Origin of the sequence: Rhizobium sp. Root149 (assembly GCF_001427345.1) — a bacterium.
Lineage (GTDB): Bacteria > Pseudomonadota > Alphaproteobacteria > Rhizobiales > Rhizobiaceae > Neorhizobium > Neorhizobium rhizoryzae.
Genome location: NZ_LMGD01000023.1, coordinates 402,863 through 460,533 on the forward strand (window position 1 = coordinate 402,863; position 57,671 = coordinate 460,533).

Annotated in this window: 48 protein-coding genes and 3 pseudogenes (2 of these 51 running past the window's edge); 20 read left to right on the forward strand and 31 right to left on the reverse strand. The window is 57.8% G+C overall.

All coding sequences use genetic code 11. The features are described 5' to 3' along the window. A protein-coding gene (locus ASD54_RS21715; RefSeq protein ID WP_062556646.1) for a hybrid non-ribosomal peptide synthetase/type I polyketide synthase crosses the window boundary here: on the reverse strand, window positions 1-9,060 show its 5' portion. The gene continues 3,420 nt to the left of window position 1, outside the view; 9,060 of the gene's 12,480 nt are visible here — the first part of the coding sequence; its start codon is at window positions 9,058-9,060; its stop codon lies off the left edge, out of view. A 211-nt stretch (window positions 9,061-9,271) separates the two neighbouring features. Between ASD54_RS21715 and ASD54_RS21720 the strand changes: the two genes are divergently transcribed. Together ASD54_RS21720 and ASD54_RS26745 are read left to right on the forward strand one after the other, a co-directional pair. Then, a complete protein-coding gene (locus tag ASD54_RS21720) occupies window positions 9,272-10,267 on the forward strand; it encodes an AraC family transcriptional regulator (RefSeq protein WP_062556647.1) in 996 nt (331 codons plus the stop codon). Between the two features lie 160 nt (window positions 10,268-10,427). Further along, window positions 10,428-10,746: pseudogene (locus ASD54_RS26745) on the forward strand (IS6 family transposase); the annotation flags it as partial. Between the two features lie 29 nt (window positions 10,747-10,775). Here the strand turns inward: ASD54_RS26745 and ASD54_RS21725 are convergent. After that, window positions 10,776-11,006, reverse strand: a pseudogene (locus ASD54_RS21725) (type II toxin-antitoxin system Phd/YefM family antitoxin); the annotation flags it as partial. Between the two features lie 123 nt (window positions 11,007-11,129). Between ASD54_RS21725 and ASD54_RS27340 the strand changes: the two are divergent. Continuing rightward, a pseudogene (locus ASD54_RS27340) lies at window positions 11,130-11,495 on the forward strand (integrase); the annotation flags it as partial. Between the two features lie 27 nt (window positions 11,496-11,522). Here the strand turns inward: ASD54_RS27340 and ASD54_RS21730 are convergent. The 5 genes from ASD54_RS21730 to ASD54_RS21750 all read right to left on the reverse strand — a co-directional run bounded on the left by ASD54_RS21730 (window position 11,523) and on the right by ASD54_RS21750 (window position 17,694). Continuing rightward, on the reverse strand, window positions 11,523-13,382 hold the full coding sequence (locus ASD54_RS21730; protein ID WP_348272049.1) for a methyl-accepting chemotaxis protein: 1,860 nt from the start codon (window positions 13,380-13,382) through the stop codon (window positions 11,523-11,525). Continuing rightward, window positions 13,357-14,256, reverse strand: coding sequence for a cobalamin B12-binding domain-containing protein (locus ASD54_RS21735; RefSeq protein WP_062556649.1), 900 nt, complete (start codon window positions 14,254-14,256; stop codon window positions 13,357-13,359). The genes ASD54_RS21730 and ASD54_RS21735 overlap by 26 nt, the downstream gene beginning before the upstream one ends. An 81-nt stretch (window positions 14,257-14,337) precedes the next feature. Further along, a complete protein-coding gene (locus ASD54_RS21740; protein ID WP_062556650.1) occupies window positions 14,338-15,003 on the reverse strand; it encodes a GntR family transcriptional regulator in 666 nt (221 codons plus the stop codon). A 33-nt stretch (window positions 15,004-15,036) separates the two neighbouring features. After that, complete coding sequence (locus tag ASD54_RS21745; RefSeq protein WP_062556651.1) at window positions 15,037-15,708, reverse strand: GntR family transcriptional regulator; 672 nt, start codon at window positions 15,706-15,708, stop codon at window positions 15,037-15,039. Window positions 15,709-15,798: 90 nt separating this feature from the next. Continuing rightward, complete coding sequence (locus ASD54_RS21750) at window positions 15,799-17,694, reverse strand: sugar phosphate isomerase/epimerase and 4-hydroxyphenylpyruvate domain-containing protein (RefSeq protein ID WP_062556908.1); 1,896 nt, start codon at window positions 17,692-17,694, stop codon at window positions 15,799-15,801. A gap of 206 nt (window positions 17,695-17,900) precedes the next feature. Between ASD54_RS21750 and ASD54_RS21755 the strand changes: the two genes are divergently transcribed. The 12 genes from ASD54_RS21755 to ASD54_RS21810 all read left to right on the forward strand — a co-directional run bounded on the left by ASD54_RS21755 (window position 17,901) and on the right by ASD54_RS21810 (window position 27,263). Then, window positions 17,901-18,731 (forward strand): transporter substrate-binding domain-containing protein, encoded by an 831-nt coding sequence (locus ASD54_RS21755; protein ID WP_062556652.1) that lies wholly within the window; start codon window positions 17,901-17,903, stop codon window positions 18,729-18,731. 117 nt (window positions 18,732-18,848) lie between these two features. Next, complete coding sequence (aroQ, locus tag ASD54_RS21760; RefSeq protein ID WP_062556909.1) at window positions 18,849-19,313, forward strand: type II 3-dehydroquinate dehydratase; 465 nt, start codon at window positions 18,849-18,851, stop codon at window positions 19,311-19,313. An 8-nt stretch (window positions 19,314-19,321) separates the two neighbouring features. Beyond that, the gene (locus ASD54_RS21765; protein WP_062556653.1) at window positions 19,322-19,990 is read left to right on the forward strand and encodes an amino acid ABC transporter permease; all 669 of its coding nucleotides are present in this window, start codon (window positions 19,322-19,324) and stop codon (window positions 19,988-19,990) included. Between the two features lie 10 nt (window positions 19,991-20,000). Next, complete coding sequence (locus ASD54_RS21770; protein ID WP_062556654.1) at window positions 20,001-20,642, forward strand: amino acid ABC transporter permease; 642 nt, start codon at window positions 20,001-20,003, stop codon at window positions 20,640-20,642. A gap of 82 nt (window positions 20,643-20,724) precedes the next feature. After that, the gene (locus tag ASD54_RS21775) at window positions 20,725-21,453 is read left to right on the forward strand and encodes an amino acid ABC transporter ATP-binding protein (protein WP_062556910.1); all 729 of its coding nucleotides are present in this window, start codon (window positions 20,725-20,727) and stop codon (window positions 21,451-21,453) included. A gap of 127 nt (window positions 21,454-21,580) precedes the next feature. After that, window positions 21,581-22,408, forward strand: coding sequence for a shikimate dehydrogenase (locus ASD54_RS21780; RefSeq protein WP_062556655.1), 828 nt, complete (start codon window positions 21,581-21,583; stop codon window positions 22,406-22,408). A 98-nt stretch (window positions 22,409-22,506) separates the two neighbouring features. Then, entirely contained in the window at window positions 22,507-23,259 is a 753-nt protein-coding gene (locus ASD54_RS21785; RefSeq protein ID WP_062556656.1) for a FadR/GntR family transcriptional regulator, read from the forward strand. A 62-nt stretch (window positions 23,260-23,321) separates the two neighbouring features. Beyond that, window positions 23,322-23,642 (forward strand): cupin domain-containing protein, encoded by a 321-nt coding sequence (locus tag ASD54_RS21790; protein WP_062556657.1) that lies wholly within the window; start codon window positions 23,322-23,324, stop codon window positions 23,640-23,642. Between the two features lie 115 nt (window positions 23,643-23,757). After that, window positions 23,758-24,780, forward strand: coding sequence for an ABC transporter permease (locus tag ASD54_RS21795; RefSeq protein WP_062556658.1), 1,023 nt, complete (start codon window positions 23,758-23,760; stop codon window positions 24,778-24,780). Further along, entirely contained in the window at window positions 24,780-25,664 is an 885-nt protein-coding gene (locus tag ASD54_RS21800) for an ABC transporter permease (protein ID WP_156379324.1), read from the forward strand. Before ASD54_RS21795 ends, ASD54_RS21800 begins: the two co-directional genes overlap by 1 nt. A gap of 4 nt (window positions 25,665-25,668) precedes the next feature. Continuing rightward, window positions 25,669-26,502 (forward strand): ABC transporter ATP-binding protein, encoded by an 834-nt coding sequence (locus ASD54_RS21805; protein ID WP_062556660.1) that lies wholly within the window; start codon window positions 25,669-25,671, stop codon window positions 26,500-26,502. After that, a complete protein-coding gene (locus tag ASD54_RS21810; protein ID WP_062556661.1) occupies window positions 26,502-27,263 on the forward strand; it encodes an ABC transporter ATP-binding protein in 762 nt (253 codons plus the stop codon). Before ASD54_RS21805 ends, ASD54_RS21810 begins: the two co-directional genes overlap by 1 nt. 23 nt (window positions 27,264-27,286) lie before the next feature. Here ASD54_RS21810 and ASD54_RS21815 read toward each other — a convergent pair whose 3' ends face one another. The 4 genes from ASD54_RS21815 to ASD54_RS21830 form a co-directional block, all read right to left on the reverse strand. After that, window positions 27,287-27,814 carry a hypothetical protein gene (locus ASD54_RS21815; RefSeq protein WP_062556662.1) on the reverse strand — a complete coding sequence of 176 codons (528 nt, stop codon included), beginning with the start codon at window positions 27,812-27,814 and terminating at the stop codon, window positions 27,287-27,289. 124 nt (window positions 27,815-27,938) lie between these two features. Beyond that, complete coding sequence (locus ASD54_RS21820; RefSeq protein ID WP_062556663.1) at window positions 27,939-29,537, reverse strand: ABC transporter substrate-binding protein; 1,599 nt, start codon at window positions 29,535-29,537, stop codon at window positions 27,939-27,941. Between the two features lie 81 nt (window positions 29,538-29,618). After that, window positions 29,619-30,245, reverse strand: a complete 627-nt coding sequence (locus ASD54_RS21825; RefSeq protein ID WP_062556664.1) for an SGNH/GDSL hydrolase family protein — start codon at window positions 30,243-30,245, stop codon at window positions 29,619-29,621. 8 nt (window positions 30,246-30,253) lie between these two features. Further along, window positions 30,254-31,402 (reverse strand): mandelate racemase family protein, encoded by a 1,149-nt coding sequence (locus ASD54_RS21830; RefSeq protein ID WP_062556665.1) that lies wholly within the window; start codon window positions 31,400-31,402, stop codon window positions 30,254-30,256. Between the two features lie 363 nt (window positions 31,403-31,765). Here ASD54_RS21830 and ASD54_RS21835 point away from each other — a divergent pair, with 363 nt between their 5' ends. Next, the gene (locus ASD54_RS21835) at window positions 31,766-34,033 is read left to right on the forward strand and encodes a TonB-dependent hemoglobin/transferrin/lactoferrin family receptor (protein WP_062556666.1); all 2,268 of its coding nucleotides are present in this window, start codon (window positions 31,766-31,768) and stop codon (window positions 34,031-34,033) included. A gap of 88 nt (window positions 34,034-34,121) precedes the next feature. On the opposite strand, the gene ASD54_RS21840 is transcribed toward ASD54_RS21835, so the two are convergent. The 3 genes from ASD54_RS21840 to ASD54_RS21850 are packed head-to-tail and all read right to left on the reverse strand — an operon-like array spanning window position 34,122 to window position 36,839. Continuing rightward, window positions 34,122-34,904, reverse strand: coding sequence for a heme ABC transporter ATP-binding protein (locus tag ASD54_RS21840; RefSeq protein ID WP_062556667.1), 783 nt, complete (start codon window positions 34,902-34,904; stop codon window positions 34,122-34,124). Continuing rightward, window positions 34,901-36,001, reverse strand: coding sequence for an iron ABC transporter permease (locus tag ASD54_RS21845; protein ID WP_062556668.1), 1,101 nt, complete (start codon window positions 35,999-36,001; stop codon window positions 34,901-34,903). The genes ASD54_RS21840 and ASD54_RS21845 overlap by 4 nt, the downstream gene beginning before the upstream one ends. After that, a complete protein-coding gene (locus ASD54_RS21850) occupies window positions 35,985-36,839 on the reverse strand; it encodes an ABC transporter substrate-binding protein (protein WP_244484819.1) in 855 nt (284 codons plus the stop codon). The genes ASD54_RS21845 and ASD54_RS21850 overlap by 17 nt, the downstream gene beginning before the upstream one ends. Window positions 36,840-37,002: 163 nt before the next feature. Here ASD54_RS21850 and ASD54_RS21855 point away from each other — a divergent pair, with 163 nt between their 5' ends. Together ASD54_RS21855 and hutX are read left to right on the forward strand one after the other, a co-directional pair. After that, window positions 37,003-37,347 (forward strand): antibiotic biosynthesis monooxygenase, encoded by a 345-nt coding sequence (locus ASD54_RS21855; protein WP_062556670.1) that lies wholly within the window; start codon window positions 37,003-37,005, stop codon window positions 37,345-37,347. Further along, a complete protein-coding gene (gene hutX, locus ASD54_RS21860; RefSeq protein WP_062556671.1) occupies window positions 37,344-37,862 on the forward strand; it encodes a heme utilization cystosolic carrier protein HutX in 519 nt (172 codons plus the stop codon). Before ASD54_RS21855 ends, hutX begins: the two co-directional genes overlap by 4 nt. Window positions 37,863-37,950: 88 nt before the next feature. Here hutX and paoC read toward each other — a convergent pair whose 3' ends face one another. From paoC to paoA, 3 genes are read right to left on the reverse strand one after another with little or no spacing between them, the layout of a single operon-like run. Further along, window positions 37,951-40,155 carry an aldehyde oxidoreductase molybdenum-binding subunit PaoC gene (paoC, locus tag ASD54_RS21865; RefSeq protein ID WP_062556672.1) on the reverse strand — a complete coding sequence of 735 codons (2,205 nt, stop codon included), beginning with the start codon at window positions 40,153-40,155 and terminating at the stop codon, window positions 37,951-37,953. A gap of 4 nt (window positions 40,156-40,159) precedes the next feature. Then, window positions 40,160-41,110: a xanthine dehydrogenase family protein subunit M gene (locus ASD54_RS21870; RefSeq protein WP_062556673.1), complete on the reverse strand. Its 951-nt coding sequence runs from the start codon at window positions 41,108-41,110 to the stop codon at window positions 40,160-40,162. Next, complete coding sequence (gene paoA / locus ASD54_RS21875) at window positions 41,107-41,742, reverse strand: aldehyde dehydrogenase iron-sulfur subunit PaoA (RefSeq protein ID WP_062556674.1); 636 nt, start codon at window positions 41,740-41,742, stop codon at window positions 41,107-41,109. The genes ASD54_RS21870 and paoA overlap by 4 nt, the downstream gene beginning before the upstream one ends. A gap of 290 nt (window positions 41,743-42,032) precedes the next feature. Between paoA and ASD54_RS21880 the strand changes: the two genes are divergently transcribed. Then, window positions 42,033-42,947 (forward strand): 3-hydroxyacyl-CoA dehydrogenase NAD-binding domain-containing protein, encoded by a 915-nt coding sequence (locus ASD54_RS21880; RefSeq protein ID WP_244484820.1) that lies wholly within the window; start codon window positions 42,033-42,035, stop codon window positions 42,945-42,947. A gap of 71 nt (window positions 42,948-43,018) precedes the next feature. Next, entirely contained in the window at window positions 43,019-43,786 is a 768-nt protein-coding gene (locus tag ASD54_RS21885) for a GntR family transcriptional regulator (RefSeq protein ID WP_062556676.1), read from the forward strand. Here the strand turns inward: ASD54_RS21885 and ASD54_RS21890 are convergent. The 14 genes from ASD54_RS21890 to ASD54_RS21955 all read right to left on the reverse strand — a co-directional run. Next, complete coding sequence (locus ASD54_RS21890) at window positions 43,783-45,186, reverse strand: MmgE/PrpD family protein (protein ID WP_062556677.1); 1,404 nt, start codon at window positions 45,184-45,186, stop codon at window positions 43,783-43,785. The two genes, ASD54_RS21885 and ASD54_RS21890, sit on opposite strands and share 4 nt — an antisense overlap. Window positions 45,187-45,190: 4 nt before the next feature. Then, the gene (locus tag ASD54_RS21895; RefSeq protein WP_062556678.1) at window positions 45,191-45,967 is read right to left on the reverse strand and encodes an aspartate/glutamate racemase family protein; all 777 of its coding nucleotides are present in this window, start codon (window positions 45,965-45,967) and stop codon (window positions 45,191-45,193) included. After that, on the reverse strand, window positions 45,964-46,737 hold the full coding sequence (locus tag ASD54_RS21900) for an aspartate/glutamate racemase family protein (protein WP_062556679.1): 774 nt from the start codon (window positions 46,735-46,737) through the stop codon (window positions 45,964-45,966). Before ASD54_RS21900 ends, ASD54_RS21895 begins: the two co-directional genes overlap by 4 nt. Window positions 46,738-46,772: 35 nt before the next feature. After that, window positions 46,773-48,176 (reverse strand): FAD-dependent oxidoreductase, encoded by a 1,404-nt coding sequence (locus ASD54_RS21905; RefSeq protein WP_062556911.1) that lies wholly within the window; start codon window positions 48,174-48,176, stop codon window positions 46,773-46,775. Window positions 48,177-48,200: 24 nt separating this feature from the next. Next, window positions 48,201-49,094 carry an oxaloacetate decarboxylase gene (locus tag ASD54_RS21910; RefSeq protein WP_062556680.1) on the reverse strand — a complete coding sequence of 298 codons (894 nt, stop codon included), beginning with the start codon at window positions 49,092-49,094 and terminating at the stop codon, window positions 48,201-48,203. 65 nt (window positions 49,095-49,159) lie between these two features. Next, window positions 49,160-49,861 (reverse strand): ABC transporter ATP-binding protein, encoded by a 702-nt coding sequence (locus ASD54_RS21915; RefSeq protein WP_062556681.1) that lies wholly within the window; start codon window positions 49,859-49,861, stop codon window positions 49,160-49,162. Continuing rightward, complete coding sequence (locus tag ASD54_RS21920) at window positions 49,854-50,594, reverse strand: ABC transporter ATP-binding protein (RefSeq protein WP_062556682.1); 741 nt, start codon at window positions 50,592-50,594, stop codon at window positions 49,854-49,856. Before ASD54_RS21920 ends, ASD54_RS21915 begins: the two co-directional genes overlap by 8 nt. Then, window positions 50,587-51,567 (reverse strand): branched-chain amino acid ABC transporter permease, encoded by a 981-nt coding sequence (locus tag ASD54_RS21925; RefSeq protein WP_062556683.1) that lies wholly within the window; start codon window positions 51,565-51,567, stop codon window positions 50,587-50,589. The genes ASD54_RS21920 and ASD54_RS21925 overlap by 8 nt, the downstream gene beginning before the upstream one ends. Next, the gene (locus ASD54_RS21930) at window positions 51,567-52,433 is read right to left on the reverse strand and encodes a branched-chain amino acid ABC transporter permease (protein ID WP_062556684.1); all 867 of its coding nucleotides are present in this window, start codon (window positions 52,431-52,433) and stop codon (window positions 51,567-51,569) included. The genes ASD54_RS21925 and ASD54_RS21930 overlap by 1 nt, the downstream gene beginning before the upstream one ends. 68 nt (window positions 52,434-52,501) lie before the next feature. Beyond that, on the reverse strand, window positions 52,502-53,719 hold the full coding sequence (locus tag ASD54_RS21935) for an ABC transporter substrate-binding protein (RefSeq protein ID WP_062556685.1): 1,218 nt from the start codon (window positions 53,717-53,719) through the stop codon (window positions 52,502-52,504). Window positions 53,720-53,774: 55 nt separating this feature from the next. Continuing rightward, window positions 53,775-54,389: a 3-isopropylmalate dehydratase small subunit gene (gene leuD / locus ASD54_RS21940; protein WP_156379325.1), complete on the reverse strand. Its 615-nt coding sequence runs from the start codon at window positions 54,387-54,389 to the stop codon at window positions 53,775-53,777. A gap of 10 nt (window positions 54,390-54,399) precedes the next feature. Further along, entirely contained in the window at window positions 54,400-55,806 is a 1,407-nt protein-coding gene (leuC, locus tag ASD54_RS21945) for a 3-isopropylmalate dehydratase large subunit (protein ID WP_062556687.1), read from the reverse strand. 63 nt (window positions 55,807-55,869) lie between these two features. Beyond that, entirely contained in the window at window positions 55,870-56,802 is a 933-nt protein-coding gene (locus tag ASD54_RS21950) for a polysaccharide deacetylase family protein (RefSeq protein ID WP_082547328.1), read from the reverse strand. After that, window positions 56,802-57,671, reverse strand: the 3' portion of a protein-coding gene (locus ASD54_RS21955; protein ID WP_200958478.1) for a polysaccharide deacetylase family protein. 72 nt of this gene lie beyond the right edge of the window; the window shows 870 of its 942 coding nt (coding positions 73-942); its start codon lies off the right edge, out of view — the gene reads right to left on this strand; it ends in the stop codon at window positions 56,802-56,804. The genes ASD54_RS21950 and ASD54_RS21955 overlap by 1 nt, the downstream gene beginning before the upstream one ends.

The window sequence follows — 57,671 nt, forward strand, 5'->3', positions numbered from 1 at the left end:
AGCAGCCTCGATTTCGCCGAGTTCAATGCGATGGCCGGCAATCTTGACCTGCGTATCGCGTCTACCGAGAAATTCGATTGTGCCGTCAGGCCAATAGCGGGCCAAGTCGCCCGTCCGGTAAAGCCGCTCTCCGTCTGGATGGTGAATAAAGGCGGCATCCGTTCTTTCGGGATCGCTTTCATAGCCGATCGCAAGACCCATTCCCCCAATATAAAGATCACCGATCACCCAGTCCGGCCGATCCCGCAACCGGCCGTCCAGAACGCGATAGGACTGGTTCGAAAGCGGATAGCCGTAGGGAATGGAGCGCCAGGCAGGATCGACAGCCTTCACGTCGAACCAGTTTGACCAGATCGATGCCTCCGTTGCGCCTCCCATGGCAATCAGACGCGCCTGTGGCACAGCCTGGCGAAGATTTTCGGGAAGCTTGAGCGGTATCCAGTCGCCCGAAAGCAGCACCAGCCGCAGGCTCGAAAGCTTGCGCGACGCCTCACCCAGCAGCAGATCGCAGACCGCCGGTACCGAGTTCCAGACGGTGACCCCGTGCTCTGCCACGAGTTCAGCCCAATGCTGCGGATCGTGCGTACCCTCCGCATCCGGCAGCACGAGGGCGGCACCTGCGGCAAAGCTGCCGAAGAGATCGTAGACGGAGAGGTCGAAGCCAAGCGCGGAGAAGCCGAATATACGATCCTGCTGCGTCACCTCAAAGCGACGATTGATATCGAGCACCGTATTGCAAGCGCCGCGATGATCGATCAGCACGCCCTTTGGCTGGCCCGTGGAGCCCGACGTATAGATGACATAGGCATGATCGGTCGGCGAGCGGTCCGGCAGGGGCAATGCCGCCCCGCCACCCGCCTGCTCGCCCTCATCCGCGAACAGGATCTTGCCGGAGAATTCCGGCAGACGACCGGCAAGCCGCGCTTGCGTCAGCATGAGGCGGGCATTGCTTGCGGCCGCAATTCGTGCAAAGCGCGGCGAAGGCATGGCGGGATCAATCGGCACATAGACACCGCCCTGGGAGAGGATCGCAAGGCAGGCTGCCGCCTGCTCTGGCCCCTTTTCCATGGCAATGAATACGCGTTCGCCGCGCTCCAGTCCTGCTCCCTTCAGTCTGGACGCCAGACGCAGGGACCAATCCTTCAGCGCTGCATAGGTCCAACGGCCCTTGGCCGTGATCAGTGCGGTCGCATCTGGCAACCGTTCTGCCGTATCAAAGAAAAGCTGATCGAGCAGGCGGAGCGGCAAATCGCTATCGGTAGCATTCACCTGAAGTCGCACGGCCTTCTGTGCTGCGGGGCGCAGATCGCCAACCGGCTGTTCCCAGAGTGCCGTTTCATCGGCAAGTCGTTCAAGAAGCGTCTGGTAGGCCTGGAACATGTCCTCGATCATACCTGCGGGGAACAGGCCCTGGACCACATCCCAGTTGAACACCAGGGCGCCATCCTGTTCGGCGGCCTGATGATCGAGCCACACCTGTGGCGTCTGGGTGATTCCATAGACGTGGCGTCCGAAAACCTCGTTTTCGGAGGTTCCCTTGGTAGGGTCTTGCAGGCCGAGCTGGCTTGTAAACACCACCGGTGCCGTCAACTGGCCGCCATCGGTTCGCCCGCGATTGATGTCGCGGATCACATCCACAGCACTGTAGGAGCGATGTTCAAGCGATTCGAACATACGGCTCTGCACATCGCGCAAACGTTCCCGCAGCGGGTCGGCCCCCGCGCAATCAAGCGCAAGCAAGGTCAGGCAGGTAAAGTCGCCAACAAGGCGAGGAACATCGGCATGCGATGCCAGCCGGTCAAAGATCGTGAGATTGAGCGAGAAGCGCGCCTGGTCGCTCCAGGCGGAAAGCACTTCGCCAAACACACCGATCAGCAGGCCTGCCGGTGTTACTCCCACCGCTTGCGCACGCTCGCGCAATCTTTGCCACCGAGCCGCTTCCAGCCCCGCCTGATGCCGGACAAAGCGCGGATTCTTGATACGTTCCGGTGCCACCGCAAGAGGCAACTGCGGCGCTGGCGGAAGATCGGCCATGCGATCCATCCAGTAGGCGCGATCTCGCTCCCGTTGCGCGCGGGCGGCCTCGGATGGTGCAGCCTTCGACATGACGCAATCGCGGAAGCTGATTTCGAAAGGCTGCAGTCCCGCGGCTTGCGGACTTCCCGATGTGTAAAGCCTTTGCCATTCCTGCCAGATGATCTGGCTGCTCATGGCATCGTTGATCAGCATGTCTATTGAAATGTGCAGCCGGTCGCGCCCGCCGGGCAGACGGGAAATTCGGATGTCGAACATAGGCCATATGCCGGGGTCAAGTACCTGATGAGACAGTTCGTCCCGCGTCTCAAGCAGATGGTAAGCAATCGCGTCTTCATCGGCCCCGGTCAGGTCCTGGGTCGCAAAATGATAGGGCGGCACGTCAGGCAGAATGCGCTGATGACCGGTATCATCGACAATGAGCCTCAGCGCATCGTGACGCTTCACCAGAAGGTTCCAGGCAGTTTCAAGCCGCTCCAGATCCAGTGGGAATTCGGTTTCCGTTTCCAGATAGGCGTGGCATGCAATGTTTCCGAGCACATGTTCGGGATCGCGGCCAATCCAGTAGGCGTATTGCAGGTCTGTCAGCGGGAAAGGCAGATGCCGGTTTTGTACGTCTGCGATAAGTTGTACTTCCGGTTCCGAATTCAGCAATTCGGTCGTCTCACCCACCAGTCTGCACAAATAGGTCGAGAGCTTCCCCGGCGTGGCGTTTTCAAAAACGCCCCTGAGCGGGCAGGTAACACCAAGATCGCGTGATACGATGCGAGCGAAATCCATAACCAGAATGGAATCGAGTCCCAATCCGATCAAGTCGACCGCATCGGAAAGCGAGGATACATCCACTTTCAGCACATGTTGCAGCCGTTCGGTCACGAAGCGGTCGATGATCTCTGCGCGTTCCTGTGCAGAGAGCCGTTTCCAGTCAGGGCGAGCCCCTGTCTCCTGTGTCTGGACGCTGGGGGCGACATGCTCCAGCAGATTGCTGCGGCCAAACGCCCGGTAAAGCGGCGCGAATGCCGACCAGTCAACATCGACCGCCACCCAGTTTCCTGCGGACGTCTTGAGCAGCCGTTCCAGCGTTGCAACGCCGCGCGACGGCTCGAACTTGTTGATGCGCGCACGGCGCAGCAGATCGAGGAGATCGTCCTCCAGATCGGAAAGACCGCCCTTCCCGCCCCAAGGCCCCCAGGCGATGGCAAGACCGGGAAGCCCCTGAGCGCGGCGCATGCGCACCAGCGCATCCTGATAGGCATTGGCGGCACCATAATGGATCTGCAAGCGCGACCCCCAGATCCCTGAAATTGACGAGAACAGGGCAAACGTCGCGAGATCACGGCGCTCACGCGTCAGTTCGTGCAGAACCCATGCGCCATGGATCTTCGATTGTACGACGGCGCTGAACGCTTCGGCCGTGATGGTTTCCAGCGTATCGAACAAGCCAACGCCTGCGCAATGAAATACGCTGCGCAGCGGCAGGCCGCTCTGGTCTATCCTTTCGAAGACCGCCCCCATGGCGGCGATATCGGCAAGATCGACACGCTCGTAACGAAGATCGACACCGGCGAGGCGGTAGCGCTCGAATGTTGAGCGAGCCAATGCGCCAGGCTCTCCTCGACCGGTCACAACCAGATGGCGCACCCCGGAGGCAACGAGCCAGTCCATGAGATAGCCACCGATTGCGCCCGTTCCGCCGCAAACGAGATGAACCCCATCGCTGCTGAAGCCGTCCGGCATTTCCGTTGCGGCTTGTGCAACGGCGGGCTGGATTCGGGGTGATTGCCAGCCGGTCTTGTCCCTGCGTAACATATCCTGCGCTGCAAACAGCGTATCGAGGCAGGGCAGCAATTCGGCCAATGCTTCGGGTGGTTGCACGTCGGGAGCGATGTCGACAAGCAGCAGACTGATGTCCGGGCATTCTATAGCCAGCGATCGAACAACTCCCCAGAAGGCGGATTGCAGGGGATGCACAGTCGCTTCGTCCCCTTGCGCTCCCTGTGTCAGAATCAGCAGGCGCGAGCGACGCTGCGCCTGCTGGCAATCCTTGCAGTAGGAAACCAGAGACCAGAGGGCCGCGTCATCCGGAATACCGCCGCAGGCGAGCGCATCAAGCCAGACGCAAACAGCCTGCTGTTGATCCGCCGTCCCCCCCGGATTCAGATCAGGCGATATATGGGCAGTATCGAAACCGGCCTGTTGCGCCGTTTTCGAAAGCAGAGAAACCGTATCATCGGCGCCGCCAATGAAAATCAGCGGCGGGCGCTCCGCTCCTGCTTCTGGCAAGGTGACCGCATCCCATGAGACTCGGTAGAGCGGGAGCGGCTGGTCGCTATCGCGGTTCGGAGCCGGAAGGCTTCTGTTCACCGAATTTCCTGAAGCATAGTCGAGCCAGTAGGACTTATGAGCGAAAGGATAGAGCGGAAGATCTGCCGGAAGCGCTCGTTCGCCCCGGAAAACGGCCTCGGTATTAAAGGACATCCCCTGTCGGTAAAGCGCGGACAGGCTTCGGCGCACAGCCAGGCCAAGCCGGTCTTCCGGACCGGTACTTGCCAGGAAAAGACCCTCCGTCAGCCCGAGGTTTTGGGCCTCCCGTTGGGTCAGCATCGTCAGAACCGGACGTGGCCCGATTTCGATGAACGTATCGCACCCCCTCGCTATGGCCACCTGCAAGGCATCCGCGTAGCGAACCGGGCGTTCTGCATGTTGGCGCCAGTAAAGCGCGTCTGGCCCGCGATCGAGCACCTGCCCTTCAACGGTGGAAATAACGTCGATGCGCGACCTCTGCGCGTTTGCACTGCCTGCAAGCACCTCGAAAGCATCAAGCATCGGGGTCATCAGCTTGCTATGAAATGCGTGCGATACATGCAGCCGTCGCGCGCTGACGCCGCTGGAGTTGAAAGCCGCCTCTGCCCTTTCGATGGCATCAGCAGAACCGGCCAGCACCACATCTGTGGAACCGTTCACGGCAGCGAGCGAAATGCCGTGACTGTCTGCGTAACGCTGGGCCTCCTGTTCCGGGAGGCGCACAGCGAGCATGGCGCCGGGTTCCGACAGCCGCTGCATCAGCTTTCCCCGCAGAACCACGATCCGGGCGGCATCTTCCAGCGAAAGCGCGCCGCCGTGAACGAAGGCGGCAAACTCGCCTATCGAGTGGCCGATCATCGCGTCCGGTTCTATGCCGAAGCTGCGCCACAACCTGGCAAGGGCGTACTCGACCGCAAAGATAGCAGGCTGTGCAAATTCGGTATTCCGCAGCAGAGCATCGTCACCATGGAAGACGACTTGGGCAAGAGAGCGGCCAAGGTGGATGGATATCGCCTTGTCGGCGGCATCGAACGCCTCGCGGAATACAGGTTCGCATTCGTAAAGGCTGCGGCACATGCCAGGGAATTGTGAGCCCTGCCCTGTAAACAGAAACGCCACCCGCTTCGTTGAGGGCGTGCCGTTTGATGCCACGGCTCGTGTCAACTCTGCGCATAATGCGTTTGCATCTTCACCGACAACGGCAATCCGGTGCTCATGGAAATGTTCACGATGGAATGCCGCACCGTTCGCAAGGGCGTTGGCGTCGGCAGCGGGGACCGAAAGCCGTGCGATATAGTCATCTCGCAAGGTCTCGATCGCATCGCGGCTTCGCGCCGAGAAAGCAAGCAGAGGCGCGGGCATAAGAGATGAAGGCTGTGCCGCGGGCAAAAGATCCGGTGCCTGCTCCAGCAGAATATGGCCGATCGTTCCGGCAAAGCCGAAGGATGTCACACCGGCACGACGCCGCTCGCCTCGTTTGGGCCAGGCCGTGCCGGAGGTTGAGAGAACGGCGGGGATCTGACTGAGATCGATCTGCGGATTGACCTCTTTCAGATGCAGGTGTGGCGGCAGATAACTCACCTGAAGCGCCAGTACTGTCTTGATCAGACCGGCTATTCCGGCTCCTGCTTCCAGATGGCCGATATTGGTCTTGACCGATCCGAGATAGAGCGGATCGTTGTCAGCCCTGCCCGCAAAGACATCTCGCAGCGCCTGATACTCGATGGGATCACCCAGCCGTGTGCCCGTGCCGTGAAGTTCGATGTAATCGACATCCAGATTACTCCAGCCAGCGCGATCCAGCGCACGCTCCAGCATGCGCCGCTGCGCTTGCGCATTGGGAGCAGAAAGGCCCGCACTCGCTCCATCCTGTGCAAGAACACTTTCCCTGATGACCGCTCGGATGGGGTCTCCATCCCGCAGGGCATCGGACAGACGTTTGATCACCACAACGCCGATACCCTCTCCTCGCACATATCCATCGGCGGACGCATCGAAAGTTTTGCATTTGCCGTCCTGCGCCAACATGCTTGCGCGCGACAGAACCAGATCGATCTCCGGTAGCATCTGGAGCTTGACGCCACCGGCTATCGCCATGCCGCACTCGTTCAGTCGCAGGGACTGGCATGCATAATGAACCGCAGCATGCGATGCGGAGCAGGCAGTATCGACGGCCATGCTGGGGCCATGCCAGTCAAAGAAGAAGGAGAGCCTTCCGGCCGCGGCAGCAAACGCGGTGCCCGTTCCATAATAGGGATCGAGATGTGAACGATCACCCGTCGCAAAGGGTATGTGACCGTAATCTCCTGTCCCGATGCCAATGAAGACGCCGGTATCGGTGCCACGAATGTTCGAGGCAACAATGCCTGCATCCTCCAGCGCATGCCAGGTCGCTTCCATCAACAAGCGTTGTTGCGGATCAGTATTGATCGCCTCACGCGCGCCGATGCCGAAGAAGGCTGCATCGAAGCCATCCACGCGTTGCAGGCAAGCACCAAAGCCCGGAATTTCCTGCTCAGGCGCGAAGCGGTCTGCTTTCAGGGGCCGAACGGCGTCGCCCCCTTTCAGCAGCCATTTCCAGAAAAGTTGCGGATCGGCGAAATCTTCGTCGCCGCCGGGAAACAGGCAGGAAAGCCCAATGATCGCAAGCGGCTCCGCGGCAGGCGTTCTGGAAGGCGCATCGCGAATGTTCGGTGTTGGCGACGCATCGTCCCGGCGCATCAACCAATCGACCAGAGCGTCGACATTTGGGTGTTCGAACAGAAGACCTTCGGGCAGGCGCACGTCGAAGCGCCGCTCAAGCTCGGCAATCGCCTGCAGAGCTGCCAGTGAATCAAAGCCGAGTGAGAAAAGGCTCGCCTTCGAATCGATTGACTGCGCTGCTGCCGGTCCGAGAACCTTGCGTACAATCAGCAGAACTTCGGCCTGAAACAGAGCGCGGTGATCCAGGGCCGGTTTTGCCTCTGCTTCCGCCTTGCCCCCCTGCCCGATTGCTTCAGCCAGAACCAGCGAGCGCTCCTGATAGGCCCGGCGCATATCCGCACGGCGAACTTTCCCGCTGGTCGTGCGCTTCAAGGTGCCCTTGCGGATCAGCACCACGTCGTGCAAAGCAATGCCATGCTCGCGCGCGATGACATCCCGAATGACGGCGGTGATGTCAACCGCGTCGAATGTGTCGTTGCGTCGAACTTCCTGTACGATGACGACCTTTTCCGCGACGTCTTCGCCAGTGATGGAGAAGGCTGCGGCAGAGCCACCGACAATATTGGGATGCGCACCGGCAAGGCTTGCCTCAAGATCGTTCGGATAATGGCACTGCCCCCGGATGATCATCATGTCTTTCAGACGGCCGGTCACATAAAGATGACCGTCAAGGACGAAACCGAGATCGCCGGTTCTGAGGTATCCGCCGTCTGCCTGATCCGGTTGCGCTGGCCTTGCCTTGAAGGTTTCTGCCGTTGCTTGCGCCTTGTTCCAGTAGCCCCACGCAACATGATCCCCCGCCACCCAGATTTCGCCAACCTCTCCTTCATTGAGGGGCTCCAGACTCTGCGGATCTATGATTCTGACGTCCTGCCCGTCTCGCTCCGCTCCGTTGGACACATAGGTCCGGCTTGAAGCTGCATTCTCCAGCACCTCCACAGCTTTGCCGCCTTCCAGGGCATTGCAATCCACGGCCTGGAAACGAGGCCCGGACATATCGAAAGAGGTCGTAACCAGAAGCGTTGCTTCCGCCAGGCCATAGGCTGGTCGAATTGCCTCCCAGCGCAGCCCGTGAGGGGCAAATGTTTCATAGAAGGCCTTGATCTGCCGGGGCAGCACGGGTTCCGCCGCCGGAACGAAGCTTTCCAGCGCGCTGAGATCGAGATCGCGGCAACGCACGGCATCGTATTTTTCAACGCAGGCATCCATGGCAAAGGCAGGCCCAGGCAGCATGCCCGCTCTTTCCTGTGCGGCAACCTCCAGCCAGTTGAGCGGATCCACCACGAAGGAGCCAGGCGACATCATGATGGCCCGTCCGCCCGCAGCAAGCGGAGCCAGAACACCCATGATCAGGCCCATGTCATGAAAAAGCGGCAACCAACTCGCGACGACCGGGCGTTCTCTCGGCGCAAGCAGGCCTTTGATGAAATCGAGATTACGCATCAGCGGCGCGTGCCCGTTGACGACTCCCTTCGGATCACCAGTGGAGCCGGATGTGTATTGCAGGAAGGCGGTGTCATCCCCGTCCGGCATGTTTCCCCGCCAGTTGCATTCTGCCTGCGGCGGATCAAGGACAACCAGCTTGGCACCGATCTCCTCGCCAAACGTCAAAATGGCAGCTTCTGAATCGCGAAGGACTTCAGCCGACGTGATGATGACCGATGGGCGGCAATCGGCGGCAATCAGCCGGATTTTTTCTATGACGCGTGCCACACGGGCCGTTCCGGGCAGGTTTACAGGCACACCGACCATGCCAGCATACATGCCACCGAGAAGGGCAACCATGTAGTCCAGCCCCGACGGCAGCAATATCAGTGTGCGGTCACGCGGTGAGGCGATTTGCAGCAGACGGGCCGCAAGACCGCGAGCGGTCGCGGAAAGCTGTGTATAGCTCATGGTTTGCGGTGCGGCACCAGCAACAGCACGGTAATCGAGCGCAATATCCTGCCCGCGCAGCCGTGCCCAATACTCTATGCTGGAGACAATTGTCGGGATTTGAGAGCTATGAACAGATGACATGGGCGAACTCCAACGAACATGCAGTGCAAGCCCTGGCAGGGGCGCGGAACCACACTTTAAAACCTTGACATTTTCACTCAAGAAATACAGACCGGTGAGCGGAACGCCACCATGATCGGGGCGCTTGTTGTCCTGATCGGGTCAATTTTCTCGTGGGTGCCTCAACGGCCTCAAGACAGTTGTTATTTGAATTCTCGAAAGGAAATGGCAGATGACGCTAAACTTCGAGGAGCGCCTGCTAAAGCAAGCCCAGCTTGAAACCCTGCTGCCGGTACGGCGCGCAAGTCAGGCTGAACTGGCTGACGTGGAGATCGACGGTGATTTCCGTCGTCTGGGTATACGCGATGGTCTGGAAGTCTCGATTTACGATCTGGTTCTCAACGCGCCTTTTAGGCGCAAGGTCGTTTCCGATGCCGGCCTGACAATGGTTTTCCTCACGAACGCGGCTGGAGCAAGCCTGATCAGACCTTGCGCGGGCAACGCTGCCGAAATCCGGCTGGACTATGACGCGCGCACCGCGATCATGATCTACTCTGATCGGGACCTTGGGGGACAATACGACGTTCCGGCGAACACACGCTTTAGCGGCGTGGAAATTCGCGCCACCGACGCGTTTCTTCGACGGCTCGATGTGATCGAGACATTCCGAAATGCGCGAGACAGTCATCCCCTCACCCTGGCCACGAACAAAGCCATCTGGATCGGCCGCTTCCCGATTACGTCCACGATCGAGGCTCTCGTCTCGCATTTAATGACATCAGGCCTTGGACAAAAGCGCGACGATCTATCAATGGAGGCACGTAGTCTTGACCTGCTGACAGCCTCCATATCCGTCATGCGCGAACCGTTGTTCTGCCAGAAAACGAAATTCCTGCGAGACACCAATGCCTTGCTGAAGGCAAAAACCATTCTCTTGCACAATCTGGATAAGGCATGGACGATTCATGATCTTGCCCGACAGGTCGGGCTTAGTGAAAAACGTCTGAAGGAAGGCTTCCGCCAGCAGTTCGGCTTGCCTGTCTACAGCTTCCTCCAGAAGTCGCGGATGGAAGAGGCTCGAGCAATACTGGCGCAGAAGGACAGCACGGTCACAGAGGTCGCGTTGGCCGTTGGCTACGCCAACCCGAGCCGCTTTTCCCAACTCTTCCTGCGCCAGTACGGCATGACGCCTTCGGTATTCAAGCTGCAGGGCCATACTGCCCGATGAACTGGCCGTGGAGGATGCCGGTGTCTGATCTACGGTGGCTTTGATGATGTAGACGCCAGCGGGCTCTGTTGCAAAAACTCGATTTAAGGGCGAAAGAGCGCTGACAGTTTTCTGCGAGAGTTTTAGGAAGCGATTTTAAGTGGCGCTATTTTAAGGCGAGATTATTTCATGGGCGGTTCGCTGGTATTGCCGCTATGGGGTGATACCGCGATCTTGAGCATATGATGGGTGAAAAAGGCGCACCTGTTAGCCATTCGACGATCTATGAATGCGTTCAAAACTATGCGCCAGAAAAAGGCAGCAAAACGATTTCTCGCTAAGGCCCTAAATGGCCTCAAGAATCGGGAGAAGCCAACCATCATCAACACCGACAATGCACCTACCAACGGCATCGCGATCGCAAAGCTGATGGCGAAGGCAAATGCCCTAAGGAACTGATGCACCCGCAGGTCGAATTTTCGAACGATGTCGTCGAAGCCCGCAGCAGGCTTGGGATGGGCAACTTCGGCAAGCTAGGCTCCATTGTCGAAGCTTCGATCGTGGCGAGCTCGTCGTCACTGATAGCTGCCGCCAGATCGATCCGCCGATCTCGCTTGACGAGACGAAGGTAATCTTAGAAGTCCGTCAGGCCCGTGCGCGGCCGGCCGTTCTTAGTAGTGATCACCGGCTCACGGACTGCGGCGTCCTGGTAGGTGCCAAAATTCTTCGAAACCGCAGCGGCTGTCACAATCGACGTCATTGCGGATCTTCTTTGTTCCGAGATATACGGGCTTTCTGGAATTTTCCGATCAATCTTATCGACGTGGAGGGTCGCGATAATGCCAAAGTTGACAATAGCCTCGTCAAGCAACACTCCTGTATCGCGCCGGAAGCATTCCTGCTGAAGTTTGTTGCCCATCATCTCTGGGATCCGGAAAAGCGTCTTACGGATCCGGACCACGGCATGCCGGGTGATTTCGATTCCAAGCTTCGCACTCAAGGTTTTTCCGGTCATCCGGTCCACATGTGCCGGACACGGTGCGTCGGCGACTATGGACCTGATCGACGCTGACAGAGTGGCAAGGACTTGATGGAGCTTTGCCTCTCCTGCGCTCAAGGCCGCCATTCGACTGGCAATAGTGCGACTCCGCGGCCGAGGAAGCGCAAAGGTGTGAAAGCCGCAATCGGACACGTCCTATCTAAACTCGTCTCGAACTGCAGCACAGGCAGTCTGCGCGATATCAGGGAATGAAGGCGAACTGAACTTATGCCGCCTCTAGGCGGCGCGATGATATCCTGTTCTGACATTGTTGCGCGTGGTCTGGCCGAGATCGAAGGACGCCATCATTGAGCGGAGTGTTTGCGTCTCATGCTCCAGTGTGGCTGCAGCGGCGCTGCTTTCTTCAACCATGGCAGCATTCTGTTGAGTTGCCTGATCCATACTGTTCACCGCACCATTCACCTCTGAAAGTCCCGTTGATTGCTCCCTGGCGGCGGTGGAGATGGCCACCACATGATCATTGATCTGAACAATGAGATCGCTGATTGTCTGCAACGCTCCGCCCGTATCACGCACAAGCTTCACACCTGTGGCGACTTCGCCGGTCGAGTTCTGGATAAGGTCCTTGATCTCCCGTGCAGCCTTGGCCGAGCGCTGCGCCAACTCACGCACTTCCTGTGCAACGACAGCAAAGCCTCTGCCTGCTTCGCCCGCCCTTGCCGCTTCGACACCCGCGTTCAATGCCAGCAGGTTTGTCTGGAACGCGATTTCATCAATGACACCGATTATACTCGAGATCTTAGACGAGGACTCTTCGATCTTGCTCATGGCATCGACCGCCTTGGCGACGACCTCGCCAGATTGTTGCGCGCTTGTTTTCGCAGTCCCCGCAACGTCGCGTGCTTCCTGCGCACGTTGAGCAGATACACCAACGTTGGATGTAATCTCCTCAAGCGCCGCAGCTGTTTCTTCCAGGCTCGCCGCCTGCCCCTCGGTACGACTTGAGAGAGCCGAGACACCTTCCGAGATCTCGCGCGTGCCCTGGGTGATGATCTCGATACTGCTCGAAATCTTCTGGAAGGTCTCGCACAGCTGGCTCACCGACTGGTTCAGATCATGCCGTAAAAATTCGAATTCCGGAGCGAAAGGCTGGGAGAGCTTGAAGGCGAAATCTCCAGAGCAAAGACGTTTCAAGGCTTCCCCGAGTTGACCCACGGTCTGGACGCGCGCTGTCACGTCGGTCGCAAACTTTACGACCTTCACGACCTTGCCATGGATATCGAGAATAGGATTGTACGAGGCGGAAATTGTCACTTCCTGCCCGCTTTTGGTCCAGCGTTTGAACTCAGCAGCCTGATAGCGTCCCTCGCGCAGTTCTTTCCAGAAATGCTTGTATTCCTCCGTGGCAGAAAAGCCCTGCGCGACGAAAATGCTGTGGTTTTTGCCAATGAGCTCCGCCGTGGAGTACCCCATGAGTTTGAGAAAGTTCTCATTGGCTCCCATGATGTTGCCATCGACATCGAATTCGATGATAGCCTGCGATCGGCTGATGGCTGCGATCTGGGCAGCATAATCGACATTCAGAAGCCGTGCCTTTGCATCGGCCCACTCGACCACAAAGCCCGCAAGCTTCTCCCGGTTCATCAAGGGCGTAACGACAAGATCGAAGATGAGCCCGCCAACCCGGATGGTCGCGCTGTGCCGATTACGGAGACTGTTCAACATATTCCGTTGATGAGACGGGTTCTTGTGAAAGACGTCTATGTTGCTGCCAATCAGTTTATCGACACTGAAGCGGGGTAGATCCTTCTTCAGATCGCTCTCCGCTTTCTTAAGCAGTTCGATGACTGAAGGATTCATGTAGACAATATTGAAGCCCGCATCGGCAATCATCACGTTAGCCTGTAACGCGTCGAGCGCAAAATCCTTGACTGCTGATTTCAGTTTGAAAACTGACGCAACGCCCATTTCTACTCCCTCATTTTCAAACACAGATGCTTTATGTGAGTGGATTATAGTATACAAAAATTGAAAATACACTAACCAATCGCCCCAACGTATATGTTTACGCATGAAATTTACCAGAAAACTAATGGATAAGAAGTTATACTCAGCTATCGAAAGATGGTTGTTCAATCAAAACAAGATATTCGATCAGATCTTCTAAGGCATTTAGGATAATGCGGCGTCGTGAACTTACGAGTGTCTGCGTTGGCGCCCCACCGACGATAATCACCGCTTCAGGACCGATGCATTCCTCCAGTTTGTTTAGATAACTGTTCAGGCGCGTCGGGGAGTAGCTGCTTGTACTCAGGCATATGTAGCGCGCCGAGTAACGAATGCTTAGACGGGCAACCTCCGCGGCAGGCAAGTCTGGTCCAAGGTAAAGCACGTTCCAGCCATTTCGTCTGGCCAGGATTGCGGAGCAAAGGGCGCCAAGTTCATGACTTTCACCTTCCGGCGTTGTCGCCAAGATCCATGGCGCTGCTCCGGCCGCTGGGGACAGCGAATCAAGTTTGCCCAAAAGGATGCGTTTGACGCACGCTGTCACGAAATGCTCGTCGGCAATCGAAACCTTTTTCCCGGCCCAAAGTTTTCCAACCTCATGCATGAGGTATGGAACAGTGTGGAGAAGGAAATTGTCGACGCTCTGCTGTTCGGCAAGCGGGATCAACCAGGCTTCGAACTCTCCAAGCCTACGGGAGATCAGCAGGTCGAGGCCTTCGCCCAATCCGGCTTCGGCATTGATTTTCCGCTCGAGGCGATAGAGTTCATCCAGCGAGTACCCGACCAGATTACCGATGCGGTAGCCTGCATCACTGCCTTTCTTCAACAGGCGGAAACGCTCTGCCTGCTCGAACGTGTAAAGACGCCGTTTTGATTCTGTCCGGCATTCTGGGGTGAGACCATAGCGCCGCTCCCAGGCGTGAATAACGAGCTTCGTGATGCCCGCATGCTGCATGAGCTGGCTCAGGTTCAGAAGTTTATCGTCAGGATCGAGTGGCTGCACGTCGAATCAGGCTGCAAAGTGGACCGACTCGATTATGTTCCACGGACTTGAGATAGGAAAGCTTGCCTTTCCAAGCTATGATCAAAACAGATGTCCGATGGATTGCATGCCGTTCAGAACATGCTGAGAGATGATTTTTCGTGCGGCTTCCACGTCCTTGGCAAGGGCAGCGTCAAACAACTGCTTGTGATCTAGCGCCACCGCTTCTCCGCGAAAGCTTCTTGCCAGAAGATGATATCGAAGGAATCGATCAAAGACAGATGACAAGTTTGCCATCAGGGTGATGGATCCACAGGCAGACACTATTGAGCGATGAAATTCCCAATCATATCGCACCCACTCGATAGTCCGGGACACATCACCTGACAGCAGGATCCTTTCTGCGGCAGAAAGCTTGTGATAGGCCTCCACAATGCGTCCCTCCCACTCCAGATCACCCGCTGGAAGTGAGGTCTGCATGGCATGGGTTTCCAGCACGATCCGCAAATCGGCCAGCTCGCGCAACTCGCGACGCGATGTAGGACTGACCTCGAAACCTTTCTGACCTTCGGCCCGCACGAGGTTTTCCGCAGCGAGGCGGCAAAGAATCTCGCGCATCGACGATACGCTGATCGAATAGCGCTCTTTCGCCTGCTCCAGCTTGATCTTCGATCCTGGTTTCAGCACACCTGAAATGATATCGGCACGAACTTTGCGCAGAACCACGTCACTGATGGTATCGATTGTCTCGCCGTCAGCATTTTGCATGAGCGCTTCCTTGGAGTGGAGAAATGGAAATCGTCAGCGCTCCAACCGGTTTCGAGCAAGAGCATGCTCGACGCCGCCCTGGATATGGGTCACCAGGATGGCTTTCGCGGTATCTTTGTCACGCTTGAGCGCGGCATTGAGAAGGTCTCGATGCTCAAGCGCTGCAATTTCGCCACGATAGGATAGCGCAACCATCTGGTAGCGCAAATATTTGTCGAAGACAGAAGCGTGCGTATCCATCAGTAACTTGGATCCGCAAGCAGATATCAACGCCTGATGGAACTCCCAGTCATAGCGCTTCCAGTCTTCTGCCTGTGTGGTATCGCCAGCGGCCATGATCCCTTCCATGCGGGAAAGCTTGTAATGAGCAGATACCAGTCTGGCCTCCCAGTCCACACCACCGTGTTCGAAGGATTGTTCAAGGGCATGTGTCTCAAGAAGTAGCCGAAGTGCCGCAATCTCTCTGAGATCTGCTTCCGAAATAGGCGCGACCTCAAAGCCTTTCTGTCCCTCGGCAAGAACAAGCCCCTCCGAAGTCAATCGGTTGAGGATTTCACGCAGCGTGCTGACACTGGTGCCGTAGATTTCTTTCAGGCTCTCAAGCTTCAGTTTCTGGGCCGGCGCAAGGCGACCAAAAATGATATCGGTGCGGATACGCTTGTAACCGCTCTCGGCAACGGAATCAGGATTGGCTTTCTGAAGCAAGGGAGATCTCTGGTATTTTGATGATCATCCTACATATCACAAAACTGCTGCTTCTCAAGCGCACTTCATTGCAGGGCACCAAATCCAGCATCAGGTTCTCGGGACGCCTTCAGGCCTCATCTGGCGCTTCAAGGCGGCAATTCTGAAAATCGCATTCGGTGCGCCGTAGCCACAATAGTTCCGACGCTCCACAATCTCGAAGAAGAACCCCTCCCCGAATGTCCGGCTGTAGATCTGGAAGTATTCGCCATGCTCATCGCGATCATACAGGATGTTTTCGGCTTTCAAGCGTTCCGTGAGGTCAGGATCCAGTCCGAACCGCGCCTCGACGTCACCGTAATAATTGGGTGAAATGGAGAGGGTCTCGAACCCGTTCTGGCGCAACGCGGCTGCTGTCTGAAAGATGTCGCTGGTGCTGAAAGCCAGATGCTGAACTCCAGAGCCGAATTTTTCGGCGATGAAGTGTCCGGCAAGCGTCCGGCGATTTTCAGCCCCATTCAGGGTGATGCGCAGATTTCCGTTCGCATTTTCAAGTGCCTGGCTCCGAACAACACCCGCCGGGTCTATGATGTCGACCATCGGCGTTTTGTGAAGGTCGAAGATCGAGGTGTAGAACAGGAGCCATGTCAGCATTTCGTCATAAGCGACGGTCTGCGCGACGTGATCGACCTTCAGCAGATTGGCAGGCGTAACCGGCACATTGGTCTCTTCCTCCACCGCAATGAAATCGATCTCGGCAAAGCGACCGAGTTCACTCTGTCCGTCAATGAGATAGATAAGTCCGCCACCGACACCTCGGATCGCGGGAATGGACACCTCACCGGCCGATACCGGCTGTACGAATTGCTCGGCACCCAGCGCCAATGCACGCTGCAAGGTATCCTGAGCGTTCTTCACCGACAACGCCATCGCATAGGCGGAGGTGCCATGAACAGCGAATGATGTGCTGGCAAAACCCTCCTCTTCTGTATTCACAAGCAGCCGAATCCCACCTTGTTCGTAAAGCGAAACCTGCTTGCTGCGGTGAACCCGGGTCTTGCGAAATCCCAGTGTCTTCAGAATCTGAGTGAGGTTGGCAGCGTCGCGCGCGTCGGCGGAAAACTCGACAAAGGCGACACCTTCAACATCTGACCGTTCCGGCATGATCGGTGTCGTGAGGGTCTGGTTTCGTTGCAGGCGCCGCACCTGGTCACCGAGGTATATCAGAGATCGATGACCGTCTGCCGCGATTGGCCTCGTTGCCCCACCTCGGAACTGATCGTTGAAGATTTCGAGGGAGAAATAGTCATCATAGCCAGTGTCGGCTATGGCTGCCGTGAAAGCGGTAACGGGCAGATCGCCCTCACCCGGCATGTTCCTGAAATGCCTCGACCAGTAAAGCAGGTCCATATCGATGAGCGGGGCATCCGCCAATTGTACGATAAAAATCTTTTCCTTCGGTATGGATCGGATCGAATTGATGTCGATCTTCCGCGACAGACTGTGAAAACTATCCAGGATGAGCCCAACGGACGGGTGATCTGCTCGGCGGACGATTTCCCATGCATCGCGGTGGTCGTTGATGTGACGCCCCCATGCAAGAGCCTCATAGCCAACCCTTAGACCACGCTTCGCGGCTCTTTCGCCCAATTCGTAGAAGTCAGCAGCAGCCCGATCAATCCCACCGAGCGACACCGGTGACACATTGGAGCAGACCAGAACCAGATCGGTTCCGAGTTCCTGCATGATGTCGAACTTGCGTTCGGCTCGGTCGAAAGTTCGCTGCCGGTGCGATTCCGGCATGCCTTCGAAGTCGCGAAAGGGCTGGAAAAGGGTGATCTCGAGACCAAGATCACGCGCCATGCGTCCCACCTCCGCCGGACTGCCGTCGAATGCAAGGAAGTCGTTTTCAAAGATTTCAACACCGTTGAAGCCGGCTGCGGCGATTGCCTCCAGCTTTTCGGGAAGTTCTCCGCTTATGGAGACGGTAGCAATCGAGGTTTTCAAGGCATCCTCCCGCTTGCAGCCAAGCTCGTCAATTCGAGAATGGACAAGATATGAGTTTATGAAATCCATATTTAGCGTTTCGATGTCAATGTGAAAGCATGTTTCATCATAGATTTTTAAAAAACTATGTTGATTTGATGTGTGACTCATGCCAATCCTTACCCGTCAGCAAGGGAGTGCTGCCTGCACAGCTTAGGAGGAGCAAGATGTTTGAGATGAAGTTGAAGCGCCGGAGCGCGCTGTTGGGTGCGGCGGGTCTGTTGGCCGCCATGTCTTTTGCGGGCACCGCTGCGGCCATCACGCCCGAGGAGATCAAGGCAAAGGGCAAGCTCGTTGTTGGCATCCAGGGCGACAATCCTCCGTGGGGCTTCGTTACCAGCGGTGGCAAGCAGGATGGCTTCGATGCCGATATGGCGACTCTGTTTGCCAAGGAATTGGGCGTTCAGGTCGAGTTCGTACCGCTTGAAGTCAACAACCGCATCCCGGCTCTGACATCGGGTCGCGTAGACGTTCTTTTCGCGACCATGGCAATGCTGCCCGACCGCGCGAAGGCCGTTCAGTTTTCCAAGCCCTATAATGCCAATGCCATTGTTCTGATCGGTCCCAAGGACAAGTCTATCAAGACGAATGAAGACATGGCGAACATGACGATATCGGTCGCCAAGGGCGCGGCTCAGGATACGCAGGTTACGAAGAACGCGCCGGCTTCTGCCACCATCCGCCGCTACGATGGCGATGCGGCAAGCATTCAGGCACTCGTGTCCGGTCAGGCTGAAGCTCTGGGTGGCAACATCTTCTACCTGGATCGCGTCGAGAAGGCTGCGCCGGGCAAATTTGAAAACAAGCTTGAGTTCCAGAAGCTGTACAACGGTGCATGCACGCGTTTGGGCGAGAAGGAACTGAATGCAGCGCTGAATACCTTTATCGACAAGATCAAGGCTAATGGCGAGCTTCAGAAAATCTACGACAAGTGGATGAAGGTCCCGGTTCCGCAGTTCCCGGAAAGCATCGAAGGCATTCCGTTCACGGCAAAATAACGCCCCTGAACCTCGATTGGAAACACCATTGTCGGCATCCGTGAACGATGCCGACAATTGCAGCCCGCTGCCTTGATTTTCGATGCGCGCTCGCTGTCGTCTCCTGCGGAGCATATTATGAGCAATACAATTTTCGTGCTGAACGGCCCTAACCTGAACCTTCTGGGAGAGCGGGAGCCGGCAATCTACGGGACAACAACCCTTGCCGATATCCATCGCGCCTGTATCGAACGCGCTGCGCCCTTGGGTTTCGAGATCGATTTCCGGCAGACGAACTTCGAGGGCGAACTGATCGAGGCGGTCCACGCCGCCAGACGGGAGGCCTGCGGGATCATCATCAATCCGGCAGGATACACGTTCACCTCGGTCGCCCTTCTGGACGCGCTGAAGATGTATGCCGGACCGAAAATCGAGCTACATATATCCAATGTGCATGCGCGCGAGAGCGTTTATCACAATTCTCTCATATCGCGCGTTGCGACCGGCATCATGATCGGTTTTGGTGCCAGAGGTTATGAACTCGCAATCGAGGCAATGGCGGGCATGGTGCAGGCGCCTGCCGCGATCGGCAAGGCCTCCTAGGATCGCCCATGAACTATACGCTGGATTTCACACCGGTCATTGAAGGTCTCCCCAATCTGCTGATGGCATGTCTCGGCACCTTCACGCTCGCCATCTGCGGAATGCTGCTTGCTACCGTTATCGGCATTGGTGGTGTGGCGCTTCGCCAGTCACCGTTTGCACCAGTGCGATGGCTTGTCATCGGCTTTGTCGAACTCATCCGTAACACGCCGTTTCTGGTGCAGATCTTCTTCATCTATTTTGCGCTTCCTCTCGCGGGGATCCGGCTCGATCCGACGCCGACAGCCATCATCGCGCTGGGTATCAACGGCGGAGCCTACGCGATTGAAATCATTCGTGGCGGAGTGCAATCCATCCCCAATGGACAGATGGAAGCCGGGCTCGCTCTGGGGCTGCATAAGGCGCAAGTCTTTCGGCTCATCATTCTGAAACCGGCTCTGAGGGCAATCTTTCCGTCGCTGACCAGCCAGTTCGTTCTCCTGACACTCACCACGAGTATTGCGTCGGCAATTTCCGCCTACGAACTGACATCCGTATCGCAGCGGATCGAATCCGATAGTTTCCGCAGCTTCGAGGTCTATTTCACTGTGACGATTTTCTATCTGGTGATCTCGTGGCTCATGATGCGGCTCTTCGCATTCTTCTCGGCGCGTTACTTCGCCTATCCGGTCAAGTGAGGAGAAGACCATGGGTCACGATGAATTCGTCTTCCTGCTGATCGGCCTGAAGTGGACGCTTGCTCTTTCCGTGGTTGGTTTCGTGTGCGGTTGCGTGGCTGGGCTCATCATTGCCCTGGCTCGAACCTGCGGTATTCGACCGGTCGAAACGGCAGTCGCTGGCTACATTGCGGTCTTTCAGGGCACGCCACTGCTGATGCAGTTGTTCGTGGTGTATTACGGTTTGGCACTGATCGGCATCAAGATTGATGCCTGGGCGGCGGTGGCAACCGGGCTTACTTTGCACGCGAGTGCCTATCTTGGAGAAATCTGGCGAGGCGCCATCGAGGCTGTTCCACGCGGCCAGACCGAGGCCTCCAAAGCGCTCGCATTGGGTTATGTTTCGCGCATGAAGGATGTCATCCTGCCACAGGCATTGCGCATCTCGCTTCCCGCAACGATCGGCTTTCTCGTTCAGTTGATCAAAGGAACGTCGCTGGCATCAATCGTGGGTTTCACCGAACTCACACGAGCCGGAAACATCATCTCCAACCAGATCTTCCAGCCGCTGACCGTCTTTGGAATCGTCGGCATTCTGTATTTCATCATGTGTTGTCCGTTGACGATCTACGGCGCCTATCTGGAACGCAAGTTCGCCGCTTCGGCACGTTGATGACACACGCCGTGATGCGGCCTCACTATTCTCGGAGTTCAGCATGAGTGACACTTTGATCGATACGACCGGCACAGTGCCCATGATCAGCATGACGGGCGTTGCGAAATGGTATGGCGCTTTCCAGGCCTTGAAGGACGTGAACATCACGGTCAACAAGGGGGAGAAGATCGTTCTTTGCGGCCCTTCTGGCAGTGGAAAGTCGACGCTCATTCGCTGCATCAATCACCTGGAATCCTATCAGGAAGGCCAGATCAAGGTCGGCGGCATGGTGCTTGGCCATGAGGCTAGAAGTATCGACGCGGTGCGCCGTGAAGTCGGCATGGTTTTCCAGCAGTTCAATCTTTTTCCGCATCTCACCGTGATGGAAAACTGCATGCTGGCACCCATGCGCGCCTTGAAAGTCAGCAGATCCGAGGCAGAAAGCCGCGCTCGGCAATTGCTGGCGCGGGTTCAGATCGCCGAGCAGGCAGATAAATATCCGGCGCAGCTTTCGGGCGGCCAGCAGCAGCGTGTGGCCATAGCCCGCGCACTTTGCATGCGCCCGAAGGTGATGCTGTTCGATGAGCCGACCTCCGCCCTCGACCCCGAGATGGTGAAGGAGGTTCTCGATACGATGATTGCGCTCGCTGATGAAGGGATGACGATGATCTGCGTCACGCACGAAATGGGCTTTGCCCGTCAGGTCGCGGACCGCGTCATCTTTATGGCCAGCGGAGCGATCGTTGAAGAGGCGCCGCCCGCCGAATTCTTCTCGAATCCAAAACACGAGCGAACGCGGAAATTCCTCGGCGAAATTCTCGGTCACTGACCGACACGATCTGGACCATCATTCCACTCAGTCACTGACGTCGGGACCAGTTTTCCGGCGCGATGCAACTCGACCCTCGATCAGGATCACACAGGACCTGAACATCAAGAATTCAAGGTGAACGCCGATGATCAACGGCAATACGAAACTCATCGCGCATCTCGGCTATCCGACCCATACCTTCAAGGCGCCGCTGATCTACAACCCCTATTTTCAGGCAAGCGGCATCGACGCTGCTGTTGTGCCGATGGGATGTCGACCGGAAGACTATCCTGAGTTCCTCAAACTCGTCTTCCGGCTTTCCAACATCCACGGCGCGCTCATCACCATGCCGCACAAGATCACGACGGTTGGGCTCCTTGATGAGGTGTCCAAGAACGTCGAAGTGGCCGGTGCCTGCAATGCCGTCAGGATTGCCGAAGACGGGCGCCTGATTGGCGATATGTTCGACGGCGAGGGCTTCGTGCGCGGCGTTCTGCGCCATGGTCGGCAAATCCTAGGAAAACGCGCCATCATCACCGGGGCGGGCGGCGTCGGCAGCGCTATTGCCGCCTCACTTGCCCATGCTGGCGTGGCAGAGATTTGCATATTCGATACTCATGCCGCCATGATGCGCGAACTTGCTGAGCGCCTCCGCCACCATTATCCAGAACTGAAAGTCTTGACCGGTTCAAACGACCCAACAGGCTTTGATATCGTCGTGAATGCGACGCCGCTTGGAATGAAGGATGGTGATCCCCTGCCCTTTGAGGTCGAGCGAATTTCTCCTGACGCCTTCGTCGGGGAAGTTGTACTGAAACAGGAGATCACGCCGTTCTTGGCCGCCGTTCGAGCACGCGGCTGCGATTTCCAGGTCGGGGTCGATATGCTGTTTGAGCAGATCCCTGCCTATCTCGAATTCTTCGGCTTTCCGACGACGACCGCTGAGCATCTTCGCGAGCTTGCGGCGATCTGAAGCCTCGCCTCCGTACATCTTATCCGGCCCTGCATCTTGGCAGCCGTGCCCTCCTCGCGTAAACATGCCTGACAAGTACGCGCCGGAAGGGGAAGCCGATGGATCTGGAAGCAATGCCTGCGGAAGCGCAGAACAAATCTCTGGCGTTCCGGATCAGTTCAGCGCTGCGCCGCGATCTCGTGAACGGCGTGTTTCGCGCAGGGGACCGTCTCCCAAGTGAGAGCACGCTCACGCGGGAGTATTCTGTCAGCCGAACCGTCGTACGCGAAGCTATCGCGATCTTGCGCGCCGATGGTTTGGTGGAGGCACGCAAAGGTGCCGGAGTTTTCGCCCTTGCCGCTGCTCCTGTTGTTGAACAACCCTTCCACGATCTGACCACTGAGCGGATTTCATCGGTGATCGAACTTCTGGAATTGCGCACAGTCTTCGAGGTCGAGGCCGCGGCGCTTGCTGCGTCCAGACGCTCCGCTACGCAGATTGAAGACATTGTGGAGGTGCATCGCATTGTCGGTGAGTGCCTGGGTTCCGGCGCCCCGACCCGTGATGCCGATTTCAACTTCCATATGGCGATTGCACAGGCAACCCAGAACAGGCGTTTCCCGGAATTCCTTCAATTGATCCGTACGGGAATCATACCCCGTGGCGATTTGCAGGGTTCTCCTCCTGGAGCAAGGCCAAAGGATTACAATCAGCATCTCCAGCAGGAGCATGCAATGATCGTCGATGCAATCATCGAGGGCGACCCTGAAGCAGCGCGGGCTCATATGCGCGCTCACCTCAAGGGCAGTCTTGAACGATACCGGGCTCTGCTGCGTTCGCAGACAAGTGCGCACGCCGAGGTTCGGCAATAGAGCTTGTCACACAGGATAACGGGCATGTATGGTAAGTTGACCATAACTTGATTGAGGTATCCATGTCCCTGCCCGTATTTCCAGCTGCCTATCCCGATCCCGGCGTCACGCGTCGCGTGCTGTCCGAAAACGCTGAACTGATGGTGGTCTCGTTCCGTTTTGACCAGGGCGCTGAAGGCAAGTTGCACAGTCATCCACATGTCCAGTCCACCTATGTCGCGAGCGGAAAATTCCGCTTCTTCCGTGACGGTGAAGCCATTCTCCTCAATCCGGGTGACAGTCTTGTCATCCCCGGCAATGTTGAACACGGATGCCAGTGTCTTGAGCAAGGTGAACTCATCGATTGCTTCACCCCGCGGCGCGACGATTTTCTGTCTGTCTGACATTTGCGGGACCTCTAAGGCTCGCTTGACATGATGCCCCTCCTGTGACAGGTTCAATCAAACCTGTCTGACAGGATATGGCCCCGACAGAGGACGGAGGCCGTCTGGAGGAAGAATGTCATTCAATCGCCCGCGCCTTACCGGCGCTGCGGGTCAGATCGGCAGCATTGCAGTCACCCTGCTTGGCCTGTTGATGCTGACCTTTTTCATCGGCCGGCTCATGCCGGCTGATCCAGTCCGCGCCATTGTCGGTGAAGATGCCACCCGGGAGACCTACGAGCAGGTCTATCGGTCGCTCGGTTTTGACCGGCCGCTTTGGGAGCAGTTCATCTATTATCTGAGAGATATCTTTTCCGGCAATTTCGGCACCTCCATCCGAACAGGTCAGCCGGTCATTCAGGACATCATTCATGTGATGCCCGCCACCATCGAGCTTGCGACCTTCGCCATCATCATCGGCGCGGCGCTGGGTGTACCGATGGGAGTTCTCGCGGCAGTCAAAAAAGATCGCTGGCCGGACCATGCAATCCGCGTCGTGAGCCTGATGGGGCATTCAATGCCCATCTTCTGGACCGGCATGATTGCGCTGATCATCTTCTACGCTCACCTGGGCCTCGTCGGTGGTAGCGGTCGTATGGACCAGTTCTACATCGGTCTTGTCGAGGATCGCACGGGCTTCCTGCTGATTGACAGTCTGCTTGCCGGTGAAATGGATGTCTTCTGGTCCGCCTTGAACCATCTCATCCTGCCAGCGTCGCTGCTTGGTTATTCGTCGGCAGCCTACATCACCCGCATGACTCGAAGTTTCATGCTGGATCAGCTTGGACAGGAATACGTCACGACTGCGCGCGTCAAAGGCCTTTCGCAAGCGCAAACGATCTGGCTGCATGCCTTCGGGAATATTCGGGTTCAATTGGTCACAATCATTGCCCTGGCCTATGGTTCGCTACTGGAAGGCGCTGTGCTGATCGAAACTGTCTTCGCCTGGCCGGGCTTCGGCCAATACCTGACCAGCAACCTGATCATTGGCGACATGAACGCTGTAATGACCTGCGTTCTGATTGTCGGTGTCATCTTCATCGGCCTCAATCTGCTCGCCGATATCCTATACCGCGTCTTTGATCCGAGAACCCGCTGATGAGTGCCTCCACACAATCGCTTCGTATGCCTGAATGGCTGAATGCGCTCAGAAACATATTGCGCTTCCTGGTGCGCAGTCCCACCTCGGCCTTTGGTCTGTTTGTCATATCTGTGCTCATCCTAGCCGCGGTGTTTGCACCGATCATTGCCACGCATGACCCTTATGTCCAGAACCTGGCGAATACGCTCAAGGCACCCGGCAACGGCCATCTGTTCGGCACGGACGAACTGGGACGCGATATCTTCAGCCGCCTCATCTTTGGCGCACGGATAACGCTCACCATCATCTTCCTTGTTTCGATCATCGTCGGCCCCATCGGCCTGCTTATCGGCGCAGCTTCCGGCTATCTCGGCGGAAAGTTCGACACCGTGATGATGCGGATCACCGACATCTTCTTGTCTTTCCCGAGCCTTATCCTGTCGCTCGCTTTCGTCGCAGCGCTTGGCCCAAGTCTGAATAATGCCATTATCGCAATTGCCTTGACCTCATGGCCGCCGATTGCGCGTCTTGCCCGCGCTGAAGCGATGACCTTCCGAAAGGCAGACTACATTGCGGCTGCGCGGCTTCAGGGTGCCTCGCCTATGAGGATCATCGTGAAATCCATCATGCCCATGTGTCTGCCATCGGTGCTTATTCGACTGACGCTGAACATGGCGACTGTCATTCTGACGGCTGCAGGCCTGGGCTTTCTGGGGCTTGGCGCCCAGCCACCGATGCCGGAATGGGGCGCCATGATCGCAACAGGCCGTCGCTACATGCTGGATAACTGGTGGCTCGTCACCTTCCCGGGCCTCGCCATCTTGTGTGTCAGCCTTGCCTTCAACCTTCTGGGCGATGGGCTGCGCGATGCGCTGGATCCCAAGCAGATGAACCGGAGATAGATCCATGAACACCGTATTGGACGTGGAAAATCTGCGGATCCGCTATGCAGGCGCGGAAACCGAAGCGGTACGTGGTGTTTCCTTCACGCTCGGACGAGAGCGGCTTGGCATTGTCGGCGAATCCGGCTCGGGCAAATCGACGGTCGGCCGGGCGCTGCTCCGGCTTCTGCCCGGCTCAAGGATCACTGCCGACCGCTTGCGCTTCGAGGAACTCGATCTTTTGCAGCTTTCCGAAAAGCAAATGCTCAAGGTTCGCGGGCGGCGCATGTCGATGATCCTGCAGGATCCGAAGTTCTCGCTCAATCCTATCCGTCGCGTCGGCGATCAGGTGGCTGAAACCTATCTCAGACATTTTCGATGTACTCGCAGCGAGGCACGGGACAAGGCAATCGCGATGCTGGAGGCAGTCAAGATCCGGGATGCCGAACGCGTCTTCCAACAATACCCGCACGAGATTTCGGGAGGCATGGGGCAACGCGTCATGATTGCCATGATGTTGTTGGCGGATCCTGATCTGGTCATTGCCGATGAGCCGACATCGGCGTTGGATGTGACCGTCCGGCTTCAGGTTCTCGATATTCTGGACGGGCTGGTGCGCGACCGAGGCATCGGCCTGATCATGATCAGCCACGATCTCAATCTCGTACGCAACTTCTGTGATCGCGTCCTCATCATGTATGCGGGACGTGTCGTGGAAAGCCTGAAGGCAAGTGAACTTGAGCACGCGCAACATCCCTACACTCAAGGCCTTCTTGCGGCTCAGCCGCGCATAGGCGGCCCGCGCAAGCCCCTGGCCGTGCTTGATCGCAAACCGGAATGGCTGGAGGAAAAGGCCTGATGTCCGTTACTGTCGACGTCAAAAATCTTTCGATCTCGTTCGGCGATGGTCCTGCTGCCGTCAAGGTTCTGCCGGATGTCTCGTTCGGCGTAAACCCGGGCGAATGCTTCGGCCTTGTGGGCGAATCCGGGTCTGGAAAATCCACCGTTCTCCGCTGCATCAGCATGCTCACCGATTTCTGGAAAGGTGAGATTCTGATCGACGATCGATCGGTCAGAGATATCCCGCTTATCCAGCGATGCCGCATGTTGCAGATGGTGTTTCAGGATCCCTACGGGTCGCTCCATCCGCGCCAATCGGTCCGCACCGTGCTGCACGAACCGCTCGTCATTCACAAGCTTGGTGACCGTGAAGAGCGCATGCGCAAGGCGATCACGGATGTCGGTTTGCCGATCGCGTTCCTCGACCGTTTCCCCCATCAACTCTCGGGCGGCCAGCGGCAACGTGTTGCCATTGCGCGTGCCCTGATCCTTGAACCCTCCCTGCTGCTGCTGGATGAGCCGACCTCGGCGCTGGATGTTTCCGTGCAGGCAGAAATCCTCAATCTGCTGCAGCGTCTGCAGAAGGAACGCGGCTTTACCTACATCATGGTCACGCATGATCTGGCCGTCGTCGACCATATGTGTGACCGCTTTGCAGTCATGCTGAAGGGTGAGGTGACGGAAATCCTGCCGCGGGACGCGATTGCGGAAAATCGCGCAACCCATCCCTATGCTCGCGAACTGGTTGGGGCCTCCCTTGCCTATGAGGGGCGGGCCTAAGCCCCTGCCCTTCTGATTTCGTTTCAATCCGGCGCTGCAAAGGGTTCCAGTTCGGCATCGAACGGAACTTCCACGACATTATTGAAGACAGCCGTCGCCAGCATGATGCCAGCCAGCGCAACAAGGTCGACTAGCGTCTTGTTGTGGTATCGGATCTTGAGAGCGGCCCAGATATCCGGCGGGATGTCTTTCGAGTTGCGCACGATGGCCCGCCCGAAGTCATTGAGTAAGCGATCCTCTTCGCGCATTTCCAGCTCATCGGGATCGGCACCCGACTGGATGAGCGCGCGCCGGAAGAAAGTGACGGCTATTTTTGAGCCGACTTCTTCGGAAATGACCTTGCAGAGCACCTGTATCGCGCGATCATCCACCGCTGGCAGAAGCTCCTCCCGCAAGGTGAACCATTCTGCATAAATCCGGTGTGCCTGTGGTGAATGGAGAAGCGTTCGCTTCATGTTGGTCATGCGCCCGCGAAGCCTGATTTCCTCATCATGCGCTTCCCGAATGTGGTCCGGTGCAGTGGCGTAATCGATCATCGGGATATGCGGCATGCGGTTCTGGTCTCCATTCCGGTCGCCACAGACTATAGCAAGAGAAGGTCATATTGAACGCGAAAGGGAGCACGTGTCACCACGTGCTCCCTCGATGTCCGCCCGGGAGGAGGTTACAGGCGGGTTATCTCGCTTTGGTGACACCCTCGAAGCGCGAGAGCCAGGGGCTGACAATCATTCCCTTCACGTCAGCGCGATAGGCGGACGTATCGATGACTTCGGAGAATGGCTGGATCGGCATCACGAGCTCGTCCATATAGACCTGAAGCTCTTCATAAAGCTTGGCCTGCTTTGCCTTGTCCCGTTCGACAAGCGCCCCCTCGATCATCTTGTTCAGCTTTTCATCGAAGAAGCTTGTGCGCCAGCTTTGATAGTTCGTCAGCTTGGCTTCGTCGGAATTATTGGGGTTGTAGGCCATGGATCGGAGGTTGTTGTCCGGGTGCGGCTGTTGGCCACCACCGCCACGACCGACCAGCAGTTCAAACTTGCGGTCGCGCATGGCGCCGTAGATCTGGTCACCGGATCCGCTGATGATATCAGCCTTGATTCCTGCCTGACCCAGCGTGTTTTGGATAGCCGTTGCGGCCTTCAGGAACGGGTCCTCAGACAGCACACGCAGGGTTGTCTGGAAGCCGTTGGGGTAGCCAGCTTCAGCCAGAAGCGCTTTCGCCTTCGGAATGTCCAGCGTGTAACCCTGATCCGGCAGCGAACCCATGACACCCGTGCTCAAGGAGCGCTGATGTAGCGTACCGTAATAGGGCATGATCGCATCATTGATGCCCTTGTAGTCGATGACATAGCGCAGCGCTTCCCGGACTTTGCGGTTGGCGAACCGCTCATCTTTCATCGATACGGCAAGGTAGTAGAAGCCGGAGCCGGGCGTGGACTGGATGACGATGTTCTTGTCCTTGTCCAGTGCCGCAAGATCCGGCGCCTGAAGCGAATAGGCGACGTCGATATCACCCTTTTCCAGCATCAGACGCTGGGACTGCGATTCTGGCAGATGGCGCATGAGAACGCGGCGCATTGCAGCCTTCTGGCCCCAATAGGCGTCGTTGCGAGTGAGAATAATGTACTCGTTCGACTTCCACTGCGTCAGGGTAAAGGGGCCAGAGCCCGCGGAGTTCAGCGTCAACCATGCGCCGCCCAGATCCCCGTCCTTCTCGTTTTTCAACGCCGTCTTGCTGTCGATGATGGAGCCAGGGCCGTTCTGAGCCAGAATCATCAGCAGCAGTTCAGGGTCGTCCGCCTGCGGCAGGTTCAAGACGAAGGTCTGATCGTTCTCGACGACGAAAAGCTTGTCTGCCTGATCCAGCTTGAAACCGCGCGTTTTCAGGAACGAGGACTGCGCAAGATTACGTTGGAGAAGACGCTTGAGGCTCCAGGCAACATCGGCAGCAGTAACCGGATTGCCGGATGCAAACTTGGCGTCCTTGCGCAGATGAAACCGGATGGAGCGCCCATCTGCGGCAATCTCCCAGCGCTCTGCAAGCCGTGGCTTTACGCTACGGTCATCGGGCGACAGTATGACGAGCGTGTCATAGACGTTGTTCAGGACCTGAACCGTTTCGCGGCCTGTGATCGCCGCCGGATCAAGCGTCAGAATATTGCTCATGGTGGTGGCGACCACCAATTGGTCCTTGGGCGTTTCCGCCAGAACCGCAATCGGAGCCGCACCGAGCAGAAGCGCACCAAGCGCCGCAGTTGCCAGGAAATGTTTCATGTTACCTCCCAATTGTCCGCATGCGCTGCGGGCCATGTCAAAACGATCCGTCCACCCGTTCCTCCACGGGAAAGACAGCAGTTACAAAAGTGGCTGGACGACATCCGCCAGCGCCGCTCCCAGACATGCGGTAGACGGGCCATCCAGATGAACCCCGTCTGCAGCGGATGCTGAAATCACTGAACCCGCATCAAAGAAGCTCGCCCCGGTTTCCCGTGCCACCTGCTGGAGCACGGGCATCAGGCGCTCGGACTCTGCGATGCTTCTGCCACCGGCGGGGACCCCACCCGGCCCCGCAACACAGGGCGGCGGTGAAACGATCAGCACCTTCGGCTTTGCCGTGCGCGGCTTGTAAGGAAACGTCTCGACGATCTCCACCAGCCTGCGCAGTCCCGAATAGGCCGCTTCTGCCCGCCCTCCATGAGCTGGCTTGATGTCGTTGGTACCCAGCATGATGATCACCAGATCCAGCGGCATATGGCTGGCAAGTGCCACTTGAAGCGCCTTGGCGCCATTGCGGCAGGCTGGACCCGCGTGGTCATCGTAGCAGGTAGTGCGTCCGCCAAGTCCTTCGGTGACGACCTCAACTCCGGCGCCGAGCTTGGATTGCAGCACGTTCGGCCAGCGGAATTCCGAGGGATGGCGCAAACCACTGACGGGATCTGCACCCCAGGTCAGGCTATCACCAAAGGCCAGGATTGTTTTCATGGCCAACCTCAGCGAACGCGATTGTTGGCGATAAAATCGAAATCGATGTCCTCACCCAGCCCCGGACGATCGGGAACGTGAACGAAGCCGTCGCTGTCCATCGGGTCAGAGAGTGATTTCAGGTAATCGTGCCCGTCATCATATTCGAGGAAGGGATGCAGCAGACCGCGCTCGTACCAGCGGCAGTTCTTGGATGCCGCAACGACATGCAGGTTCATGGCGGTATTTCCATGCACCTCGCATTCCATACCGAAGCACTCTGCCATACGCATCGTTTTCAATGCAGGTGTAATTCCGCCGACATCGTTGACGCCGGTCCGCAGGATATCGCAGGCGCCAGCTTTCACCCATTCGGCACGATGCCAATGCTTTCCGGCCGCACTCTCGGGCCCGACAACGGGAATATCCAGATTGTCCGCAAGCCATTTGTAGGAGGAGAGCGACTGCTCATCCATAGGCTCCTCGATCCAGTCGAAACCAAGCTTTTCCAGGCCGCGACCAAGTTCGAGGGCGTCTGTTCGCGAATACCAGTGGAAGGCATCGATCATCAACCGGATATCCGGACCGACAGCTTCACGCACAGCGGCGCAGGCCTTGAGGTCCATCTTGACATCCGGAGCCCAGCTGACCGGAGGCATCCATGTATGCAGCTTGATGCCTTTGTAACCGCGCTTGACGAGGGTTTCCGCGAAACGTCCGTAGTCTTCCGGCGTCGCAAGACCACCTTCCAGTTCATCGCCGCACATGATCGATCCGTAGGCGAGGACCTTGTCACGATAGGCGCCGATCAACTTGTATACAGGTGTGTTCAGCGCGCGGCCTGCGAGATCCCAAAGTGCACAATCGACGACAGCCAGCGTCCGATCCGTGAGCTGCGCGGCAGAACCACGTTGCCAGTGGGCCAGTTCCTGCCACAGCTTTTCTCGATCCCTGTAATCCTGTCCGATTAGAACCTTCTTGACGAACTTGTCGATGACATGCGGACGAACGATTTCCGGCGCAGTGAAGGAATGACCCTCCTGCCCGTCTTCAGTTCGTATGGTCAAAATCGCCTGCTCGACTTGATGCGGCGGACCGGGATGCGCATGACCGGCGCTATCTGAGTGGCGGCGCGTCGTGGTGCGGAACACCTGCGCGGAGACTTCGGTGATAATCATAAGCTACCTGCAGTGAGTGGAGAGCTTCTCCATCGTTGTCATGCAAGATTTAGCGGAATATCGCGCAACTTGTCAAATAGGTTATTTCGATATGTCATACAGATTTCTACTGATGCACCCAACCCTGGGCCAGTCGGGAGCGTCGCTCACGCGAGATCGACGCCGTCACCCGGAAACCGTTTGCAGCAATCGTCATGCTTCGGTGATGAACTTTCTCCGAGAGACAAATAACTTGACAATCATATTCATGTTTTTTATTCGACGAGAATAAGGCGGCGGATAGCTGCCCGAATTTCTCGACATCGACGTGCCATTCGCGCGGCCGCTTTTGCGTGCGCGCTCCCTATTGCTGTGAAGAGGTTTATGATGCTTACCCGCTCCGCCCACCACCTGCTCGCGTGCACCAGCGTTATCACCGTGAGCCTCATGACGGCTGCGTTCGCCCAGGACATTCCTGCCGCGGAAACGGTGCTGGACCGCGTCAGTGTGAAGGGCGATCGGCGGGTAGTTCCGAAAGGCAGCGCCACCGATACGCCGCTGACCAGCGAGGTGAAGCGTGATGCGCTCGACGCCAGGCAGATCACCAGCCTTTCCGATCTGGGGCGGGTCGCGGAACCCGGTGTCAATTTCAATCGTACGACGGGCGCTGTAAACATTCGTGGCCTGGAAGGAAGCCGGGTACTGACCACAATCGACGGCATTCCACTGCCTTACCTGAGCGATGTCACGCGTGGCCTGACCGGTGGCGGCGCAAGTGGCGGCAGCGATACCGTGAATTTCAGCGCTCTGTCTGCGGTCGATGTCATGAAGGGAGCGGATTCCAGCCGTGCCGGAGGTGGTGCGCTTGGTGGCGTTCTCGCCTATCGCACGCTTGAACCGGAAGATCTGATTGGTGAAGGTCGCAATTGGGGTGGGCTTGCCAAGACAACCTACGACAGTTCGGACAAGAGTTGGCAGGGTGCAGCGGCCATCGCAGGCCGCATGGGCGGCACCTCTGCCCTGTTTCAGGGAAGCTACCGCAAGGGACATGAAACGAAAACAACCGGCAACGTAGACGATTATGGTGCCACGCGGACGCAGGCCAATCCGTCTGATTTCAGTGAAAACAACCTCCTCTTCAAACTGCGTCAGGAAATGTCCGATGGGCATACGATTGGATTGACCCTGGAGCGCTACCGTAAGGACCGCGACACCGACATGCGCACTTTGCAGGCGGTGAACGGTAATTACCGCCCCGGCAACTATGATGCGCAGAAAGACAATGATCGCGACCGCGCTTCAATCGACTACAAGTTCGAGAGCGAAAGCGATGACAGCTTCGTAGACACAGCTTGGGCATCGCTCTACTATCAGAAGCTAGGCATCATGGATGGGTATAGGGGCTATCGCTCCACCAGCATCATTGGTGCCATTGGGCGCGAGAATACGACGGATCAGAAAGAGTTTGGCCTGATCGGGGCCGCTCAAAAGAGCCTCGATCTGGGCGGCTTTGAGCACCGCTTCACATTCGGCTTCGATCTGGCTCGCCTGACAAGCGAACAATATTCGGCAGGTTATGACGCATGCCCGGCAAAGCCAGCCAGTGGCGTCTATACGGGCGCTGCCACCGCCTGCAACAACCTGCACACCAACCAGGCTGATACTCCCAAGGTGGACGGTCATCGTATCGGCTTTTACATCGACGATGAAATCGTGCTGGGGCAATCCGGTTTCCGCCTGACACCGGGTGTACGCTTCGATTGGGTGAGCTACGAACCGCAGATGACGGCAGCCTTTGCTCGCAATGCGTCCAAGCCGTCCCTCCCCGGCTCCTTCGATGACACGGCCATCTCCCCGAAACTCAGGCTCTCCTACGATCTGGCGCCTGCCACAGAACTCTATGCGCAATGGGCCATGGGGTTCCGGGCGCCGACCGCCGGTGAGCTTTACAGCCGCTTCGGCGCATCAGGCACCTATCTTCGTCTTGGTAATGCCTCACTGGAATCCGAAACCAGCCAGGGCTTCGAACTCGGGGCGAACCTGGGCGATGACCGGCTCGGCGGGCGGCTGAGCCTCTTCTACAACCGCTATCAGAACTTCATCGATAGCCGGAGTCTCACGGCTGCTGAGGCTTCTGCGCTTGGCTATTCCCTTTCCGACTACCGCCAAGGCGGAATTACCCAGTACCGCAACATCTCGGACGCGGAAATCTACGGCCTCGAAATGTCCGGCCAGAAGAAATTCGACAATGGCTTCCGCATTGGTGCAAGCCTGGCTGCTTTGGGAAGCAAGGATCTGGACAACAACACGTTCATCCGCTCCGTGGCCCCTATGAAGGCGGTGGCAAGCTTGGGTTACGACACCACCACATGGGGCGTCGGTGTCGACCTGATTGGCGTTGGCGCATCCCGCGATGACGATGGTAAGGGCGGAACCTACTTCCCGACGAATGGCTATGGCCTTGTAGATCTGACAGCCTGGTGGGAGCCGGAACAGACAAAGGGACTGCGCATCAATGCCGGTGTCTACAATGTGTTCGACAAGACCTATTACGACTACGCATCGGTGCGCAGCAATGCCAACACGCAGGCCCGCGAATTCTATTCAGAACCCGGTCGCAGCTTCAAGATATCGCTGACGCAGCGCTTCTAAACAGCAAGTGGGGCGCGGCTCGAAAGGGAGCCGCGCCCTGCTCTTTCGTAATGTCTCCGAATGCCCGAAAAGACGGTTGTTCACCGGTTCAGCGATATCGCGCCTGTGGCAGAATAAATGGCACGTCGGCACTTGGCAGTCGCCCAACAACCCCCGACATCCCATAGACCGGCGCAATAACCTCATCCGTCAATGTGGCCGAACGATCGCCAAGCGAAACAAGCCTTCCCCTATCCAGGACAGCGACTTGATCGGCGAACTCAGCCACGAGATTGAGATCGTGCAGGATGGCCATTACGATGCCACCGTCATGGGCAAAACGGCGGGCGATTTCCAGCACGCTGATCTGATGGCGCAGATCAAGGCTGGAGGTCGGTTCATCCAGAAACAGTGCTCTGGGCTCACCCTGCCAGATGGTTGAGGGAAGTTGGGCCAGAGTGCGCGCAAACTGCACGCGCTGCTGTTCGCCACCGGAAAGTGTCGGGTAGAGACGATGCTGGAAACCTGCGAGACCAACCTTCATCAAGGCCTTTTCCGCTTCGCGATCAGGCTCCATGGCTCCACAGGCGACTGCGCCCATCCGGACGATTTCCAGCACCGTGAATGGAAATGAAATATCGAGGGATTGCGGCAACACGGCCCTTCGCTGCGCCAGAGCCCGGGCATCCAGCGCTGCAAGGTCTTCGGTCCCGTATCGGATCGCGCCTCTGGAGACGGGTATTTCGCCCGTAATCGCCTTCAGGAGAGTGGATTTGCCTGCTCCGTTGGGACCAATGACAGCGGTGAAGCTTCCGCGCGGAAGATCCAGTGTGATGTCGTGCAGAAGACAGCGCGAAGCGCGCTCGACAGACAAAGCTTGAACCGTGATCATAGGACAGACCCCGAGCCGCGTCGCGCCAGCAACAGCATAAGGAAGACAGGAGCTCCGAACAGAGCCGTGATGATGCCAAGCGGTAATTCCGCGGGTGCGACGACAGTACGGGCAACGCTATCGGCAACCAGAAGAAGGACAGCGCCACCAAGCGCGGATGCTGGCAGAAGAAAGCGGTGCGACGGCCCGATGATCATTCGCAGAAGATGCGGGACAATGATCCCCACGAAGCCGATGGAACCGGCCACCGCAACCGTCGCACCACAGGCAGCGGCAACGGCTAGAACGATAAGTCGCTTCAGCCTTTGCACACGGATCCCCATGTGAAACGCGGCTGCATCCCCCAGAACCAGCGCATCGAGCCCGCGCGCAACTGACGGCGTGATGGCGACGACCATGAAGACAAAGGGCAGGACAGAAAGAACGCGCGCCCATGACGCTCCACTGAGCGAGCCGAGGGACCAGAAGGTGATGTCGCGCAGTTGTCGATCGTCTGCGACGAAAATCAGCACCCCCATGAGCGCGGCGCTAATGGCGCCGACAGCTATCCCGGAAAGAATGAGCGTCGCCGTCTGGGTCTGGCCGCCGCTGGTGGCGATCCGATAGAGCAGCCAGGTGTTCAGCAACCCGCCGAGGAATGCCATGAACGGTAGAAAATGGCTGCCGAGAGCGCTTGATATCGCAAGCAGCGGCCCTCCTCCGAGTACGATACCCATCACCGCAAAGAGAGCTGCACCCGACGTAACCCCGACGACGCCGGGATCCGCAAGCGGATTGCGGAACAAGCCCTGCATCATGGCGCCGGATACGGCAAGACCTGCGCCAACCAGCATCGCAAGGGCGGTTCGCGGCAGACGGACGGCTTCCAGCACGACGCGCTCCTGCAATGCAAGAGAAGAGCCCTGCCCGTTCACATATTGCCAGACATGCCAGAGATTGACACCCGTGGCGCCGACTGCGAGCGAAAGTGCTATGGCTGCAAGCAGCAGGATCGTCAGGCCGACCAGCGTAAAGAAGCCAAGGCGAGACCGATCGCCTGTCTCCTGAAGCTTCAGAAGCCGCAGCGCCGCTTCAACCACTTTACTGGCTCCCACCATACAGTTTCGCGGCCAGCAGGCGAACCGCATCGGGTGTGCGTGGACCAAACCCCGTCAACAATAACCCGTCCATGCCAAGAAGAGCACGTGCCTCTCCGGCGGGCGTCGACTTGAAGGCAGGCAATTCAAATACTTGTTCGGGGGTGAAACGATGATTTCCGGTCTCCATGACCAACACGAAGTCAGGCTTGGCGGCAATGATCGCCTCATCTGTCATCGGCTTGTAGCCCGAAACCTGCTCGGCGGCATTGATGCCGCCTGCCATGCGGATGAGTTCGGCGGGCTCCGTATCTTTACCGCCCACCATCACACGTCCGTTCGCGAGCGACAGTACGAACAGGACACGCTTTTTTGCAGCGGTGCGATTGGCGTTTTCGGCAATCGCAGCATCTAACTGCGAGCCTACCCTGTCAGCGATGGCGGATGCCTGAGTGTCTAAGCCGACCGCGGCTCCAACATCTCGGATCTTCTGCGAAACCGACTGCGCGTTCGGCTTTGACGCGATTGTAACGACTGGAAGGCCGCTTGCGCGGAGAACGGAAATGGCATCCGGCGGGCCTGAACCCTCCTGCAACAGGATAAGGTCCGGGTTCTGCCCGATAATTCCTTCCGGAGACAGGGCCCGCATATAGCCCACATCCGCCTTTTCTCTCGCTTGCGGCGGATGGATGCTGGTGGCATCAACGGCGATGATCCGCTCCTGCGCATTCAGCGCATAAAGGATTTCCGTGACCGTGCCTCCAACGGAAACGATCCGCTTTGCCTGCGGAAATGATTTTTTCTCTTGCGCGCCTGCAGCGGTCATATTCAAGCTGGCCAGGACTGCAAAGAGAGCCAACAATAATCTGCTGATGCGCGGGTGAAGCACGATCATCCTCCGGGTGCGGATTGCTACTTAGAGTCACGCTTAAACATGACTGTTAAAATCCACTATTAGGACTTCCCAGGCGTCGTGGCAACATATATCTTGACTGCAATACACCACTTAAAAGGGACCGAGAATGTATATCGCCATGAACCGTTTCTGTGTCGTGACCGGCTTTGAAGAAGCCTTCGAAGAGATCTGGCGCACGCGTGAACGGCATCTCTCAACCATGCCCGGCTATATGGAATTTCATATGCTGAAGGGCGCCAGCCAAGAAGATCACACGCTCTATGTGTCCCATACGGTTTGGGAAACTGCGGAGCATTTCACTGCCTGGACCAAATCCGAGCAATTCAGGGCGGCCCATGCGCGTGCGGGTCAGAACCGAGGCAAGGTGGAATATCTGTCCGGTCCGCACTTCGAGGGCTTTGAGGTTATTATTCATGAGGACCGCAGCGGCAAAAGCGCGGAGGCTGCATGAGCGCCAATACTCTTGTTGATGAGGAAAGGTTAGCGCGGGCACGTGCCGCGCTTGCCGAGAAACCGGATGGTGTTATTGAAGCGCTGGCCGATCAGGCAGGCGTCAGCCCTGCAGATGTCCTCGCAGTCCTTCCCGCTGGTTCGGTGATCCGGCTACCGGCAGCAGATTTCGGCGCTGTCTGGTCAGACCTTGCCTCTTGGGGCGATGTTCTTTTCATTGTCCACACGTCCGATATCGTTCTGGAAGTTGACGGTCCCTTGCCACAAGGTAGCGAAAGCCATGGCTGGTTCAACATTCACGGCGATAGCCCGATAGGTGGACATATCCGCAAGGCCAACTGCTTCGGCATCGCTTTGGTGGATCGACCTTTCCATGGGCGTCGTTCGTGTTCCGTCTGGTTCATGAACGACCAAGGGCGCGCCATGTTCAAAGTGTTCGTGCCACGCGATGAGGCGCGTGAATTGCGGGAACCACAACTCAAAAAATTTGAAGCGCTGTTCGAGCAAAAACGCTGACGGTCGTGTCGGGTGGACACCGGAGATCGTGAAAGTTCAGCACTGACAATGGCCCGGTCCGAAGATAGGCCGGGCCATTGTCTCTAGGTCATGCCACCTCAGGCAGTTGGTGCAACATCTTGTCGAGCGTCAGCGGATAATGGCGCAACCGTACGCCTGTCGCATTATAGATGGCGTTTGCAATCGCTGCAGACACGCCGCAAAGACCGAGCTCGCCCACACCCTTCGCCTTCATGGGTGACGAATAGGGATCGGCCTCCTCCATGAAGATGACTTCCTGATGCGGAATATCGGCGTGAACCGGCACCTCGTAGCCTGCCAGATCGTGGTTGACGAAGAAGCCGCGACGCTCGTCGACAGCAAGCTCTTCCGTCAGCGCGCCACCCACACCCATCGTCATGGCACCAATAACCTGGCTCCGGGCAGTGACCGGATTGAGAATGCGGCCAGCCGCACAGACGGCCAGCATGCGGCGAATGCGGGTTTCACCGGTAAACCTGTCGACGCCGACTTCGACAAAGTGCGCACCGAAGGTCGATTGCTGATGGGTCTCCGAGAGATCGCCCCATTCAACCCCGTCCTCGCCGGTCAGACCCTCGGGACCAACCGCATCAGCCAAAGGCACAGCGCGGTTTCCGAGTCGCACCTGGCCATCCTCGAACACGGCATCTGCCGAATTGAAGCCGAGCTTGGCAGCGATTGCTTCGCGCAACTTCACGCAAGCGGCATAAACGCCGGAGGTCGAACAGTTCGCACCGAACTGCCCACCTGAACCAGCAGATACCGGGAAACGGCTGTCGCCCAGATGCACAGCCACGCGGTTGATCGGAAGCCCGAGCATTTCCGCTGCGGTTTGCGCTATGATCGTATAGCTGCCCGTGCCGATGTCCGTCATGTCTGTCTCGACCGTCAGGATACCACTCTGATCGAGCCGAACACGTGCAGCAGATGGAAGCAGCAGGTTGTTCCTGAAGGCGGCAGCAACACCCATGCCGATCAGCACGTTGCCCTCCGTGCGAGACCCAGGCTTGCCGCGATTTTGCCAACCGAAGCGCTCAGCGCCGAGATCGAGACATCCATTGAGATTGCGCTGCGTGAACGGACGCTCCGGATTTTCCGGGTCCACCTGGGTGTCGTTCAGCTTTCGGAAAGCAACGGGATCCATGCCGAGCTTTTCGGCCATTTCATCCATTGCGATCTCAAGGGCCATCAATCCCGGCGCTTCACCAGGCGCACGCATGGCATTGCCTTCCGCCAGGTTCAGGGTGGCAAGCCGCATGGCCGTCATTCTGTTTTCGCCAGCGTAAAGCAGACGTGTCTGCATCACTGCTGCTTCCGGCTGACCACCAGCGAGGTCGCCTGACCAGCTTTCATGGCCGATGGCGGAAATCTTGCCGTCTTTGGACGCCCCGATGCGGATGCGCTGTATGGTGGCCGGACGATGCGTGGTATTGTTGGCCATCAAGGGACGCGGCAACGCCACCTTGACCGGACGTCCGATTGCCCTGGCCGCGAAGGCTGCAAGAACTGCATCAGCGCGCAAGAAAAGTTTGCCACCGAAACCGCCGCCGATGAAAGGCGACATGAGCGTGATCTTTTCCTTGTCTATGCCAAGTGTTGTAGCCAGATCACCGCGCCACCAGTCGATCATCTGGCTGGAGGTCCAGAGCGTCAACTCGTCGCCGTCCCAGGCAGCAAGCGAAGCGTGCGGCTCCATCATCGAGTGGGACTGGTCGGGCGTCGAATACTCTTCGTCAAGCGTCACCTCCGCCGAACGGAAGGCACCGGCGAAATCACCAACGGATGTATCCGGTTCGGAACCACCCGCATCTTTCGGCTTCACGGCTGATGGCTTGGCCTCTTTGAGAGAGAAAGATCCGGCTTCTTCAGCATATTCGATCTTCAACAGCGCGGCTGCGTCTCTGGCCTGTTCGAATGTTTCCGCCACCACCACTGCGACCGCCTGATGGTAGTGCTGGATTTCGCTGCCGCCGAACAGTTTGGCCGTATTGAATTTTCCCTTTTCGCGATCACCGACATCAAGGCTCGTCACCACTTTGAGAACGCCCGGCGCCCGCTGAGCCGCCTCACTATCGATGGCAAGGATATGCCCCTTGGCGATGGCGGATCCGACAGGGTACCCGTAGGCATATCGTCCGGCAGGGTCATGCCATTCATAGGCATACTTCGCCTGACCACTGACCTTCAGCTCACCGTCAATACGGCGGATGGGCTGACCAACCACCTTCATCCGGTCGATCGGGTTCATTTCGGCTGGTTTCTCGAATTTCATCTGTTCAGCCCTTTGCTTCAGCCAGGGCTGCGCCCAGCGTACGTTCGACAAGGTCGAGCTTGTAACGGTTCTGCTCGGTTGGTCGCGCATCGGCCAATGCCGCTCTGGCCGCCTCTCTGGCACCTGCTTTCAGCCGTGCATCAGCCTCATCGACACGCCATGGCTTGTGCGCCACGCCGCCAATCGCAAAGCGGCCTGTTCCATCCGGCTGGACGACCGCCGCGACCGATACCAGCGCAAAGGCGTAGGACGCGCGATCGCGAACTTTACGATAGACGTGTTTTCCACCAATCGGCGCGGGCAAGGTAACCGCTGTTATGAATTCACCGCGCTCGAGATTTGTTTCGATGTGCGGCGTGTCACCCGGTAGCCGATGAAAATCGGCAATCGGTATCGACCTGCGGGTGCCGTCACCTTTAACTGTTTCAACCTTTGCATCCAACGCCCGCATCGCTATTGCCATGTCGCTCGGATGCGTCGCAATACAGGCCTCACTCGTCCCAACGACTGCATGCTGCCGTGAGAAGCCGCCAATGGCGGAACAGCCACTACCCGGTTGCCGCTTGTTGCATGGCTGGTTCGTATCGTAAAAGTATGGACAGCGTGTGCGTTGGAGAAGGTTGCCGGCCGTCGTTGCCTTGTTGCGCAATTGACCGGAAGCACCTGCGACAAGCGCTCGGCTCAGAACCGAGTAATCACGCCTGACGCGCTCATCGGCTGCGAGTGCCGTATTGCGCACCATTGCGCCGACGCGCAAACCGCCGTCATCCGTCGGTTCGATCTTGTCGAGGCCGACGTGGTTAATGTCGATGAGATGCAGGGGCGTTTCGATCTGAAGTTTCATCAGATCGAGGAGGTTCGTGCCACCTGCGATGAACCGCGCGTCCGGGTTCGAAGCGGCCATCGACGCAGCCTGTTCCACCGAAGTCGCCCGCTCGTAAGTAAAGGCTTTCATGCGCGGCTCCCTGCGACGTCTGTGATCGCTTCAACGATGTTCGAATAGGCGCCGCATCGACAGATATTGCCGCTCATTCGCTCCCGGATCTCTTCTGGCGTCGCAGTCACCTTGGCTTGCATATCCTTGGTGACATGGCTTGGGATGTTGGCCTTGATCTCTTCAAGAACCGCTACCGAGGAACAGATTTGTCCCGGTGTGCAATAACCGCACTGGAAGCCGTCATGCTTCACGAAAGCAGTCTGCATGGGGTGCAGAGCGCCTGGCTGGCCAAGACCTTCGATTGTGGTGATCTCGTCACCCTCATGCATCACGGCGAGCGAGAGACAGGAATTGATACGCTGTCCATCGACCAGAACAGTGCACGCACCGCACTGGCCGTGATCGCAGCCCTTCTTCGTACCCGTCAAATGCAGGTGCTCGCGCAGAGCATCCAGCAGCGTGGTACGGTTGTCGAGTTCCAGCTTCTCGGCTTTTCCGTTAACGGTGAAAGAAACGGTGGTAGATGATTTCATTTTGGTTTCCGCAGGCTGTGCCGCCCCAACACCGGCGACTCCGGTTGCCGCGATGGTTGCGGCCGATGTTTTAAGTAGGTCGCGTCTCGAAACTTCAAGATGAACCTTTCCTGGCATGTGGGTCTCCCATTGCCGATTTCGCGGATCCAGACACAGGACCCGCCAGATACGTGCCTCATCTGGAACCGCCGTCGACAACGGTTAGACCAGCTCTGCTCAAACTAATGTGAAGCAACCTTTTGGCTGGTTCCTAATTTCCGCGCGAGCCGCCTGGCGAGGCTCCTCCGCGCGTTTTAAAGGTATAAAAGACATAACGTTATAATCTTTGGATTGACGTATTCCGCTCCGTTGTGACACAGTCCGCCAATCAAACTTGCGCTCGGCAAAGCATTGGGATGGCTCGGTCTGTGAAAGATTCAGTAGCGGTAATTGGAGGCGGGCTGATTGGCATCAGCTGGTCGGCTCTGTTCGTGGCCTACGGTTGGAATGTGCTTCTGTTTGAGCCAATGGAAGATGCACGGGGTTCTATTCCCTCGCGCGTCGATGAACTGAGAAAGCAGGTCACGGCCTTGTCGCCGGAACTTGTCGACTCTGGTTCTTTGACATGCACACAGACACTCGCAGAGGCCCTGGAAGGCTGCGTCTGGATCCAGGAGAACGCGCCGGAGAAGGTTCCGCTGAAACGAAAGCTTTATGCAGACATTGAAGCGACCGCTCCCCGGGATGTCACCATCGCATCCAGCACGTCATCCCTCGTCTGGTCGGATCTGAGTGCCGAGATGGCCAATTCTTCAAGGCTCATTACCGCACATCCGTTCAATCCGCCGCATCTGATGCCACTCGTGGAATTATTTGGCATCGACAGTGAACGACTGGACGCGGCCGCCGACTTTTATCGCTCCGTCGGTCGCCATCCCGTCAGGATGAAGCGGGAAGCTGTCGGGCACATCGCCAATCGCCTCTCCTCCGCTCTGTGGCGCGAGGCTGTCAACATGGTATCAGAAGGCATTGCCGACGTTTCAGATATCGATGAGGCACTTGTCTATGGCCCAGGACTCAGATGGTCCGTCATCGGTGCGCATATGGCCTATCATCTGGGCGGCGGCCCGGGCGGAATAACACACTATCTCGCGCACCTCGGCCCCAGCCAGGAAAAGCGCTGGCAGGACCTCGGCTCACCCAGTCTCGACACGGCAACGCGGCAAAAATTGGTGAATGGAATTGAACTGGAGGCACGTGGCAGATCAATTGCTGATCTTGAAGTGCAAAGAGACGAGGCGCTTATCTCCGTACAACGCGCCTTGCAAGGCAAGCGGCTGTGAGTGCATTCTTTACAAAGACCGAGCTTCTCGCTCCAATACTCAACCTCTATTCTTGCTGGACCGCTTTCTAGATGGCTGAAATCCATTCGCCAACGCCGCTCTACCATCGCATCTATGCCGTCATGCGTGAGCGGATCATCAAGGGCTATTATCCCAGCGATGTTGCAGTCCCGAGCGAGGCGGAACTCTCCGAGAGTTTTTCGGTCAGTCGCATCACAATCCGCAAGGCGATGGAAATGTTGACGGCTGAAGGGCTCGTCACGCGCACGCGCGGACGCGGCACCTTCGTCAACGACCGCACGAAAGAAAACAAGCTCAACCGTGCCGTGGTGTCGAACATCAATGGTCTGTTCAGCTATCTCAATGCGGTTGGCCAGAGCACGCGGCTAAAGGTTATCAGCCTTGATCTGGGCGAGGCCCCGCCGCGGATCTGCGCGCAAATGGGTGTTTCGCCAACAACCCCGCTGGTTCGAGCGGTGCGTGTCCGCTTCCTCGACAAGCGACCCTATTCCCTGTCCATCGCCTATCTTCTGCCCGAAATCGGCCAGACGCTGAAGCGTCAAGATCTGGCGACCACCAACATGATCGATCTCGTGCAAGAGGCGGGCGCGACAGTCGAGCAGGTCGAGCAGACATTGACTGCGACCCTTGCCGACGATTACGCTGCCAAGCATCTGGAAATTCCTGTCGGCGCACCGTTGATGCTCGTCAACCGGTTGTTCTTCAATGCAGATCTGAAACCGTTCTACGTCGCCGAAATCTTCTATTGCGCAGACCGGTATGAGTATCGCGTGTCTCTCAAAAGAGAGGACGGCAAGGATTTTTCGTTAGGGAATTAGAGGCGGAAAGGGCGACGCATCAGTGCGCCCATACGTGTCGCCAAGGCATCAGGTGGTTCGGTTATAGCCTGGCCCACAAGGTCGCGAAGCTCATCGAAGGCATCCTGCGGCCAGACGGCTTCGATCAGTCGCAGGGCCTTCTGGTCTACCTCTACCCTGCTCAGTCGGCGCGCGCCATCGCCCCTTGGCACGAGCACCTGTTCGCTCGCCTGGGTGCCATCATTCCACCAAATCGTAACGCGTGAGGGGCGGTTTTGCGGATATAGGGCATCGAAACCCGGGTCGGCTTCAATGCGGATCTTCTTCGCCATGGATTGGATGTCCGGATCGCTCAAAACGCTTGGCCCAAACGCATCATGCCGGACCGATCCGGATGTGAGAGCGATAGCAGCCGCAAAACGGAAGCTGAAGCGCGCCGCCAGATCATTGCGAGGCGTAGGTGAATCGTACTGCAGCGCAGTCGAATAAACGTCGACCCGCACATCGGTAATATCTGCGAGCGAGCGACGTTCCACCTTTGCTCGAAGCATTTCGAAACAGTCCAACATCGGCCCGAGATGAGCACAGACAGGATGCCACTTGAGATAGGCTTGCTCGATCTCATAAGTCGACCAGTGTCCATCCATTCCGATTCCGGATGTGAGAAGATGGGGATTGAAACACTCGCCAGCACGCGGCCCAAAGAAGCGTTCGAGGGTTCGCTCCGATGGGTTCAGGCCTGCCAAACTGCTTCGAGCAGCAACGATGCCGTTTTGAACGCCCAGTCCAACGAAGAGATGATGGCCGGTCGCGCCTTCCATGCACGTATCGCGGAAGGGAAACAGCGCAACGGCAGCGGCGTTGCCTATCGCAGCTTCGAGGACATCGACACGGACGCTCTCGTCTTCGCCCTGCGTGAGAAGACACGCTGCCGCAACAGCTGCGCCGATGCAGCCAAATGTACCCGTGTCATGCAGCAGGGGCTGCATTCCGCCTAGCGAGGCGCCTATTCTGGCACAAACTTCGTAGCCAGCAACCACAGCATCAAGCATCGCCTGCCCGCTTGCTCCGGTTTCTTCAGCAATAGCCAGTGCCGCTGGCAACACATGGCTCATGGGATGACCGCGCGCTCTGCGATGCCCATCCTGAAGCTGCAGAACGGTCATCGCAGCGCCATTCAGAAAGCCTGCGACAGCCGCCGGAACCGTTTCCGGCATCCCGACAACAGAGGCTTTGCCCTGCCCGCCGCTCGCTGAAAATGCACGGCGCGTTCGCATGAGTTCCGGGTGTGCTGCACCCGCAGCCATGACCGCCAAAGTATCGAGAACGTAGTCGCGATAGGTCGCACGGACCTCCGGTGGCAGAGATTTGAAGCGGGTCGCTGCCGCAGCAGAAGCGAGAGCTGTGGCAGCGTCGTCCATATCCTCAACCCTTCGTTGCTTGCTCGACCGCCGCGCCTGCCTTCATCATGGCATGCAGCATATCAAGCCGTGGCTCGACAGGTGCCGGATACACATCGCGGCCATGTTTCAGACCCAGCGCAAGGAAGGTTTCCACCAGCTTGTAGGTCAGTGGGCCAGGATTGACGACCGGAACCGGCAGGTTCGCCGCCAGATATTCGCCTGCCTGATGCATGGTCGTTGAACCGAGGCAGATAACCTCCGCGCCATCTTCTTCGATGCAGCGCATCGCCACGTCGCGCATGCGTGGAAATACCTTGTCTTCCTTGCCATCCAGCAGATTGGCGAAATCCGGCGGCTGATCAAAGCTGCGGACCGATGCACACTGACGATCGAAACCATATTCACGAATGGCCTTGCGATAGCGTGGCAATGCCGGTTCCCACTGGGCGAGTACGGAAAACTTTCCGCCGAGCGTCAGGGCGTAGAGCATCGAGGCTTTGCCCGCCCCAATCACGGGGATCGAGAGAACGGAACGCAACATCACCATGCCGCTATCAGACATAGTATCGATGCAGACCGCATCGAAGCCTTCCGCTTCCGCGCGACACCCTGCTTCGAAAATTGCGAGATCCATCAAACCCCAGTCATGCGGCGACATGAAGGATGTCGGCCCGCAGGTGACGGGGCGATAGGTCAATTCCCAGTCTGCCGGCAGCGGTACATAGCGCGATTGAGCCTGACGGTTCTTCACGCCCTCTTCGTCGAGCGCGAATGGGACGATGATCAGAATGCGGGTCATGGGTTTGCCTCCAGATAGTCGGCTCCAGCCGCACCGATGGCGCGGATCATGTCGTGCTTTGGTGAAAGCGGTGCAGGCCATGTGGCCTTGCTGTGCGTCAGCTTCAGATCGAGTGCGATGGAAGCCAGCTTGTAGGTCAGCGGTCCCGGATTGATGACCGGCACGCCAATCCGTTCCGAAAGCCAGGAATGCGCTTCATGCATTGTCGTTGAGCCGAGGATCAGCACCTGCGCGCCATCCTCTTCCACACATTTGCGCGCTGCATCCAGCAGAAGCGGAAACACCTGGTCTTCCTTGCCGGATAGCAGGCTCTTGTTATCCGGTGTCACCCCGATGGAGCGCATGGAGGCGCATTTGTGCTCCATGCCGAGTTCGCCCAGCGTCTTGGTGTAAAGCATCTTCCAGCGGTCCCACATCATCAGGATGGAGAACTTGTCGCCCAGCATCTGCGCGACCAGCATGGAGTGGCGCCCCGGCGCAATGACCGGAATTTTCAGCACCGAGCGCAGCATTGACATACCGCTGTCGGACATGGTGTCGATGCAGACGGCGTCGAAGCCCTGGCTTTCAGCATCCAGCCCGGCATCCAGAATGGAGAAGTCGGCCAGTGCCATATCGTGCTGGCTGGAATAGTTTTTCGGGCCAACACGAACCGGACGGTAGTGGAATTCGATGCCCGGTCCAAGATCCACCGCCTGCATCTGCGCCTGCCTGCGGGCAAGATCCTCCTCGCCCATCGGGAATGGTACGATGACCATGACCTTCTTCATATGCTGTTCCTCCACTTCATGTTCTTTTTGACTGATCACGCGGTTGCTGCTGCAATCCTCGCTGCACTGATGCCCGCCAGCCGGCCAAAGGCCGTCGCACTCAACAGGCCGTTGCCGGACAGATAACCGTAGTTGGAATCGCCAGAGACACCACGGGCCGCACCGCCACCCGCCATCAGGTTCGGAAGCGGCGTGCCGTCCGCGCGCAGCACTCTGGCCTCGGCATCAATCACCAGACCGCCCTGCGTGTGGAACAAGGCACCATTCACCTTGACAGCGAAATAAGGTGGCTGGAGCAGTTGCTCCTGCGAAAATTTCCGCCCGAAGCGATCCGGCTCACCCGTCTGCGCGGCGCGTTCAACCGCCTCCAGCTCAGCCGCGACCGCCTCGACGAGAAGGCCCGTCACTGTGGCCAGTTCTTCTAGGCTGTTGGCCGTCTTGACCACGCCCAGCTTGCGCAATTCCCGATAGTCGTGGAAGCCCATGGCGGCCTCCTCGCCGCCGGAACCGTATATATCCCAAGCCACATTCCCCGGCTGGGATGCCACTTCCGCCGCATGTTCTGAATAGCCGCGCATTTCGTTCGAGAAGCGGCGACCTTCCAGATTGAGCAGGATTCCGCCTTTGGTGATGACAGCCCAGGTCAGCGGCAGACCATGCGGATGCGCCACAGAGCCGTGTCCCTGATAGGCGCCCATATCGGCCAGTCCCGCACCGAGTGCTTCGCCCCATTTCACGGCATCCCCGGTGTTGGAAAGGTGACCGCAGCATTCCGCATCCGCAATCTCTGGAATGTATCGGCGAACCATTTCAGCATCGCCTGCAAAGCCGCAGCAGGCCAGAACCAGCGCCTTGCAGCCCAGCATTTCCTGCGCGCCGTCAGGTCTGCGGAAACGAACGCCGGCCACGCGGCCAGCGGCGTCCACATACAGGTCCTCGACCGACGCCCCGGTGATAAGATCGATGCCCGCATTGGAAACTGCAGAAAGCAGGTTCTGCTCAAGATCCGCACCTGTACGGCTTTTCGGCCCGTGCATGCGTAGGCGCGAATGGCCGGGATAGAGAAAGCCAGTCACCAATTCGAATTCGACCTGATGCTTCTCCATCAGCCAGTCGATCATCGGTCCCGCCGCCTTGGCTGCCGCCAGCGCTTGATCGTAAGGCGTGTGATCATGCGTCTTGGCAACGAGATCCTGCGCGAAGAGTTCCGGACTGTCCTCGATACCGGCCTCTTTCTGCAGCCTGGTGCAGGGTGCCGGAATGAGACCTGCGGAAAGCGAGGTGGAGCCGGTCGGGTTCTCATCCCGCTCCAGAACCAGAACCTCCTGCCCCTCATCATGAGCGGCAAGGGCCGCCACCAGCCCGCAAGCCCCTGCCCCGACGACGACGACTGGAACTTCGAAATCGAACTCAACGCCTTGAGCGGAAAGTACGGCCATGATCATTCTCCTCCGCTCATCTGATCAGTAGGTCGTGCGGTTTGCTTCCGGTGTGCCGTACCGCGCTTCCAGCTCCTGAATTTCCGGCATGCGGGCCATGTCAAAGAACTCCTTGAAGTTCATGACGTTAGGCGCGATCGAAGCGATCGTTTCCTCGGTCTTTAGAACTTCCAGCGTCTTGCGGGCCGCTTCGCAGGCCGAAAGCAAAAGCCAGTTCGGATAGATGATCAGCTTGAACCCAAGCGCTTCGATTTCAGAGCGGGTCAGGAACGGCGTCTTGCCCGAGGTCGCCATGTTGTAGAGCAGCGGAATACCTGGGAAGCGTGGCGCGATGTGCGGAAGATCTTCCGGGCCGGGGCTTTCAACGAAGATCACGTCGGCTCCGGCCTCGCGGTACATCTCCGCGCGGTCAAAGGCGGCGTTTCGTCCATGAAGTGCCAGCGCATCCGTGCGGGCAATCACGACGAAATTCTCGTCAATACGTGCATCGACGGCAGCCTTCACCTTGGCGACCATGTCTTCCGCAGAGATCAATTGCTTGCCCGCCAGATGGCCACAACGTTTCGGCAGCACCTGATCTTCCAGATGTACGGCTGCCACGCCGCCACGCTCGTAAAGCTGGATGGCGCGACGCACATTCAGGGGACCGCCAAAACCGTTGTCAGCATCGGCAATCAGTGGAACATCTGAAGCATCGGCGATCCGCGTAGCGTTATCCACCATTTCGGTCATGGTCAGCAGACCGACATCAGGATAACCGAGCCGCGTGGCAGACGTGCCAGCGCCAGTCATATACATGGCCTGAAAGCCAGCCTCAGCAACAAGGCGTGCATACATGGCATCAACAACGCCAGGAGCCATGAGGGCTCGTTCGCCTGCGAGAGCCTGTCGCAGGCGTTGGGTCCGGGTAAGAGACATCGTATTCTCCGTTTCTCCGTAAAATCAGAAGGTTCCGGCCAAGCTTTAAGAGGCCGGAACCCCGTTCACATTCCGAGATAGGCCTGACGCAGTTGCGGATCGGCCAGTAGTTTGGCGGCCTCCCCCTGCATCACGAACCGGCCTTGCTCGATCACATAGGCACGTTTTGCGACCGTCAGCGATTGCATGACGTTCTGCTCGACCAGCAAAACCGCAACGCCTTCGGCATTGATCTTGGTAATCAGCCCGAACATTTCCTCGACCATCAGCGGGGACAGCCCGAGAGACGGTTCGTCCAGGATGATCAGTTCCGGCTCGGACATCATGCCGCGACCGATAGCCAGCATCTGCTGCTCACCACCGGAAAGCGTGCCTGCCAACTGATCCAGGCGCTCTTTGAGGCGTGGGAAGATCGCGCAGATATGCTCGAAATTCTTCTTCACATTGCCGGAAGCTCGACGGAATGCACCGAGCTTCAGGTTCTCTGCGACCGAGAGGTTCGGAAAAATCTTGCGGCCTTCCGGTACATGGGCAATGCCCATGGAAACCACGTCGCGCGGTTTCTTGCCGGTCAGCGTCACGCCCTTGAAGGAAACGCTGCCCGCCGTCGGGCGAATGAAGCCGGAAATGACATTGTTCAACGTCGTCTTGCCGACACCGTTGGAACCGAGGAGCGCGACGATCTCGCCCGCTTCCACCCGCATGTCGATGCCCTGAAGAACGGACATCGAGCCATAACCCGCCTTGATGCCGGAAATCTCAAGCATGATTTTCCTCCTGCAGGCGTGCGGCGGCACCATGGCCGAGATAGGCTTCCACGACGGATGGATCTCGCACCAGTTCACGTGGCGGACCGTGGGCAATCATCTTGCCCTGGTTCAGCACGTAAGCCGTTTCCGCAAGGCTCATCACTGCCTGCATTACGTGTTCAATCATCAGGAACGTATGCCCCTCGTCGCGGATCTGACGGATGATGCCGACGATCTCGGTGATCTCAGAGGGAATGAGCCCTGCCATGACCTCGTCCAGAAGCAGAAGCTTCGACCCTGTCGCCAGCGCGCGTGCCAGTTCCAGACGCTTGCGGCCTGCTATGGTCAGCGAGGACGCGGGCCGATCCAGCATCGCGCCCATGCCCAGACGTTTGCCCACATCGCGTGCCACAGACATGGCTTCGTTGCGATTGTGGTGGTGGAGATAGGCTCCGACCGCAATGTTCTCCTGCACCGTCAAACCGGCAAAGGGCTGCACGATCTGGAATGTGCGGATCATGCCGAGTGCACAGATGCGGTGCGGCGGCAGGCCGGTGATATCCTGGCCCTTGAAGCGCACCGTGCCTTCATCGGCCTTGGTGAAGCCAGCTATCATGGTGAAGCAGGTCGTCTTGCCAGCACCGTTCGGTCCCAGCAGGCCGACGATCGAACCTTCCGGAACATCCAGCGAGGCATCGGTGACGGCCTTCAGGCCGCCGAAGCTCTTCGAGAGATTGCGAACCTCAAGCATCGTCTGCCTCCTTTTTCTTCGTGAAGGCACCAAATTTTCCTGCAAGTCCGACCAGACCCTGCGGCAGGAACCGCAATGCACAGATCAGCACCACAGCATAGAGCACGAAGTTCAGCCCCGGAGCATTTGGCAACAGGTGCTTTGCACCTTCGCCCAGCAGATGCAGACCAAGCGTTCCCAGCAGCGGACCCCAGACGGTACCAGCGCCGCCGATGATCGGGCCAATCAGCGCTTCAACGGAAACCGCGCTGCCATAGACAACCGTGCTGTCGATGAAGAGCCAGAGCTGAAGGTAAAGGACGCCCGCCAGACCACCGAAGGCACCCGAGATGGCCATGGCCTGAACCTTGATGCGGTAGGTATCGATCCCCAGAGCGCGCGCTGCATCTTCATTCTCGCGCACCGCGATCAGATAGGCGCCAAAGCGGGAATATTTGATGAGTGCGGTCAATATCATCACCACGGCGACGACCACCAGCAAGGCGGTGTATACGACAGTGCGATCTGCAAATTGCAGGTTGGCAAGACCGGGGGCGAGCTTCAGCTGAAGGCCACTGCCACCGCCGGTAAATTCGAAGGATGACGCGCAGATACGCAACACTTCAGCGAATGCCAGGGTGACGAGTGCGAAATAGGAGCCGCGGAGACCATAGCGGAACGCCAGCGCCCCAATGAAGGCACCCATGGCGGCACCAGCCAGAATGCCAGCGGCAAAGCCGACCCAGGCATTCACGCCATACTTCACCTGAAGGATTGCCGAGGCATAGGCACCCGTGCCGTAGAGCGCGGCATGACCGAAGGAGGAAAGACCTCCGAAACCGCCGGTAATGTTCCATGACATGGCCACAACGGCGATGATCAAGGCATTGATGGTGAAGCCCATCCAGACCGGAGATGAGGCGAAATAGACACCAATGAGATAGGCGACAGCGGCGGCGGCAAGCGCCAGCTGGCCGATGGATTGCGATTTCATCAACGCGCCCTCCCCAGAAGACCTGACGGTTTGAACAGAAGGATGAGGATGAAGGCGAGGAAGATGCCGATCTGGCCAAGGCTCTCACCCAGGAACAGGCCGCAAAGGGATTCGATAACACCCAGCAACAGACCTGCAATCAGCGCTCCTGGCAGACTGCCCATGCCACCCAGAACAACTGTGGTGAAGGCAACGAGTACGAAGGTATAGCCAACCTGAGGGGTGATGTAGAAGGTCGGCAGCAGAAGGCAGGCAGCCAGCGCCACGCAGGCAGTGCCAATGCCGAAGCAGATGGCATAGGTGTGGTTCACATCAATGCCGACGAGCTCGGCGCCGCGCTTTTCGATGGCAACCGCGCGAATGGCAGAACCGGTTTTCGTGTAGGCCATGAAGCACCACAGAAGCGGAGCAACGGCAATCGCTGCACAGAAAGCGATCACACGACCGAGCGGCAGAAAGGCGCCGAGGATCTCAACTGTGTCATAGGCATAGGCGATATCGGCGGTACGCGTATTCGAAGTCCAGAAGTAAAGCGCGAGGTTGTCGATGATCATCGAAACGGCGAGCGTAATCAGCAGAACATTCTGCTCGGAGCCGCTGCTCATCGGCGCAATCAATCCACGTTGTAGCGCATAGCCCAGTGCGAAGAAGGCTGGCAGTACGATCGGTATCGCCAAATAGGGATCGATGCCCAGATGATACCAAAGAAAATAAACCGCATAGAGTGCCAGCATCAGCAGGCTTCCATGCGCAAAATTGATGATGTGGAGCACGCCGTAAATGAGGGTCAGGCCCAGCGCCACCAGCGCATAGACTGCTCCCATCATCAGGCCGCTCAACACAGCGGGAAAGATCAGACTCGACATCAGGGCTCGCCTCTCCGTCTCAGGAAGAACGCCTCCGGCCAATGCTGTTGACCGGAGGCGGGATCACATCACTTCTTCGCCGGGATCGGGAAGACGGCTTCTGCGCTTGCATACTGCTTCGGGAAGACGAGCTCGATCTTCTCGCCGCGGATCTGCGTGTTGACCGGCTGCGAGTTCACGTTATCGCCGTTGACGAACTTCGTCGGGCCATAAGGCATGATCGACTTGTCGAATGTCGAGGCAGCGAGTGCTTCGATCATCTTCTGGCGATCATCCGTCGCGGCGCGCTCGAGTGCATCGGCAATGACCTGGATGGTGGCGTAGGACACCATGACGTCATAGGTCAGGTCGAGCTTGGCCTCTGCCACCTTGGCAGCCAGTGCCTTGGACTCATCCTTCGTAGGATCGTACCAGTGATTGCAGTCCATCACGTATTGGGCGACTTCATTGTTTTCTCGGACGAATTTGATGTTGGATGCCGCGCCACCGAGGATCGAATAGATTGCCTTCAGCTCGACACGCTGCTGGTTCAGCGCACGCGCCATCAAAGTGTATTCGTTCAAGTAGTTGGACGGGATCAGAATGTCGGCCTTCGACGCCTTCACGCGCAGCGCGATGTTTGAGAAATCGCGCTGTGGGGTTGGGTGCGAAATGGTTTCGACAACCTGGATACCCTGCTTTGGAAGCTGTTCGGCCAGGATCTTCGCCATGTTCGAACCGAAAGGTCCATCTTCGTGAACGATGGCTGCAGTCTTTACCGGATTGCCTGCGCCCTGGTTGAGCAGCTTCAGGTTTTCAAGCGCCACACTTGTGCACTTGTTCACACCCGGCGTGAAGCGGAAGACGTTTGGTAGGCCGCGAGATACGACGGTTTCAGCCGTACCGATCGAGAAGACCTGAGCAAGATTGTATTTCGCAGCAGCCTGGGATGAGGCAAGACCGAGAGCCGAAGCGGTTGCACCGGTGAAAGCGCAGGCGCCTGCCTGAACGAGGGTGTCGACGCCAGAGGCTGCGGCTTCCGGGCGGCTCTGCGCATCCACGACGACCAGTTCGATCTTGCGGCCACCCATGCTCTTGATACCGCCGGCAGCGTTGATTGCTTCTGCGGCAAACTTTGCGCCGGCAGCACTCTGGGTGCCGTTATAGGCAAGGTTACCCGTCAGCGGCTCGATCACGCCAACCTTGATGGTGGATGTTTGTGCACGCAGGATGGAAGGTGCGGCAAGGCCTGCAACCAGTGCGCCGGATACCTTCAACAGGTCGCGGCGATCAATCTTGTAGCTCATCTTTTTATGCTCCCAGTTTTTTTATGACGGCGAAAGTTACCTGCTGATCCGCCCGTCAACGGGCCAGCCAGGCATGCGAAGCCATTCGTTCTGTTTCGAACGCCTTAATTTTTTCCATGTAGGTGAAGGTCATCTCGATCTCGTCGAGACCCTGCAAAATGCATTCCCTTGCAAAGGCGTCGATGACGATGGGATGACGACCCAGATTTCCCGGCAGAACGAGTTCGGAATTCTCAAGATCAACCGTCACTTCGGCATCAGGAAAGCGCGCGAGATAATCCGCCAGACCGTCACATTGTTCACCAGACAGGCGAACCGGCACCAACCCGTTCTTCAGCGCGTTATTGAAGAAGATGTCACCAAAGCTCGGTCCAATCACCGCACGAATGCCGTGGTCCACCAGCGCGTAGACCGCACCCTCTCTCGACGATCCGCAGCCGAAATTATCCTCCACCAGAAGGATGGTCGAACGCTCGGCACCTTCCCTGTTCAAAGGAAAAGCGGGATCAAGCTCACCTGCCTCATTCCGGCGGATGTCGTGAAACAGAAACTGACCATATCCCTGCGCACGGTCTGCTTTGAGGAAACGGCCGGGGATGATCTGGTCCGTATCGCAATTCACGCCGGGGACGGCGACAACGGTGGAGGTTTCCTTGACAAAAGCCTTCATCACCATCTCCTCACACCCGCCGAACATCGGTCAGACAGCCTGTAATGGCAGCGGCAGCGGCCATGGCAGGGCTAACCAGATGCGTTCGTGCACCCGGTCCCTGTCGACCCACGAAGTTGCGGTTGGAGGTGGAAGCACAACGCTCGCCGGGGCCAACCACATCGCCATTCATGGCAGCGCACATGGAACAGCCGGAATCGCGCCATTCAAAACCTGCCTCGCGGAAAATCGCTGCGATGCCCTCTGCCTCAGCCTGTTCCTTCACCTGGGTTGAACCAGGAACAACGATCGCCTGAATCTTCGCCTTGCGACCCTTGAGGATGGCGGCGGCAGCGCGCAGATCCTCAATCCTGCTATTGGTGCAGGAACCAATGAAAACCTTGTCGAGCTTCAGGCCGGAAAGTTCTGTGCCCGGCGCAAGCTCCATATATTCCAATGATTTGGTCGCAGCTTTACGCTTGTCCGCGCTATCGAAGCTCGATGGATCCGGCACGCGGCCCTCAATGGAAACCGCATCTTCCGGGCTCGTGCCCCAGGTCACCATCGGCGCAATATCAGCGCCTTCGAGCACCACTTCCCGATCGAACATCGCATCATCATCGCTCACCAGCTGACGCCAGTGGTTGACCGCTGCGTCCCACTCCTGCTCGTTCGGCGCAAAGTTTCGGCCCCGCACATAGGCGAACGTCGTCTCATCCGGTGCCACCATGCCGAAGCGGGCTGCCGCCTCGATGGACATGTTGCAGAGCGTCAGCCGCCCTTCAATAGACATGTCCCGAACGACCTGTCCTGCGAATTCTATGGCATGACCGCCAGCACCGGCAGCACCAATCTTGGCAATCAGCGCCAGCATCACGTCCTTTGCGGTAACGCCCTGCCCCAGCGTGCCATTGATCGTGACTCGCATGGTTTTCGGGCGCAACTGCCAGATGGCCTGTGTGGCAAGTACATGCGCGTTTTCAGACTGGCCGATGCCGAAGGCAATCGCACCCAGTGCCCCTTGCGTCGACGTATGGCTGTCGGAGCAGACTATGGTCAGGCCGGGAAGCGTAATGCCCTGTTCCGGCGCAACCACATGCACGATACCCTGGGACCGGCTGGAGAGACCGAAATGGCGAACACCGCCCCATTCCATGTTCTCGTCGAACGTATCGATCATACGCGCAATGGCCGGGCTGGCAGCATCCTTGGAGGTGCGGCCAAGCGTCGGGACATAGTGATCCGCCACGCCGAAAATCTGCTTGGGTCGGCGCGGCTTCAATCCACGCCGCTTCAGGTCGGCAAACGCATGAAAGCTGCCTTCATGGATCATGTCCCGGTCGATATAGAGCAATGAGGGGCCGGAAGGATGACGCAATATCTCATGCTCATCCCAGATTTTGGCCAGCATTGTTCGTGGTGCATTCATATGCGCCATGTTCAGATCTTTCGGTTCTCTGTCGTAGCTCCAGACCGGGCGTTGCCACCCGCGCCTGAGCGGTCAGGCTGGCTGACCAGCCTTCATGAAAGCGGCACAGATTTCGCCAGCCGGCGCGTTCCACACGCCCTCGTGCGAAAGAATGTAATCAAGCACTTCCCGCAGATATTCGACGCGGTATGGCATGCCGGAAACCCAACTGTGGATCGGCAGGCTCATCACGCGACCGCCATAATCAGCGCTTTCGCGATAGAGCACATCAAAGCGATCCTTGACCTGCTGAACCCAATCCGCTTCGGACTGGAAGTATTCATCCGCGACCACCCGGTCGTCGGTCTCATAGGCCATGGGCATGGCAATCAGCACGCCGTTCTTCGTACGCATCTCGTAAGGCAGATCGTCGTTCGCCCAATCGAGGCCATAGGTCACGCCGTTCTTCGCCAGGAGATCCGGCGTATTGAACCCTTGCGCGCGGCCCGGAGAAAGCCAGCCTTCAACCTTCTGCCCGCTGGCTTGCCGCAACAGGCCAAGCGCTTCGGCGATGATGGCGTTTTCGTCCTCTTCGGACAGACCGGAATGGTGCACCTTGCCCATATCGAGTCCGTGGGCGACCACCTCGTGCCCGCCTTCAACCACTGCGTCCAGCAGCGCCGGATAGCGGTTGGCGATAATGCCATTGACGGCAAAGCTTGCCTTCAATCCCTTCTCGCCCAGCAGCCTCAGAATGCGGAAGATGCCAACGCGATTGCCATAATCGCGGTTGGTGTAATAGCGAAAATCCGGATAGGGCATCGAAAGCGCGCCCGGAGCCTTGAACGGCTTCGAGGGCATATCGAGCGGGAAGTGCTGCACATGCGTGACGATGGAAAGCGCAATGCGCGCGCCGTTTGGCCAAACGATCGGAGCACGTTGAAACAGGTCGCTCCAGTCGTAGCGGTCGTGATCCATGCCATAGTGGCGCTCAGGATATTTCAGATAATCCTCGGGCATCGACATCAGCGTGTCTCCTTCCCGTTATTATGCGCGGCAATCGCCGCGCTCATCGCGTCATAGGCCCCGGTGGAGTGATAGGCCGCTGCAATCTCGCGACCTGTCGTCTGCCAGACACCGTCGTGACCTGCGATATATTCGATAGCTTCGGCAAAGGCGTCGATGCGATGCGGCTGACCAACGAGATAAGGATGCAGCGGAATGCACATGACGGTGCCGCTTTCATCGCCTTCCTTGTAAAGCTGGTCGAACTGCCGTTTGATGATTTCGCCATAGTGGCGCGGCGTGACCTTCTGCGTGTTGTAGACGATCACGTCATTCATCTCGAGCGAATAGGGCATCGAGATCAACTTGCCAGACTTCACCTTGACCGGCATCGGCTGGTCATCGTGGAACATGTCGCAGGTATACTGAATGCCCGCCTCGGACAGGATATCCATGGTCCAGAAATTGTTGGAAAGCGCCGGCGAAAGCCAGCCCGCCAGTTCCTGCCCCGTATGCTTGCGCACCGTATCGAAAGCATCGCGGATGATTTCCCGCTCTTGCTCAATATCGAGATTGTAGACATAGCGGGTGTTGTAGATGCCGTGGGAGAAAAACTCCCAGCCGCGATCGGCGCAGGCCTTGATAATCTCCGGATGGTGATCGCAGAGCGCAACGTTCAGAGAAACGGACCCGCGGAAACCAGCGCGATCCATCGCTGCCATCATCCGCTGCCAGCCCGCACGGTTGCCATAGTCGCGGTGCGAATACTGCAACACATCCGGGTTTGGTCGCGCCCACGGCGTGCGGGTCGGATTGTTCGGAGGGTTATACTCGTAGAATTCGATGTTCGGGGCGATCCACACCGCGATCTTTTTGTTACCAGGCCAGAC

Excerpts from the sequence above, each read along its gene's own strand:
- ASD54_RS21720 (WP_062556647.1), top strand. The coding sequence starts at position 9,272 with ATGACGCTAAACTTCGAGGAGCGCCTGCTAAAGCAAGCCCAGCTTGAA.
- ASD54_RS21845 (WP_062556668.1), bottom strand. The coding sequence starts at position 36,001 with ATGGTGGGAGCCAGTAAAGTGGTTGAAGCGGCGCTGCGGCTTCTGAAG.
- ASD54_RS21780 (WP_062556655.1), top strand. The coding sequence starts at position 21,581 with ATGATCAACGGCAATACGAAACTCATCGCGCATCTCGGCTATCCGACC.
- ASD54_RS21770 (WP_062556654.1), top strand. The coding sequence starts at position 20,001 with ATGGGTCACGATGAATTCGTCTTCCTGCTGATCGGCCTGAAGTGGACG.
- ASD54_RS21825 (WP_062556664.1), bottom strand. The coding sequence starts at position 30,245 with ATGAAAACAATCCTGGCCTTTGGTGATAGCCTGACCTGGGGTGCAGAT.
- ASD54_RS21790 (WP_062556657.1), top strand. The coding sequence starts at position 23,322 with ATGTCCCTGCCCGTATTTCCAGCTGCCTATCCCGATCCCGGCGTCACG.
- paoC (WP_062556672.1), bottom strand. The coding sequence starts at position 40,155 with ATGAAATTCGAGAAACCAGCCGAAATGAACCCGATCGACCGGATGAAG.
- ASD54_RS21755 (WP_062556652.1), top strand. The coding sequence starts at position 17,901 with ATGTTTGAGATGAAGTTGAAGCGCCGGAGCGCGCTGTTGGGTGCGGCG.
- ASD54_RS21885 (WP_062556676.1), top strand. The coding sequence starts at position 43,019 with ATGGCTGAAATCCATTCGCCAACGCCGCTCTACCATCGCATCTATGCC.
- ASD54_RS21805 (WP_062556660.1), top strand. The coding sequence starts at position 25,669 with ATGAACACCGTATTGGACGTGGAAAATCTGCGGATCCGCTATGCAGGC.
- ASD54_RS21930 (WP_062556684.1), bottom strand. The coding sequence starts at position 52,433 with ATGTCGAGTCTGATCTTTCCCGCTGTGTTGAGCGGCCTGATGATGGGA.
- ASD54_RS21815 (WP_062556662.1), bottom strand. The coding sequence starts at position 27,814 with ATGCCGCATATCCCGATGATCGATTACGCCACTGCACCGGACCACATT.
- hutX (WP_062556671.1), top strand. The coding sequence starts at position 37,344 with ATGAGCGCCAATACTCTTGTTGATGAGGAAAGGTTAGCGCGGGCACGT.
- ASD54_RS21810 (WP_062556661.1), top strand. The coding sequence starts at position 26,502 with ATGTCCGTTACTGTCGACGTCAAAAATCTTTCGATCTCGTTCGGCGAT.
- ASD54_RS21925 (WP_062556683.1), bottom strand. The coding sequence starts at position 51,567 with ATGAAATCGCAATCCATCGGCCAGCTGGCGCTTGCCGCCGCCGCTGTC.
- ASD54_RS21895 (WP_062556678.1), bottom strand. The coding sequence starts at position 45,967 with ATGACCCGCATTCTGATCATCGTCCCATTCGCGCTCGACGAAGAGGGC.
- ASD54_RS21765 (WP_062556653.1), top strand. The coding sequence starts at position 19,322 with ATGAACTATACGCTGGATTTCACACCGGTCATTGAAGGTCTCCCCAAT.
- ASD54_RS21935 (WP_062556685.1), bottom strand. The coding sequence starts at position 53,719 with ATGAGCTACAAGATTGATCGCCGCGACCTGTTGAAGGTATCCGGCGCA.
- ASD54_RS21905 (WP_062556911.1), bottom strand. The coding sequence starts at position 48,176 with ATGGCCGTACTTTCCGCTCAAGGCGTTGAGTTCGATTTCGAAGTTCCA.
- ASD54_RS21915 (WP_062556681.1), bottom strand. The coding sequence starts at position 49,861 with ATGCTTGAGATTTCCGGCATCAAGGCGGGTTATGGCTCGATGTCCGTT.
- ASD54_RS21890 (WP_062556677.1), bottom strand. The coding sequence starts at position 45,186 with ATGGACGACGCTGCCACAGCTCTCGCTTCTGCTGCGGCAGCGACCCGC.
- ASD54_RS21740 (WP_062556650.1), bottom strand. The coding sequence starts at position 15,003 with ATGCAAAATGCTGACGGCGAGACAATCGATACCATCAGTGACGTGGTT.
- aroQ (WP_062556909.1), top strand. The coding sequence starts at position 18,849 with ATGAGCAATACAATTTTCGTGCTGAACGGCCCTAACCTGAACCTTCTG.
- ASD54_RS21785 (WP_062556656.1), top strand. The coding sequence starts at position 22,507 with ATGGATCTGGAAGCAATGCCTGCGGAAGCGCAGAACAAATCTCTGGCG.
- ASD54_RS21950 (WP_082547328.1), bottom strand. The coding sequence starts at position 56,802 with ATGTCGATGCCCGAGGATTATCTGAAATATCCTGAGCGCCACTATGGC.
- ASD54_RS21870 (WP_062556673.1), bottom strand. The coding sequence starts at position 41,110 with ATGAAAGCCTTTACTTACGAGCGGGCGACTTCGGTGGAACAGGCTGCG.
- ASD54_RS21800 (WP_156379324.1), top strand. The coding sequence starts at position 24,780 with ATGAGTGCCTCCACACAATCGCTTCGTATGCCTGAATGGCTGAATGCG.
- ASD54_RS21835 (WP_062556666.1), top strand. The coding sequence starts at position 31,766 with ATGATGCTTACCCGCTCCGCCCACCACCTGCTCGCGTGCACCAGCGTT.
- paoA (WP_062556674.1), bottom strand. The coding sequence starts at position 41,742 with ATGCCAGGAAAGGTTCATCTTGAAGTTTCGAGACGCGACCTACTTAAA.
- ASD54_RS21795 (WP_062556658.1), top strand. The coding sequence starts at position 23,758 with ATGTCATTCAATCGCCCGCGCCTTACCGGCGCTGCGGGTCAGATCGGC.
- ASD54_RS21920 (WP_062556682.1), bottom strand. The coding sequence starts at position 50,594 with ATGCTTGAGGTTCGCAATCTCTCGAAGAGCTTCGGCGGCCTGAAGGCC.
- leuC (WP_062556687.1), bottom strand. The coding sequence starts at position 55,806 with ATGGCGCATATGAATGCACCACGAACAATGCTGGCCAAAATCTGGGAT.
- ASD54_RS21855 (WP_062556670.1), top strand. The coding sequence starts at position 37,003 with ATGTATATCGCCATGAACCGTTTCTGTGTCGTGACCGGCTTTGAAGAA.
- ASD54_RS21840 (WP_062556667.1), bottom strand. The coding sequence starts at position 34,904 with ATGATCACGGTTCAAGCTTTGTCTGTCGAGCGCGCTTCGCGCTGTCTT.
- ASD54_RS21775 (WP_062556910.1), top strand. The coding sequence starts at position 20,725 with ATGATCAGCATGACGGGCGTTGCGAAATGGTATGGCGCTTTCCAGGCC.
- ASD54_RS21830 (WP_062556665.1), bottom strand. The coding sequence starts at position 31,402 with ATGATTATCACCGAAGTCTCCGCGCAGGTGTTCCGCACCACGACGCGC.
- ASD54_RS21900 (WP_062556679.1), bottom strand. The coding sequence starts at position 46,737 with ATGAAGAAGGTCATGGTCATCGTACCATTCCCGATGGGCGAGGAGGAT.
- ASD54_RS21820 (WP_062556663.1), bottom strand. The coding sequence starts at position 29,537 with ATGAAACATTTCCTGGCAACTGCGGCGCTTGGTGCGCTTCTGCTCGGT.
- ASD54_RS21910 (WP_062556680.1), bottom strand. The coding sequence starts at position 49,094 with ATGTCTCTTACCCGGACCCAACGCCTGCGACAGGCTCTCGCAGGCGAA.
- leuD (WP_156379325.1), bottom strand. The coding sequence starts at position 54,389 with ATGAAGGCTTTTGTCAAGGAAACCTCCACCGTTGTCGCCGTCCCCGGC.